Raw genomic sequence first — 49,086 nt, 5'->3', positions numbered from 1 at the left:
TCCCAGCAGGGTCTGGGACGGAGTCCCAGCGGGGTCCGGGGCGGAGCTCCGGTGGGGGTGCGGGGGGCGAAGCCCCCGGCCGGGGCTTGACCTTGCGGGCTGGGGGTTAGGCCTGGGGCTGGACGTGGGGCAGGAGTGGCTGCGGTGAGTGAGCCAGCTGCTGCGGCGGTGGCTGTGGCTTGGTGAGTAAGCCGGCTGCGGCAGGGCCCCAGGCTGGGGTGACGCCTGACCTGGCGGGTGCCCGGCGCGAAGCCGCCGGCCCCGGACCGGGGTGACGCCTGAACTGGCGGGTGCCCGGCGCGAAGCTGCTGGCCCCGCCCGGGGCGACGCCTGCCCGGCGGGTACCCCGCGCCCGGCGCGAAGCCGCCACCCCCGCCCCCGAACGGCCGGGCCCCTGGCGGGACCCGGCCGAGTCGCGAGCATGCCGTGCCGTGCCATGCCGCGCCATACCGCGCCACACCGCGCCATGCCACGCCGCACAGCACCTCCCTCACAGCCCGAGCCCAGGCCCCCCAACGTCCAGCGCGAGCGTCGTGCCCTCCCCCTCCGGCCCGTCCGGCGCACCCTCGCAATGACGCGAACCCGGCCGCCCCGTGTCGAAGAAAGTCGTGATGAGCGCCGCGCAGTCGTCCTCACGCAACGCCGACCCGTGCACGTCGTCGTCAACGGTCACGACCGTCCCACCGATCTCCTCCCGCATGTCCCACGTCCACTCGTAAGGCGACGGGGTCTCGTACAGGTGACCCGACATCACCAGCGGCGTCCCGGAATCACGCAGCCGCACCGGCTCCGCCGGGATCGTCCACCCCGCGCACTGCGCGACGAAGGAGTGCAACCGACCGGTCACCGGGTACTTCTTCAGCGCCTTGCGGTAAGCGGCCCAGGTCCCCTCGAAGTCGCGGCGCCCCAGATCCTCGTTGCAGAACACCGCCCGGTTCATGGTCTCGTTGAACGGCACCGGCGCACCGGCCGGCGGCGGCCCGCCGTCGGACCCGCCGAACAGCTCCGCGATCAACGCCGGGGCCTCGGGACCGACGGCGTCGCGCAGCGCGGCGAGCACGTCGGCGGCCATCCCCCAGGCGGGGGCGTCCTGGTCGCCGGCCTGGGCGATGAAGGCCCCGTCGAAGACGAAGTCGATGTCGGTGAAGGTGCGCGGCTCGGCGTCGAAGGCGGCGGCCAGCCGGGCGATGGACTTCTCCACGGCCTTCGTGGTGCTGCCGAAGCCCCAGCGGTCGTCGTGCTCGGCCAGCCAGGAGGCCATGCGGGTGAAGTCGCGGCCTATCGCGGCGTTGCGGACGGTGGAGAACTCGTCGAAGCGGAACACCGGCGGCGCGACGCTGTCGAGCCACACGCGCCCGGCGTGCTTGCCGTGCTCGCTGCGGTACACCGCGCCGAGCCAGGTGCCCCAGGAGACGCCGAGGAAGTTCATCCTCCGCTCGCCGAGCGCCGCGCGGATCCGGTCGAGGTCGTGGGCGACGTTGACCGTGGTGAGCTGGGACAGGAACGCGGTGTCGCTCAGCGAGCAGGAGCGGTTGAACGCGGCGACGCCCTCCTGGGCGGCCCTCGCCTCGTCCTCGGTGACCGGTCCGGGGCCGGGGTGCATCGCCCCGCCCTCGCAGTCGAAGGAGGTGCTGTAGCCGACCCCGCGCGGGTCGAAGCCGATGAGGTCGTAGCGCTCGTTGAGCTGCGTGCCGATGGAGGCCTCGCCGCGGCGGCCGAGGATGAGCTGGTGCGGCATGAGGTATCCGCTGCCGCCGGGGCCGCCCGGGTTGACCGCCAGCGAGCCGAGCCGGCGGGACTGGTCGGTGGCCTTGATCCTGGTGAGCGCGACGGTGATCTGTTCGCCGCCGGGGTCGTCGTGGTCGAGCGGGACCTCGACCGTCCCGCATTCGGTGCGGGCCCACAGGTCGCGGAAGAGATTCTGGGCCTCGGCCGGCAGCATCCAGTCGAGGACCTCGTCGGAGTACTCGGGACAGGCCTGCCAGGACACTGTGGACGGTTCGATCGCGGCCGGGGCCTTCGCCTCGGCCGCGTTGAGCGGGACACCGATGGCGACGAGCGCCACGGCGGCCGCGAGAGTCCTTTGTGGAGTCATGGCAGAAGGCTGGCGTTCCGGCCGCTGCGCCCGCGTCTGCCACGGGATGTATTGCGGCGTATGCCTCAGGGCATACCCGGTGCCCGACTCAGGCCGGATTCGCCGGAGGCCGGATCTGCGTACGCTCGCAGTTGCCATGCCGATCCTCTCCTCCCCCGCCCTTCGCGCCCTGATGGCGCGACCGTCCGTCCAGGACGCCGGAGCGGCCGCCGCCCTGTTCACCGCCACCTTCCTGATGACCGGCCCCGGCGGGATGATCCCCCGCGAGCAGCCCTGGGAGCCGGCTCTGCGCGCGCACCTCGACCTGTGGTGGGCGGGCACGGCCCTCGCGCTGCTCGCCGTCGCCCTGCGCCGGCGATGGCCGCTGTCGATGCTGGCGCTGTGCGGCGTGGCGGTCGGGCTCCACATGGAGCTGGGCGCGATCGGCACGCCGGTCGACCTCGCGGTGCCGATCCTCGTCGCGACGGTCGCCGCGCGCCACCGTCGCAAGGTCTCGGTCCTCGTGCTCATCGCCTTCATCATGGCGGCCACCCTCTGGAGCGCGCGGCTGACCGACGGACGGGAAGGCGGTGGGATCTCCGAGATCATCCAGAACCAGACGACCATCGGACCGGCGGTGCCGAGGCCCCCGGTGATGTCCGACGTGCGCATCGTCCACCACGAGGACATGTACGGCCTCCCCGCCGCGTGGGGCGGTCTGCCCGTCCTCGGTTCGGTCCTCATCGCGGCCTGGGCCTTCGGGTCGCGCACCCAGGCCCGCCGGGCCTACCTCGTCGAGCTGACCGCCCGGGCCCGCGATCTGGAGCGCGAACGCGACCAGCGCGCGGCGCTCGCGGTGGCCGCCGAGCGCGGCCGGATCGGCCGGGAGCTGCACGACGTCGTCGCGCACGGCCTGTCGGTGATGGTCGTGCAGGCCCAAGGCGGGCAGGCCGCCATCGACAACCGGCCCGCCGACACCAAGGCCGCGCTCGCGGCGATCGTCGAGACCGGGCGCCGCGCGCTGGCCGACATGCGCCGTGCGCTGGCCGCCGTCGGGTCCGTCGACGCCATCCGGGAGCCGTCGCCGGGGCTGGCACAGCTCGAACAGCTCGCCGCCCGCGTCGGCGCGGCCGGTCAGCCGGTGGAAGTACACGTCGAAGGCCGCCCGGTGCCGCTTCCCACGGCGGTCGACCTGGCCGCCTACCGCATCGCGCAGGAGGCGCTGACCAACACCGTCAAGCACGCCGGGCCGGGCGCCCGGGCGGTCCTCACGGTCGTCTACGGCGACGCCGAGGTACGCGTCGAGGTCACCGACAACGGCAGGGCCGCACCCGTCCCCGACGGTTCCGGCAGCGGCCTGCGCGGCATGCGCGAGCGCGCCGAACTGCTCGGCGGCGCCTTCCGCGCGGGACCGGCTCCGGGAGGCGGGTTCACCGTCACCGCAGCACTTCCCATCGATAGGCGGACGGCATGATCCGCGTCCTGCTCGCCGACGACCAGGCCCTGGTCCGCACCGGCTTCCGGATGATCCTGGACAACTCCCCCGGCATGACCGTCGTCGGCGAGGCCGGCGACGGCGCCGAGGCGGTCGCGCTGGCGTCCGAAGTGGACGCCGACGTGGTGCTGATGGACATCCGGATGCCCGACGTCGACGGCGTCGAGGCGACCCGGCGGATCCGCGCCGCCGGCGGCCCGCGCGTCCTGGTGCTGACCACCTTCGACCTCGACGAGTACGTCTACGCCGCCCTGCGCGCCGGCGCGAGCGGCTTCCTGCTCAAGGACACCCTCGCGCCCGACCTGCTCTCGGCGATCCGCGTGGTCGCCGCCGGTGAGGCGATCGTCGCGCCGACGGTGACCCGGCGGCTGCTGGAGAAGTACATCGGCACCGGGGAACCGGCCCCTCCCCCGGCCGACCTCGGCGGACTCACCGACCGCGAGCGCGAGGTGCTGGGGCTCATCGCGCGCGGACTGTCGAACGCCGAGATAGCCGCGCGGCTCTATGTGTCGGAGGGGACGGTGAAGACGCACGTGAGCCGGGTCCTGGCCAAACTCGGGCTGCGCGACCGGGTGCAGGCCGTCGTGCTGGCCTATGAGACCGGTCTCGTGCGCGCGGGGTCGGACTAGGCGGTGTCCACGTGCAGCAGAGGAGGGCCGTCACGTCCAGCCGCGGCATGCGGGAAGCTGCCGCCCAGCGTGACGGGGACGTAGAGGAGGGCATGGGCGAAGCGCCGGCCCAAGCGGGCCGGCGCTTCGCCACGGCACCGAGGCACGCGGCATCTGCGCACCCGGTGCTCAGCGGTTAAACCGGGCAGCTTCCGATCCTGACCCAAGATCCACACTGGACAGTGCAGTCGTATTGGACCTGGCACTTCTGGCGATACTGGGACGACCCGATGCACTTGTACCGGTACAAGGTCTCGGCGGGGCAGCGGGCCTTCGCCTGAGCCTTCGGCATGAACCGGAACAGCAGTGCGTCGCCTGCCTTGCTGAAAATACTCATGGTGCGGCACCTTCTTCCTAGGACGGGCCTTGCCACCGGTCGACGGCCGATGAGTGTTGCGGGGGTGTTCGCCGGCCGGTGAAATCTGCGGCTTCCCGGCGCGTGTGACGCCTCCCGAACGATCAGTCTGCCCAGGCGGGGAAGGATTTTCGAGGCGCGATACCGGCAGGAAGGCGGCAGGAAGTCCGCGAAGAGTCACCACAGGATTTCAGGGAAGGTCGCCCGGCCGATGAGGACGACGTCCGCGAGGGCTCGCGACCCTGAGTGCCGACCCCGTGCTTCCGCGTTACCGCCATTGCATCGGTAGCCGCGCGGACACCGTCGATCACCGGGACACGCCATAGACGACCCGAACGGCTGTCAGCGTTCGGGTGTCCACCGTCGGCACCCGGTCCCACCTGTGACGTAGCATCCCCGCGTGACCACCGACGGCAAGACCGGAGACCGCAGGGCCCGGGTTCGGCAGGAGACCCTCGCCGAGATCCGCGCGACCGCGCGCAAGCTCCTGGTCGCCAAGGGCCCCGCAGCGGTGACGGTCAACGCCGTCGCCCGCGAGATGGGCGTCAGCGGGCCCGCCCTGTACCGGTACTTCACCGGTCACGACCAGCTCGCCGACGAGCTCACCGCCGACTTCTACCGCGACCTGACCGCCGCCGTCGAGGCCGCGCGCGACTCCGTGGGCGCCGACACCTCCGACCGGCGCCTGCTCGCCATGTCGCGGGCGCTGCGGGCGTGGGCGGTGGGCAATCCCGCCGAGTTCGGCTGGATCTTCACGCGCGTCGCCATGCCGGCCGCCGAGCGGGCCGGCGCGCCGAGCATGCTCGCCGGTGAGGACTTCGAGCGCGTCCTGCGCGACGAGTTCGTGCGGCTGTGGCGGACCCGGCCCTTCGCCGTCCCCGACCTCGACCGGCTGGCACCCTCGCTGCGGGAGCAGCTCGGCGCCTACTCCGAGGGCATCGGCGGCGCGCTTCCGCCGGCGGCCGCGCACGTGTTCCTCACCAGCTGGATCCGCCTGTACGGGCTGCTGTGCATGGAGGTCCTGCACCAACTGGACTTCGTCTTCACCGACGTCGAGCCGCTGTTCGAGGAGGCGCTGCGCGAGATCTGCGATCGGCTCGGGGTGGTGTACGAGCCGGCTTGACGGGGGTGGGCGCGCGTTGAGGCGCGGGGCCGTCCCCGGTAGCCGGTATGGTCCGGTCCATGGCAGCCCGCATCGATCTCACTCTTGACTGCGCCGACGCGTCCCTGCTCGCGGAGTTCTGGAAGACCGCGCTCGGCTACGTCGACGAACCGCCGCCTCCGCCGTTCGCCACGCGCGAGGAGTGGCTGGCGTCCTTCGACGAGGACGACGAGGCGGACGGCGGCGCCTGGCTCTGCGACCCGGAGGGCCGCGGACCGCGCCTGTCGATCCTGAGGGTGCCCGAGCCGAAGACCGCGAAGAACCGGCTGCACATGGACATCCGGGTCCTTCGGGACGCCGACCCGGCGGTGACCTGGCGGCGGGTCAAGGCCGAGGCCGCGCGGCTCGTGGCCGCCGGCGGCGGTGTCCTGCGCGAGGAGGACGGCCACCACATCGTGATGGCCGACCCCGAGGGCAACGAGTTCTGCGTCGCATCGGCGGCGGCCGTTTAGGCACTGCGCCGGGCGCTGTCCTATGTGGACGCTTCGTCGGCCGCCGCTCGAACGAGCGTGCCTGGGCCGCGCTTCTCCAGAACCGCGAGGTCACGTTCGGCGTAGAGCCGGTGCTCCCACTCCTCGTTGAGGACGGTGAGCAGGCACTCCCGCACGGGGAAGGACTGCGGTCGCGGCCATCCGGGCACGTCGACCGGCTCGGTGCCGGCGGCCGGCGACTCCTCGGTGAGGCCGTCGACGACTCGGCGCACGCTTCCCATATCGGCGAAGGTGGAGCCGCTCAGGTCGGCCTGCCGGAAGTCGGTCATGAGCGCACCATGGCTTCGGCCGGTGACAGGACCCGGCCTAGCCGGGACGTCGGTGCGCCTCGCGGGCGGCGAGGACGCCGTGGATGAAGCGGCAGACCGGTGTCGGCGTGCCCGAGCGGCGGCCAAGCCGGACGACCGCGCCGGTCCACGCGTCGAGCTCGGAGCGCTTGGCGTCGAGGATGTCGCGGTGCAGGGAGGGCGTGCCCTCGGCGGGCTGGCGGTCGAGGAAGGCAAGGCTCTCCTCGACGATGGCGTCGCCGAGTTCGACGCCGGAGGCCCGCGCCACGGCGGCGACCTCGGCCATCGCCTCGGCGACCATCGCCCGCGTCTCCGGCTGCGCGCGGATGACGCCGAAGGGCGCCTCGACGGTGGCGCAGAGGCCGCCGGCGGTCGCCACGAACAGCAGCTTCGCCCACAGCGCGACCCACGGGTCGGCCGGAGACTCCGACGTCACGCCCGCGCCGGTCAGGGCCTCCCGGAAACGGTCGACGCGCTCGGAGCGGCCGCCGTCCCACTCGCCGAAGGTGAGCAGCCCGGCGCCGCCGACATGCCGGACCCGCCCGGGGCCCGCCAGCAGGGCGATGATGCGGGCCGTGCCGGGCCACACCGCGTCGCGGCCGACGGCCTCGGCGACCTCGACCGGCGCCTCGACGCCGTTCTGGAGGGTGAGCACGGCCGTCTCGGGGCCCATGAGGGGGCCGAGCGCGTCGATCGCGGGGCCGAGCTGCCAGGTCTTGACGCACAGGAGGACCACGTCGACCGGCCCGACCTCGGCCGTGTCCGCCGTGGCCGTGACCGGCGCGACGGTGAAGTCGCCGTGGGGACTCTCGACGGTCAGACCGTCGCGGCGCAGGGCGTCGAGGTGCTCGCCGCGCGCGACGAAGGCCACGTCGTGGCCGGCGGCGGCGAGCCTGCCGCCGAAGTAACCGCCGATGCCTCCGGCGCCGATGACCGCGATCCTCATGCTGATGACTCCTTCGTGGGGCGGGGACGTTCGGGGTGTCGGGGTGAGCGCGCGAGTGCCCTGGGGTCATTCGCGGCATGGCGATGAACGAGGTCGACGCGGAGACGCTGGACGGGCTGGAGGAGCACGTCAGGGAGTTCTTCGCCGGTCACGAGGTCTCCCCACGCCCCTAGGGCGTGTCCTGGTGGTCTTGTGGGTGCGAGTCCGCCGCAGCCCCGCAGTGATCACCAGGACACGCCCTAATCCCTCAGCCTCGCCGTCAGGCGCTCGCGCGCGGCCGGCCACTCCTCGCGGATGATCGAGTACGTCACCGTGTCGCGGTGGCTTCCGTCCGGGCGCAGGCGGTGGCGGCGCAGGACGCCCTCCTTGACGGCGCCGAGGCGTTCGATCGCTCGCTGGGAGCGCTCGTTGCGGTCGTCGGTCTGCCAGCCGACCCGCTGGGCGCCGAGGGTGTCGAAGGCGTGGTCGAGCAGCAGCAGCTTGGCCTCGGTGTTGAGGCCCGTGCGATGCCACTTCGCGCCGATCCAGGTGCCGCCGATGAACAGGCCGCCCTCACGTGGCGCGAGGTCGTGGAACTGCGTGGTCCCGGCGACCTCGCCGGTGACGGCGTCGATCTGCGCCCAGGGGACGATCGTCCCGGCTGCGTGGCGGTCGAGGAGCCCGGCCACGACCGCCCGCATTTCCTCCACAGTGGACGGCTGGGTGTGGCGCAGCCAGGTCCAGATGCCGGGGTCGGCGCCGGCGGCGAAGAGCCCGTCGGTGTGGTCGAGGGTCAGCGGTTCCAGGCGTACGTGCTTCCCCGCGAGGACGGGCCGGTCGAACCAGTCGGTCATGCCGACGATCTTTCCCCCGCGCCCGGCACCGGGCAACGGCCCGCCCGGAAGTGTGCCGAACACGACTCAGGGCGGGGGGACGGCCCCGCCCAGTTCGATGGCGGTGATCAGTAGCGAGTGCGCGCGTTCGACGATCGCGCCGATCAGACCGTGCAGCTGCGGATCACCGGCCACGGGGGCGTCTTCGAGAGCCGTCAGGTCCGCCCCGACCTTCGCCAGCAGCACCTGGAGGTCGGCCGGGGCCTTGCTCAGCGCGCCTCCGACGTCGGTGAGGCTGAGCCCTTGCCCTTCGAGGCGCTGGATGAGGTGGACCCGCTCGACGGCCTCGGCGGCGTACAACCGGTACCCGCTCGGAGTGCGCGCGTCGGGAGCCAGCAGCCCCATCTGGGTGTAGTGGTCGATCGTGCGCGGCGAGACACCGGCGCGCGCGGCCAGTTCACCGATCTTGAGAAGTCCCACCGTCATGAGTCACCGCCCGTCCGAACGATCCGCCGCCTTCGCGGCCTGTAACCATACAGTGGCACGTGTTACTCTTCGCTCGTGCCACGAGACGATGTGGAGGGCCACGATACCGGCCCCCGCCGGGCCCGTCCCGGCGTCGTCGCGCGGCTCCACGGGTCCCCCCACCCATCGAGCGTGGGGCGTCGCTCCCCGCTTCGCACGAGGTCTTGAGGCAAGCGAAGGAGCGGTTCGACGGTGGTCTTCAAGAAGATGCTGCGCGTGTTCGGCGTCGGCGGTCCCGGTGTGGACACCGTGCTCGACCGGGCGCAGGTCCGTCCGGGTGAGACGCTGACCGGCACGGTGCACGTCAAGGGCGGCGACCACGAGGTCGCCATCGAAGGGGTGGGACTCGGACTCGTCGCGCGCGTCGAGGTGGAGAGCGGGCAGGGCGAGTTCGGCGCGGTCGGTGAGTTCGCGCGCCTCGACGTCTGCGGCCCGTTCCGGCTCGCCGCGGGCGAACCGCGCGACATCCCCTTCGCCTTCCCGGTGCCCTTCGAGGCTCCCGTGACGCATGTGGGCGGCCGGAGTCTGCGCGGCATGACGCTCGGCGTGCGCACCGAGCTGGCCGTCGCCAAGGCGGTCGACAAAGGCGACCTGGACGTCTTCGAGGTCCACCCGCTGCCTTCGCAGGAGCGGGTCCTGGATGCCTTCGCGGAGCTCGGCTTCGCTTTCAAGCACGCCGATCTGGAGAGCGGCCGTATTCACGGCCTGCGCCAGGAGCTGCCGTTCTACCAGGAGATCGAGTGGCGTCCGCCGGCCGAACTGGCCGGGCGGATCGGCGAGGTCGAGCTGACCTTCGTCGCCGACCCGCACCACCTCTCCGTGGTCCTGGAGGCCGACCGGCGCGGCGGGGTCTTCGGCGGTGGCGGCGACGCCTTCGGCCGCTGGGCCTTCCCGCACGAGGTCGCGCTGCGGACTGACTGGGAGGGCGAGGTCGGGCGCTGGCTGAGCGAACTCGCGGCCCGTTCGGCGCATCACGGCGGGCACGGTCACCATCACGGCGGGCATTCCCGTCACGGCGGTGGCGGCATGGTCGCCGGTGCGGCCGCGGGGCTGGTCGGCGGGATGGTCCTCGGCGAGGTCTTCGACGAGGCCGGGGACGCCTTCTTCGGCGACGAGGGCTGACCTCTCGCCATCGGACGTCTGGCCCGGGCCGTCTCCCAGCAGCCCGGGCCAGCGGGTTTCACACCGCCTGCGCGGTGACGGCAAGTCCGGGGCCGCGTTCGCCGACGGCGCCGAGGCGCAGCGGCCTGCGCCCGCCGGCGATTGACGGGCGCTGCTGATCAGCGTCGGCGATGATGGAGTGGCGGCGCCCGCGAGACCCGAACGGAGGTCTGGCCGGGATCCGCCACCGCGCCCGGGCCTTCGGCGGCGACCGTCACCGTGGACAGCCCTCCGGAGGTGCGACCCTGCTGCGAATCGAGTTGCCGTGCGAGTGGTCATCGCCGAGGACGACGTCCTCCTCCGCGAAGGTCTCGCGCTGCTCGTGGCCGGTGAGGGCTTCGAGGTCCGCGCCGCCGTCGGCAACGCCGAGGACTTCATCGGCGCGGTCGAGCGGCACCGGCCCGACATCGCCGTCGTCGGCGTCCGGCTCCCGCCGGGCGTTCGCGACGATGGCGTCCAGGCCGCACTCGCCGCCCGCCGCAGCCGGCCCGGCCTGCCGATCCTGGCGCTGTCGTCCCATGTTGAGGACCGCTGCGCCGCCGAACTGCTCGCCGACGGTCGCGGCGGGACCGGCTACCTCCTCAAGCGGCGAGTCGGCAACGCCGACGCCTTCCTCGACGCCGTCCGGCGCGTCGCCGCCGGGGGCACCGCCATGGACCCCGAGGTCATCGCCCGGCTGCTCGTCCGCCGACGCGCCGGCGACCCGCTGCGCACTCTCACCGCGCGCGAACGCGAAGTCCTCGGCCTCATGGCCGAAGGGCACGCAGGCGGCGACATCGCCGCCGCGCTCATCGTGACCGAGGGCGCGGTGAACAAGCACGTGCGGGCGATCTTCGCCAAACTCGGGCTCGCACCAGAAGACACCGGCCACCGGCGGGTGCTGGAGGTGCCGGCGTACCTCACCGCCTGACCGCCGCCACCCGCATAGGCTGGCCGTCCCATCCGGCACACCGCGACGAGGACCAGCCCATGCCGAGCAGCACCGGGATCCGACTGATCGAGCCCGGCGACGCCGCCCCCATCGCCGCCCACCGGGCCCGCGACGTGGAGGCGTTCCGGCCCTGGGAACCGGCCCAGCCCGCCGAGTTCTTCACCGCGGAAGGGCAGGCCGAACGCATCGAGGGCCTGCTCGCCGGACACCGCGCCGGCACGGTCTGGCCGGGCGTCGTGCTCGCCGGCGACGAGGTGGTCGGCCAGGTCACCGTCGGAGGCATCCTGCCGCAACCGCACCTGCGCCGCGGCTCCGTCGGATACTGGATCGCCGGTGTCGCGCAGAACCAAGGGCACGCGGGCCGGGCGGTCGAACTGGTGCTGAAGGTGATGACCGAGGAACTCGGGCTGCACCGTGCCGAGGCGTCCACCAACCTGGAGAACCTGCCGTCGCAGCGGGTGCTGCGCCGCAACGGGTTCAGTCCGTACGGCGTCGCGCACTCCTCGATCTTCCTCGACGGGAGCTGGCGCGACGGGCTGCTGTGGGAGCGGATCCTGGGTGACTAGACCGCCTTCTCATCCCGCCGGATAGGCCCGCACCTGCGTCGCCTTCACCGCCGCCCACACCTGCCGGCCGGGCGCCAGGCGCAGCTGGGCGACCGCCGCCGGGGTCACGTCGGCGGCGACGGTGACCGGCCCGTCGAGGATCACCCGCAGGTTGTCGCCGTGGTGCTGGACGCTGCCGACGACGGCCGGCCAGCAGTTGCGCGCACTTCCCTCGGGGCGCTCGGGGTGCAGCGCGACCGCCGAGGGCGAGAAGGCCGCGAAGGCCTCGCCCGACACGCGGTCGTCGACGGCGAGGGTGAAGTCCCCGCCGATCGTGACGGAGTGGCCATCGCCTTTGCCGCGAAAGAGGTTGAGGCCGACCAGACGGGCGATGTAGTCGGTACGCGGGCGCGCGGTAACGGTCGCCGCGTCACCCTCCTGCACGACCCGCCCGTCCTCGACGATGACGAGCCGGTCGGCGAGGATCAGCGCGTCGAGCGGATCGTGAGTGACCAGCAGGGTCGCGCCGGAGTGCTCACCGAGGTGCGTGTGCAGTTCGGTGCGGGTGTCCAGGCGAGTGCGGGCGTCGAGGGCGGCCAGCGGCTCGTCGAGCAGCAGCAGCGCGGGATCGACGGCGAGCGCGCGGGCGAGCGCGACGCGCTGGGCCTGCCCGCCGGAGAGGTGGCGGGGCTTGCGTCCGGCGTATTCGGCGAGGCCCATGCGTGCCAGCCAGTCGGCGGCTTTGGCGCGTGCCTCGCGTTTGGGCAGGCCGTGCCGGCGGGGGCCGAAGGCGACGTTGTCGAGGGCGGTGAGGTGCGGGAAGAGGAGGTAGTCCTGGAAGACGACGCCGACCCGGCGGCGTTCGACGGGTGTCCACACGCGACGGGCGGGGCGGTCGAGGTCGGTGCCGGCGAGGGTGACGTGCCCGGCGGTGAGGGGCCGCAGGCCGGCGAGCGCGCGCAGGGCGGTGGTCTTCCCGGCGCCGTTGGGTCCGAGGAGGGCGACGACTTCGCCGGGTTCGACGCGCAGGGCGACGTCGAGGCGGAAGGTCTCGCGTTCGACGACGAGGTGGGCGTCCAGGGCGGTCATGAGCCGGCGATCCACTTGTCGCGAAGGCAGGCGAGGATCGCCACGGACACCGTCAGCAGGATGAGGCTGAGCACGATGGCGGCCTGCAGGTCGGTCTCCAGGGCGAGGTAGACCGCCAGCGGCATGGTCTGGGTGCGGCCGGGGAAGTTCCCGGCGAAGGTGATGGTGGCGCCGAACTCGCCGAGCGCGCGGGCCCAGCACAGGACGGCGCCGGCGGCGACGCCCGGGGCGACCAGGGGCAGGGTCACGCGGGTGAAGGTGGTCCAGCGTCCCGCGCCGAGGGTCGCGGCGGCTTCCTCGTAGCGGCTGTCGGCGCCGCGCAGGGCGCCTTCGACGGCGATGACGAGGAAGGGCATCGCGACGAACGCCTCGGCGAGGACGACGCCGGCGGTGGTGAAGGGGAGGGTGATGCCGAAGGCGGAGTCGAGCCAGGCGCCGAGGATTCCGTTGCGGCCGAAGACGAGCAGGAGCGCCACTCCCCCGACGACCGGTGGCAGCACCAGCGGGACGGTGACCAGTGCCCGCACGACGCGCCTGCCGGGGAACTCGACGCGTGCGAGGAGCCAGGCGAGGGGGACGCCGAGGACGAGGCACAGGGCGGTGGCCATGGTGGCGGTCTGGATCGACAGGCCCAGCGCGGTGAGCACTCCGGGCGCGGCGAGCCGTTCGGGAAGGGACGTCCAGGGCGCGCGGACGAGCAGCCCGGCGAGCGGGAGGACGAGGAAGACCAGTCCGAGGACGGCCGGTACGAGCAGCGCGACGGGGGCGCGTCCGGCGCGGCGGCGCGGGCGCCGCCGGGGCGGTGCTGGGACGGTCGTGTCGGCCTGCACGGGCTTATGGTGCCTGGAATCCGGCGTCGGCGAGGACCTTCTTCGCCGGATCGGACAGCACGTAGGCGACGAAGGCCTTCGCGGTCTCCTTCGCGGGGGCGGCCTTGAGGACGGCGATGGGGTACTCGTTGACCGCCGAGGCCGACTCGGGGAACTCCACGGCGTCGACGTCGCCGGACGCGGCCTGCGCGTCGGTCCGGTAGACGAGGGCGGCGTCGACCTCGCCGAGGGTGACCTTCGACAGCGCCGACTTCACGTCCTGCTCGAAGGTCACGGGGGTCACCGCGACGGCTGCGGCGTCGAGGGCCTTGACGGCGGCGGCGCCGCACGGGACCTGCTCGGCGCACAGCGCGACCTTCACGTCCGGCCGGGCGAGGTCGGCCGGGCCCGTGACGGCCTTGGGGTTGCCCTCCGGCACCACGATGACGAGCTGGTTGCCGGCGAAGGTGACCGGGTCGCCGTCGAGGTTGCCGGCGTCGGCGACGGCGGTCATGTTGGCGGGGGCGGCCGAGGCGAACACGTCGGCGGGCGCGCCCTGGTTGATCTGGGTGGCCAGCCCCGAGCTGCCGGCGAAGTTGAAGGTCACCTTCGCGCCGGGGTGGGCGGCCTCGAAGTCGGCGCCGATGGCGGTGAACGCGCCGGTCAGCGAGGCGGCCGCGAAGACCGTGATCTCCTCGCCGCCGCCGTCGTCCGCGCAGGCGGTCAGGCCGAGCGCGGCCAGGGCGGCGAGCCCGGCGGCCAGCGCGCGTGTCAGGCGTCCGCTCACGAGACGTTCCTCCCTCTGGCGGCCGGGGTGGAGCGCTCCACCACGACCGTCGTCGACTTGATCACCGCGACGGCCACCGAGCCGACCCGCAGGTCGAGTTCGTCGACGGCCTCCCGGCTCATGAGCGAGACGACGCGGAAGGGCCCGGCCTGGATGTCGACCTGTGCCATCACGGCGTCCTTCACGACGGCGGTGACGATGCCGCGGAGGCGGTTGCGGGCCGAGGACAGCTCGGAGCCGGGCGTGGCGGCCTGCGCGGTCACGAAGCCGGCGAGGTCCTCACCGGCGATGACCCGGTGCCCTTGGCCGTCGCGGGAGGCGGTCAGGCGCCCGGCGTCGACCCAGCGGCGCACGGTGTCGGCGCTGACGCTGAGCAGTTCGGCGGCCTCGCCGATGCGGAACTCGGTCACGCCGTGAGCGTAGCCGCCGCAGATGCGCGGAGAAAGAGGGCATCCAGCTTGCATCCGCGGTCGGGAGAGGGGCATCCCTTAGCGGGTGCGGTCGCGAAAAGTCGCCGGCCCATAGCTGACACAAGGTGGCAGACATGGCGGATTGACTGCACCGAGAACACGATCCGCGCGAACGAGGAGCACGTCCATGACCGACACCCTGCCCGCCGAGACCGACGCCGGGGCGAGCGACTTCGACTTCTACCACGGGCGCTGGCACACCTATCACCGCAAGCTCCGCGACGTCTTGGACCCCGAGTGCACCGAGTGGCTGGAGTTCGAGGGCGTCAACGAGTGCTCGGTGATCCTCGACGGCCTGGGCAACACCGAGACCAGCACCTTCGACTACGAGACCCCGTTCACCGGCTACACGCTGCGCCTCTACGAGCCCGGGACCCGGCTGTGGCGCATCTGGTGGGCCTCCACGCGCCTGCCCGGTGTGATGGGCCCGCCCGTCGAGGGGCGCTTCGACGGCGGCCGCGGCGTCTTCCTCGCCGACGAGGAGCTCAACGGCCGCATGACCAAGGTGCGCTTCGAGTGGACCGTGGTCTCGCCCGACGAGACCCGCTGGGAGCAGTCCTTCTCCTACGACGAGGGCGCCACCTGGAAGACGAACTGGACCACGACCTCGCGCCGGGAGGCCTGAGTCCGGAGATCCCCGCCACGCCCGGCGCCGCGCCCCACGGGCCTCCGGCATCATTGCGGAGGTAGTGGACTTCCGAACGTGAGGCCGAGGCACCCCGTGAACAAGCGCAGCAGTACCGCCGACCCGGCGACGTCCGAGCTCGTCGAGCAGGCCGTCGCCGGGGTCGCCGCCGCGCCCGACGACTCCCTCGACCTGGCGCTGGACCTGGGCGCCTCGCGCCTGGCCGCCTCCGCGAGCGGATGGCCCGAGCTGGGCGGCGCCCTGCTCGCGTACACCGACGGCGCCCTGAGTCGCGCGTGGTCGCGCGGCTGGCGGCCCGCCGACCTGGTGCGCGTGGCCCGCCGCGACCTCGGGCCCGTGCAGGTCGCCCTGGCCGTCGACTTCATCGCCGCCGAGAGCCGCCGCCACCCGCCCGCCACGCTCGACCGCCGCTGGCTCGACCAGCTGCGCGAGCTGTCGGCCGAACAGACCTGGTGGACCGGTGACCGGGAGTTCCTGCCCGGCTTCGCGCGCCGCCATCGCCTCGACCGCTTCGCCGTGGCCACCGCCATCCTGGAACTGCTGCGCCTGTGGCAGCTGCTGCCCGCGATCACGCCCGTCGCGCCCGCGCCCGGCGAGGCGCCCCGCGAGATGTCGCGCGGGCCTGTCACCGGTGAATCCCCGATGCTCTCGCGCATCCGTGCGCTGCTGGCCAAGGCGGAGTCGACGGCCTTCCCCGAGGAGGCCGAGGCCCTGACCGCCAAGGCCCAGGAGCTGATGGCCCGGCACAGCATCGACGAGGCGCTGCTCTCGGCGGGCAAGGACCCGTCGGCGCCCGGTGCCCTGCGCATCGGCGTCGACGCCCCCTACGAGAGCCCGAAGGCGATGCTGCTCAACGCCGTCGCCGACGCCAACCGCTGCCGCGCGGTGTGGTCGAAGGAGTTCGGCTTCTGCACGATCGTCGGCTTCGACGCCGACCTCGACGCCGTCGAACTGCTCTACACCTCGCTGCTCGTGCAGGCCACCGCCGCCATGCAGCGCGCCGGCGACAAGCGGCACCAGGCCGGAGCCTCGCGCACCAAGTCCTACCGGCAGTCCTTCCTGGTCGCCTACGCCATCCGCATCGGCGAACGCCTCACCGCGGCGACCGAACGCGCCACCGAGGAGGCCGCGGCGGGTCTGCGGCCCCACGAGGACGGCACGCCCGCCGAGCAGAGCGCGCCCGACGAGCGCCTCCTGCCGGTGCTGGCCGCCCGGGAGGTCGCCGTCGACGACACCGTCGACGAGATGTTCGGGAAGCTCACCTCACAGCGGATCCGCGTCGGCGACGACGCGGGCTGGTTCGCCGGACGCGAGGCCGCTGACCGGGCGTCGCTGCGCGGGCGGCCGGAAGCCGTCGGACGCTGACGGGGGCGCCACGATGGGCCCGCGCGTCCTGATCGAGGCGTGGAACACGCCCATCGCCAGGACACCGAGCGCCGCGGCGGCGAAAGCCGGCCGTGGATGCGCCTGCGGCCGCGCCACCACGAGCAGCAGGCCCGCGATGACGAAACCCGCCCACCCGACGAGGACGTTGACCAGCGGCCCCGAACCGAACGGCGTCGGGAAACGCCTTCTGGTGATGCCCTTGACGAAGTGCGGGGTCGCATTGGCCGCGAAGACACCCGCAAGGAACGTCAAGGCGAGCAACTGCCACATGGAAACTCCTCGCTGAACAGCGTCGCCCCGCCCAACGGCCCGGAACACGGGGAGAACTTACGCACGCCAAGGCCACCCGACGAGGAGGCGCGCCGAACGGATCCCCGCCACAGGGCCGGCGAGCGAATGGACGACCACCTACACCAGAGGCCCGCCAGCGGCCGAGGCGTAGCCGGCCGCACACAAGAGCCGACCAAACGGCCCGCAACCCAGGCGTAGGTCCGGGTCCAGGGACGGAGTTCCTGGTGGGGGTCTGGGGGCGAAGCCTCCCAGCAAGGTTTGGGACGGAGTCCCAGCGGGGTCCGGGGCGGAGCTCCAGTGGGGGTGCGGGGGGCGAAGCCCCCGGCCGGGGCTTGACCTTGAGGGCTGAGGCTCGGACCTGCGCGAAGCCCTTCCCCCGGTACGCACCCCACCGCCGCAGCACCCATCCCCCACCTCCGGAGCACGCAGCCTCCCGGTTCAGCGCCGCGCAGCCTCCCGCCACAGCAGCCACACGAGGTAGACCCCGCCCACGCTCACGGTCACCACCCCCACCGGCAACTGGGCCGGCGCGAACGCGCGCTGCGCGACGACGTCCGCGCCCAGCAGCAGGACCGCGCCGAGGATCCCCGACGCCACCAGCGGCACCGAGGACGAGCGCACCAGCCGCCGCGCGACCTGCGGCGCCGCCAGCGCCACGAAGGCCACCGGACCCGCCGCGGCGGTCGCCAGCGCCGTCAGGCCGACGCCCAGCACCAGCAGCGTCAACCGCACCGGTTCGGCGCGCACGCCCAGCGAGCGCGCCGCGTCGTCGCCCATCTCCAACATGCGCATGCCCGGCGCCACGGCGAACAGGACCGCGAAGAGCACGATCGAACCGAAGGCGACGGGCACCACCTGCGCCCAGCCGAGGGCGTTGAGGCTTCCCGCGCCCCACACGGCGGCGGCCATCGCGAGATCCAGCGAGGCCCGCACGATCAGCCAGGTGTTGATCGAGGCGAGGGTGGCGCCGATCGCCATGCCGACGATGATCAGCCGGAATCCCGCGACTCCGCGCCGGTAGGCGAGCAGGTACACCAGGGCGGCGGTGCCGAGGCCGCCGGCCAGCGAGGCCGCGGCGGTCGTGCAGTAGCCGCCGCCGATGAGCAGGATCGCGACCAGCGCGCCGGTGTAGGCGCCGGTGTTGAACCCGATGATGTCGGGGCTGCCCAGCGGGTTGCGGGTCAGCGACTGGAACACCGCGCCCGCCACGCCCATGGCGGCGCCGAGCATGAGCGCGAGCAGTACCCGCGGCATCCGCCAGTCGAGCACGACGAGACGCTGCGCGCGCCGCCCTCCCCCGAAGAACACCGAGACCACGTCGGCGGGCGCCACGGGGTAGTCGCCGAGACCGAGGGCGACGACGGCGAGCACGGCGCCCAGGGCGAGGAGGGCGGCGCAGACGAGCAGGCTTCGGGCGTAGAGGCGCCCGGAGACCGCGCGGGTGCGCAGGGCGAGGGTGGGCCGGCCGAGGTCGATGGAGGTCTTCACAGTCCGCTCGCTCCGCTTCTGCGCACCAGCCAGACGAGCACCGGCGCGCCGACGAAGGCGGTGACGATGCCGACCTGGAGTTCTCCGCCGGGCAGCACGACGCGTCCGAGGACGTCGGACAGGAGCAGCAGGATCGGTGCCGTGACGAGGGTGAACGGCAGGATCCAGCGCTGGTCGGGTCCGACGAGCCAGCGCACGACGTGCGGGACCATCAGCCCGACGAAGCCGATCGGCCCGGCGGCGGCCGTCGCGGCCCCGCACAGGAGGGTCACGGCGACGACCACGATGACCCTGGTGCGCCCGACGTGCGCGCCGAGGGAGCGCGCGAGGTCGTCGCCGAGGGCGGTGGCGTTGAGGGAGCGGGCGGCGACCAGCGCGAGGACGGTTCCGGCGGCGATGAACGGCAGGACGGTCAGGATCGTCTCGGCGGGCCGGTTGGCGATGTTCCCGGCTCCCCAGAAGCGCATCGCGTCGAAGGCCTTGGGGTTGAGCAGGGTGATGCCGGAGGAGACGCCCTGGGCGACCGCGCCGATCGCGAGGCCGGCGAGGGTGAGTCGCAGCGGTGTCGCGCCGCCGCGTCCCCGGGAGCCGACGACGTAGACGATGACGGTGACCACGACGGCTCCGGCGAAGCCGAACCACAGGTACTCGCGGATCGAGGTCACCTCGAACACGGCGACGCCGATGACGACCGCGACGGCGGCGCCGGCGTTGACGCCGAGGATGCCCGGGTCGGCGAGCGGGTTGCGGGTCAGGGCCTGGATCATCGCGCCCGACAGGCCCAGCGCGACGCCGACCAGCACGGCGAGGATGGTGCGCGGCACCCGCAGTTCGTGGAGGATGGCGGCGTCGTTGCCGGTGCCTCCGGCGAACAGCGCGTCGGCGATCACCGCCGGGGAGATGGCCTTCGCGCCGACCATGAGGCTCAGCGCGGTGGCTGCCGCGAGCGCGGCGAGCGCCGCGAGGAGCCACAGCGCGCGGGTGGCGTGGCCCGCCGCGAGGCCCGTGTGGGGCGGGGCCTTCGCGGCGGTCTGGACGGTCGTCACAGCCCGAGCCGGTCCAGCTGTTCGTGGTACTCGTCGGTGATCTCCTCTTCGTCGCGGGTGTCGTCGTCCCACATCTCGCGCAGCCGCCGCTTGGTGTCGTCGTCGAGTTCCCGCCACGCTTTTTCGAGCGCCTCGGCCTTGGTGGTCCAGTAGCCGACGGTCTTGTAGGCGGTGCCGGGCAGGCCGAGCTCGTGGCGCAGGTACTTGCGGACCGAGCGCATGGCCGCCGACTCCCCGGCGAACCAGATGTACCCGGTGCCCTCGGGCAGCGGGGTCTGGCGGACGAGGGCGTCGAGGTGGGAGCCGCCGTGGCCGTTGCCGCCGTGCACCCAGGTGAGTTCGCAGTCGGGGTGCTCGGGGATGGGGTAGGCGTGGGAGGGGTCGCCGATCTCGGCGATGACCCTGGTCTTGAGGCCGGGGCGGGTCTGCTCGACGATGCGCGCGGCGGCGGGCAGGCCGGGGGCGTCGGTGAACAGCAGTTGCCAGGCGGTGCCGGGGGGCGGGTCGTAGAGCCCGGTCGGCGAGGTGAGGCCGATGGCGTCGCCGGTCTTGGCGGCGCGGGCCCAGGCGGCGGCGACTCCGCCGTCGTGGACGACGAAGTCGATCGCGACGGTGCCGGCGGCCGGGTCGGCCGAGCGGATCGTGTAGGTGCGCATCGGCGAGGGCTCGGCGCCGTCGTCGTAGGCCCAGCTGTTCCCCGAGGGCTTGGGCAGCACCGGTTCGGTGCGTCCGGGCGAGGGGAAGAACAGGCGCACGTACTCATCGCCGACGCCGGTGCCGGGGTAGTCGGCGACGTCGAGGACGACGCGGATCATGCCGGGGGTGAGGGTCTGGGTGTCCGCGACGACGGCGCGGTGGATCGTGATCGCCATCAGCCGAGCAGCGCCTTCTCGACGACGTCCAGGAAGGCCATCTGCCCGCTGGGCGAGCCGAAGAACATCTCCATGTCGAAGCCGTGGATCTCGTCGTTCTTCACGAAGGGCAGGCCCTTCCAGAGAGTGTTGCCGGCGACGGTCGCGAAGGGGTCGGTGCCGGCGGCCTCGTCCTCGGGGGTGGTGGCGACGAAGGCGATGTCGATGTTCTCCAGCTTCTCCAGCTCTTCCAGCGAGAGGGTCGTGCCCTCGGGGCCGGCCTGGGCGAGCGGCTCGATGGGCAGGCCGAGGTCGGCGAAGACTAGGCAGGGCACTCCGTAGCAGCTGGTGCCGATCTGGCCGTCCTGGACGCCGACGGGCGCCACGACCGGGGAGATGTTCGCCGCTTCGAGACGTCCCTTCACGTCCTCGACGCGGGCCTGGTACTTCGCCGTCCACTCCTCGTAGGCGGCGGTCTTGCCGAGGGCCTCGGCGATGGTCTTGAAGTAGATGCGCCAGTCCTCGCCGGTGAAGGCGTCGATGCTGTAGGTCGGGGCGATCTGCGGGAGGCGGGCGACGGTGTCGGCGTCGTATCCGAGTCCGTTGAGGATCAGGTCGGGCTCGGCGGCCAGGACGGCCTCGTAGTTGTACTCGGGGTAGTTCTGGAAGGTCTCGACGCCGGCCAGCGCGTCCTGCGGGAAGAAGGCGGGGAAGGTCTCGTAGCCGCCGTCGCCGCGAGTGGGCTGGGTCTTGGCCAGCGGGATGCCCAGGGTGATGAGGATGTCGACGTCGGTGGTGTAGAAGCCCAGCGCCGCCTTGGGGTCGACGGGGAGGGTGACCTCGCCGAAGTCGCTGGCGACCGTGCGGGTCGCGGCCTCGCCCTCCTCTCCCGACGCGCCCGAGCAGGCGGTCAGGGCGAGCGCGGCGGTGAGCGCGGCGGCGACGATGGACAGGGTTCTTCTCGGCATGTCGTTCCTCGGGTGGCAAAGGGGCCGGGCGTTGAGGCCCGCCGAAATTAGCTTTGCCTAGCCTAAGAAAGCCTTGCCGGAAGGTCGAGTCCCGCCGGTGGCCGCACCGGCCTCTTCGTGTCGGCTATCGGCCAAACTCTGCCCGACGTACCGGCCGGGGGTATGCCCCATGACGCGCCGGAAGGCCTGCACGAAGGAGCTCGTGGTCCGGTAGCCGACGACCTGCGCGACCGAGCGGACCGGTCTTCCCGCAGACAGCAGGCCCACGGCGACGCGCATCCGCGCGAGGATGCGCCACTGCTCGAAGGTCAGGCCGGTCTCGCGGGTGAACAGACGCGAGAGGTTTCGCACACTCCCGCCGACCTCCCGTCCCCACGAGTAGAGCGAGCGCGGGTCGGCGGGGTTCTCGACGATGCTGCGGCAGATCGCGGCCAGCCGCTCGTCGGCGGGCATGCGCAGTGAGATGGCGTGGGCGTCGACGGGCGCGAACAGGGTGAGCAGAAGGTCCTCGGCGCGGGCGCGGGCGACCTCGTCCATGTCGTTGCTGTGCAGGTGCAGCAGTAGTTCCCGGGTCAGCGGGGTCACGTCGACGACGACCGTCCCGGTGGCCAGGACCGGCGCGACCTCGCCGTGGACGTAGGTGCAGTAGAAGCCGGTGCGACTGGCCGAGCGGACCGCGTGCTCGGTCCCGGCCGGGATCCACACGCCCATCATCGCCGGGACCGCGAAGAGCCCCTCGGGCGTCTCGGCGCTCAGCGAGCCCTGTGTTCCCCACAACAGTTCGTGGTGCGGGTGCTCGTGGGCTGTCCACATTTCGGCGTGTTCGAGGCGAAATTCGAGGGTGTGGACGCGGGGGTGGCCGATGAGCGACATAGTTTGGCCAGTGGCTCCGTTGAGGCGACGTTAGGCAAGCCTTACCGTATCGGAGTGTCCCCTCCCCCGCCATCGACTTCCGGCTCGGTCATCAGGCGCTCCCTGCTGGCCGCCCGGCGTCACCGCCTCCTCGTCATCGGCTCGCTCGCGCTGACCTCGCACCAGATCTGCGAGGCGCTCGTCCCCGTCGTCATCGGCATGACCATCGACAACGGCATCGTGCCCAAGAGCCCCTCCGGCTTCGCGTGGAGCATCGCGCTGCTCGCCGGGGTCTTCGTACTGCTGAGCCTGAGCTGGCGTACCGGCTACACCTGCATCAACCGCGTCAACCTCGACGGCGGCCACGAGCTGCGCCAGGGCATCGTCGGGCGCGCCCTGCGCCCCGACGGGCTCGCCGGACGGCGCGGCGCCGGCGAGGCGACGGTGATCGCCAGCTCCGACACCGGCCGGGTCAGCGCCCTCGCCTGGCTCGTCGGCCGGCAGATCGCCTCCCTTGCGGCGGTCGCCACCTGCACCATCGCCCTGATGAACGTCTCGGTGGTGCTCGGACTCATCGTGCTGGTCGCCTCCCCGGCGGCGCTGGTCCTCATGCACTTCGTCTCCCGGCCCCTGGAGCGGCGCAGCGACGCCGAGCAGGAGGCCGCGGCCGCCGCGGGCGGTCTGGCCACCGAGTTCGTCTCCGGCATCCGCGTCGTCAAAGGGATCGGCGCCGAGGCCGAGACGGCCCGCCGCTACGCCACCACCAGCCGCGAGTCGCTGCGCGCGGCGGTGCGGGCGGTGCGCGCCAAGGCCGCCTACTCCGGTATCGGCACCACCTTCTCGGCGGCGCTCACCGCCGTCGTCGCGCTCGTCGCCGGCCTGTTCGCCCTCGACGGGCAGATCGCGATCGGCCAGCTCGTCACCGTCGTCGGCCTCGCCCAGTTCGTGCAGGGACCGATGACCATCCTCGGCTTCTTCGGCGTCGACCTCGCCCAGAAGCGCGCCTCGGCCAAGCGCGTCGCCGACTTCCTCAACACCCCGCCCGAGATCATCCCCGCCGCCGAGAGCGTCCCCGGCGACGAGGGCACGGCGCTGCTGTCGGTCGCCGGGCACCCCGAGAGCGCGTGGCCGGTCCTCGACGTCGAAGGAGGCACCCGCGTCGGCGTCGTCTTCGCCGACCAGGGCGACGCGGCCGCCTTCGTCGACACACTGGCCCGCCGGGCACCGATCGAGCCCGGCCGGATCCGTGTCGGCGGCAAGGATCTCGCCGCACTCACCCCCGCAGAGACCCGCGCGGGCGTCCACACCCAGCACCGCGACGCCCACGTCCTCACCGACACCGTCCGCGACAACCTGACCCTCGACGGCCCGCTCGACCCGAAGGCACTGCACGCCGCCGCCGTCGAAGACGTCGTCGCCGCCCTGCCCGCCGGTCTCGACGAACGGCTCGACGGCTCCGGGCGCACCCTCTCCGGCGGGCAGCGCCAGCGCGTCCTGCTGGCCCGCGCCCTCCACTCGCCCCAGCCGCTGCTCGTCCTGCACGACCCGACATCGGCACTCGACGCGGTCACCGAGTCGCACGTCGCCGCCGGGATCGGCGAACTCGGCGAGCGCGGGATCGTACTGGTGACCACCAGCCCGGCGCTGCTGTCGGCCTGCCACACCGTCGTCGCCCAGCTCGGCGGCGAATGGACGGCGGCCACCCACGCCGAACTCTTCGACACCTCGGCCTCCTATCGGGAACTGGTGGGCGCGTGAGCATCCTCCCCATCGCCGACACCCGCACGACCCGCCGCGAGACGTGGCGTCTGCTGACGCGACGCCCCTGGGTCCCCGCCGGTGTCGCCGCACTGTTCGTGGCCGCCGCCGTGTGCGGTCTGGCCGCACCGGCCCTCCTCGGCGTCATCGTGTCTACTGTGGACTCGAATGGCCCGGTCGGGACGATCGTCGCCGCCGCCGCCGGCATCCTCGGCGCCGGCGCGCTCGCGGCCGTGATCACCGCCTACGCCCAGTCGGCGATGGCGAAACTGCTCCAGGGCGCGCTGGCCGACCTGCGCGAGCAGGTCTACGCCACCACCCTGCGCATCCCGCAGGCCGAGATCGAGCGCGCGGGCGTCGGCGACGTCGTCAGCCGCGTCTCCGGCGACGTCGAGGCCGTCGGCGAGGCGGTCGGCGGCGTTCTGCCGAACTTCACCTCGGCGGTGTTCACCGTCGCGCTGACCGTGGCCGGACTCGGCGTGCTCGACTGGCGCTTCGCGGTCGCCGCGGCGCTCGCCGCGCCGATCCAGGTGCTGGCGCTGCGCTGGTTCCTCAAGCTGTCCGGGCCGCTCTACCGCAAGGTCCGCATCGCCGAAGGCGAGCGCACCGGCCAGCTCGTGGAGGCCTTCGACAGCGCCTCGACGGTCGTGTCGCTCGGGCGCGGTGAGCGTCACGCGGCTCGTGTCGACGTCGCCTCGCGCGAGGCGGTCGAGTTGTCGATGGGCGCCACGAAGCTCGGAGCGCGCTTCTGGAACCGGGTCAACACCGCCGAGTTCGTGGGCCTGACCTCGGTGCTGGTCGTCGGGTACTGGCTGACCTCGTCGGGACTGGCGGGGATCGGTGTGGCGACCGCGGCGGCGCTGCTGTTCTTTCGCCTGTTCGACCCGATCGGCACGGTTCTGGCCGAGTTCGACGAGCTGCAGAAGGCCGGTGCCGGGCTGAGCCGCCTGTTCGGTGTGCTCCAGCACCGCGAGGATCCGCACGCGATCCACAATGGATGGACCGGTTCGCCGGGCCGGCTCTCGGTCGAGGACGTCTCCTTTTCTTATGTGCCGGGCCGTCCCGTCCTCGACGCCGTGACGCTGACGATCGAGCCCGGTGAGCGCGTTGCCGTGGTCGGCGCGTCGGGATCGGGCAAGTCGACGCTGGCGGCGCTGATCGCGGGCATTCACCCGCCGGACGCCGGGCGGGTGCTGCTCGACGGGGAGCCGGTCGAGCCGGGACTGGCGGCGGCCTCGGGGATCATGCTGGTGACGCAGGAGGTGCGGACCTTCACCGGGTCGGTCGCCGACAACCTGCGGCTGGCGGCGCCCGAGGCCTCCGCGGCCGATGTGGAAGAGGCCCTGCGGGCCGTGGGCGCGACCTGGGCGGCGGAGCTGTCGGAAGGGTTGGACACGCGCGTCGGCAGCGACGGCGTGAGCCTCACCGGCGAACAGGCGCAGCAGCTGGCGTTGGCGCGGGTGGCACTGGCCGGTCCCCGGCTGGCGGTGCTCGACGAGGCGACCGCCGAGACGGGCGCGCGGGCCGCGCGGCGGCTCGACCGGGCCACCGCCGAGGCCATCGGCGGGGCGAGCGCGCTGATCATCGCCCACCGCCTCACGCAGGCGGCGGCCGCCGACCGGGTCATCGTCATGGAGGCCGGGCGGATCGTGGAATCGGGCGCGCACGCCGAACTGGTCGAGGCCGGCGGGCACTACGCGCGGCTGTGGGAGGCGTGGACGTCGCACGCGCGGGGCACGGCGGTAACGTCGGGAGGGACCGGCACCGTGACTAGCTAGGGGACGTCGTGACCGCAGCGGAGCTTTTCGAGATCAACATCGGCGTGTACGCGGCGGGGAAGAACCTCGTGCGGCTGGCCGCCGACCTGTCCCGCCAGCTCGACGAGAGGAAACTGCCGAGCCAGCTGACGGTGGCCGCCGCCGAGGACGACTTCTACGCCGACCTCGCCGGCCAGTGGCGCGTCGAGAACCCCGGGGCGGATCCGGGGACGCGTGAGCTGCACGAGATCCGGGTCGGCGTGTACACGACCCGCGCGGAGATGGACGAGCTGCGGGCGGAGCTGACGCGGGTGGTGTGCCCGGACCTGGAGCACGACACGCCGTGCCCGATCCCGTGGGCCTCGGGGTACATCGACGCCGGGCACGATGGGGACGGCGAGCCGGACGAGGACCAGGCGGGGTATTTGGAGGAGACGTACGGGCATTTGGTGCCGGTGGGCTGACGGGACGGCGAGGGCGTGAAGGCGCCCCCGGCGGTGGACGGTGTGCCGGGGGCGGGGGCCGGGGGCGGCTCAGTGATCGAGTCGCCCGGACTTGATCGCGGCGATCAGTCCGAGGAAGCTTCCCCGGTCGACGGACAGGACCGGGGTGCGGTCGCCGAGCTTGCTGTCACCGACCTCCGGGCCGGCGGGGCCGAGCCGCATCTGGACGCACTGCCCACCATCGTTACCCGAACGAGTTGATTTGCGCCAAGCGGTCTTCATACCTGGAACTCTCCAATCGGTAGAGCCATCGCCTGCATCTCCATGTGAGCCTCGGTTCGAGCCTCGACCGCCGCCGTCTGACCTGTGTAGGTCGAAGCTACTGCGGACTCGGAGTACAGGACGGGACCAGCATAGTTAGCGGGAAGGTCCAGAAGCATGAACGAGTGACCGGAACTCGGAGCCGCACCGGCCGCGTGCGGGATGTAGCGGATCGACACGTTCGGGCGCTCGTCCAGCTCCTTCAGATACCGGACCTGGGCTCGGCGTGTCTCTTCGCCCCCGATCGCCCGTTGCAGGACGCCCTCGGCGAGCACCAGCTCCACGCTCGCAGGCTCCCCTGTGGAGAGCACGGCCTCCTTCCTGTTCTGCCTGGCGCGGCCGTACCGCAACTTGTCCTCCTCACTGAGGCGGACATTCGTATCGAGGATGGCCGCCGCCGTCTCCCGTGTCTGTAGCAAACCCGTCACGAACTCCGTCTCGTAGACACGGATGCGCGTCGCCTTCCGCTCCAACTCGGTCAGCAGCCCGAATCGAGTCGGCAGGCCGATCGGCTCCATCCACACGTCGACCGAGGAGTCGGTACAGGACAGCGCCATGCGCTTCAGTTCCTCCCGCAAGCCGTCATCGGCACGATAAAACTGCGCGAGGTGATCCACTGTAGGCATGTACACCTCGTAGATCTGCGCGTTTTCCAGGCGTCCGATGGTTCGCCGGGAGCCGATGTACTTCGCTCGCCGCTCCACTTCCGCCAAGGAGTACCCGGCCCGTTCTCGGAGATCGCGCAATCGGATCCCGAGATAGATGTGCAAGAAGCCGATATCGCTCATCACCCGTCCGCCCTAGTCAGAGGGGTGGGCACTCTGCCCAGCCGAAGGGAGCAATCTGCCCAGGTGACACGAGCATACTGTGTCATTGCGGAGAGTCACGCGCCCATCTAACGTCCCTTGTGTACCGCACCGCCATCGAAGCGGGGAACTCTTCCCAGGCCCCGTTTCGCGGACTCGGTATAGGGACGGTCCTCGTCGGCTTGCCACTCCCCCGGCCCGGCGGGGACTGTCCCTCCACTACCCAATAAAGAGGTGGGGACATGGTCGCGCAATCAGCAAACCGCACCGCAACTATCTACTCGTCTACCTACTCGTCACCGGATTCGCCGCCCATGACCGACAACGACCCGCGCGACCCGCCCGAACTCACCGCCGTGCCGCACACCAAACAAGACCTCTCCCGCACCGTCCTCACCCACCGCGCGGCACCACTCGAAGACCACTGCCGCTCCTGCCGCCAAACCTGGCCCTGTCGCTCCTGCAACACCGCCAGCGAAACCCTCCGCGAGGTGTACCGGACATGAGCGACCTCGGCGACGCCCTCCGCCTCTTCCTCATCTGGGACTCCCACCGGCAGGTCCTCCACCCCTACAAGGTCTGCACCCGGTCCTGCCCCGAGGGCTGGCCCTGCATCTCCGTCACCACAACCGAACGCGATCTGCGGCAACTCGGCGTCGACCCCTACGCCGTCCGGCGCCGCGAGGTGACCCTGGAACCGGCCGAACCCGCCGAACCCGCCGAGAGCACCGATCCCGCCGACCTCACCGAACCCGGGACTTGACCTAGAGCGCGCTCCAGGTAGCAGACTCCCCAATCACACCCGGCGGACGCCGGCGAGACGGGAGACCCCACCATGAAGTACCGCCACATCGGCACCGACCCCAACACCCGCCGCAAGGTCAGCGCCCTGTCCCTCGGGGCGATGCGCTTCGGCACCTTCACCGACGCCGACGCCTCCTTCGCGGTCCTCGACCGCTTCGTCGAGGCCGGCGGCACCTTCATCGACACCTCGAACAACTACGCCTTCTGGTACGACGACGGCATCGGCGGCCAGAGCGAGGAGCTCCTCGGCCGCTGGCTGCGCAGCCGGGGCGTCGCCGACGACGTCGTCATCGCCACCAAGCTCGGCGCGCGGCCACTCGCCCCGGGCACCAGCTACGTCGACAACGCCGAAGGACTGTCGGCGAAGGCGATCCGCACCGCCGTCGAGGGCAGCCTCGAACGGCTCGGCCTCGACCGCCTCGACGTCCTCTACGCCCACATCGAGGACCCGAACACTCCCGTGCAGGAAACCGTCGAGGCCTTCGGCGAACTGGCCGCGGCGGGCACGGTCGGGCTGCTCGGCGTGAGCAACTGGGCGACCTGGAAGGTCGAGCGGGCGCGGGCGATCGCGGCCTCGGCGGGTCTGGCCGGCTTCGACCTCCTCCAGTACCAGCACAGCTACCTGCGGCCCCGCACCGACATTCCCTTCCCCCTCTTCCCCGACGGCAGCCTCGGCGCCGTAGGCCCGGACCTGCTGAACTACCTGCGCGCCGAACCGGATCTGACCGTGGTCGCCTACTCGCCGCTGCTGAACGGCGCCTACACCAACGCGGACAAGGAATTCCCGTCCGACTACGACCACCCGGGCACCCCGGCGCGGCTGGCCGCGCTGCACGAGGTCGCCGCCGAGACGGGCGCGACGCCCAACCAGGTCGTCCTGGCCTGGCAGATCGGCGGGGAGGCTCCGGTCATCCCGCTGACGGGCGCGTCGTCGGTCGCGCAGCTGGAGGAGAGCCTCGGGGCGGTCGAGCTGGAACTCACCCCGGAGCAGCGGGCGAAGCTGGACGCGGCGCACTAACCCACCGGTGCGGGTCTTCACGCGGATCCACCGCGCACGCTCGCAATCCCCGGTACGGGTACACCATCGGGTGTACCCGTACCCCTGCGGAGCAGGCTGGAATGCCCTCGCGCGGACGACGACGCCGCCCCTCCCCGGTTCCTAACGTGGTGCCCGTCCCACCCCACCGAAGGAGCAAGCGATGTCCAAGGCCGTCCGCCATCTCGTTCCCGCCCTCACCGCGCTCAGCGCCGCCGCCTTCGTCGCCGCCGACCTGGCCAACCCCGACTACGACCCTGTCGCCGAGACCGCCAGCCGCTTCGTGCACGGCACCGCCGGCTGGCTCATTCCCACCGCCATCGCCGCCATGGCCGCCGCAGCGGCGCTGCTCGCCCTCGCCGTGCGCGGCCTCGGCGGACGCATCGCCCTGTGGACCGCCGCCACCGGACTGGCCCTCGCCGCCGTCTTCCGCGCCGACCCGCCCGGGCACTACAGCGCCCCCTCCGCCTCGGAGATGGCCCACGGACTCGGCGCCTGGATCGCCTTCACCGCCCTCCCCGTCGCCGCTCTGCTGCTCTCCCGCCGCCTCGGCCTGCGCGCGGCGGCCTGGGCCTCGGTAGCCGCCACCGTCGTCTTCACCGTCTTCCTCATTGACGTCATGGACGGCCCCTCCCTGCGGATCGGCTCCTCCGAAAGCCTCGTCGGCCTCACCGAGCGGCTGGCCATCGCCGCCAACCTGGTCTGGCTCGCGCTGGCCGCCCGCCGATCCGGCAAGATCCGCACATGACCTCGCCCAGATGGAGCGCGGTGGCCGCGGCCGCCGCCACCGCCCTGGCGGTGCTCACCGCGGGCGCGTCCGACCTCATCGGCGCCGCCCCGCTGGCCGCCGCGCTCGCCGCCTGCGCCATAGCGGCGCGGCGGTGGCCCGTCGCGGCACTGCTCACCGGCGCCGCCTGCGTCGTTGCCGTGCGCACCGCCGGACTCGTGGAGATCGGCTGGCTGTGGCCCGCCGCCTTCCTCTTCTACACCGCTGCCGGCACCCGCCGCGGCCTCATCTGGGCCACCGGCACCGGCGCCTTCGTCCTGCTGTTCGCCGCCAACTGGCACGCCACCGTAGCGCCCGCCCCGCTCACCGTCCTCGGCCTGGAAGCCCTGGGACTCCTCGCTGTCGTCTCGCTTGCCCAAGCCGCCCGCAACCGGGCGCTCTGGCGCGACGAGCAGGAGAAGCGCCTGGAACGCCTCGCCGAGGAACGCCGCCTCGCCAACCGCAACCGCGCCGTCGAGGAGCGCCTGCACATCGCCCGCGAACTCCACGACGTCATCGGCCACACCCTCACCGCCGTGGGCGTCCAGCTCCGCGTCGCCGCCGAGGTCCTGGCCGACTCGCCCGAGGAGGCCGCCGAGGCGCTCGCCGCCGCCCGGCGTGTCCGCGCCGAGGCCTTCGGCGACCTGCGCGCCCTCGTCACCGCCCTGCGCACCGGTGAGGACGCCGCCACCGACCCCCGCGTCGACGCCGGCGTCCTCGACCGCCTGACCGCCCCCGCCCGCGAGGCCGGCCTCGCCGTGACTGTCACCGTCGAGGGCGACACCGGTCTCCTCCCCTCCGCCGTCGGCCTGGCCGTCCACCGCGTGGTCGCCGAGTCGCTGACCAACGCCGTCCGCCACTCCGGCGCCTCCCGCGTGGCAGTCCGCCTCGACTGCGCCCCCGCCCGCGCCGTCGTCGAGGTCGCCGACGACGGCGGCATCGCCGCACCGCCCGCCTTCGGCAACGGCCTCAGCGGCCTCCGCGAACGCGTCACCGCCCTCGGCGGCCGCCTTACCGTCACCGCCGAGGCGGGCCTCCATCTGCGCGCGGAGATCCCCGTGCCACGATCGGCCGCATGACGATCTCGGTACTCCTCGCCGACGACCAGACCCTGGTCCGCTCCGGCTTCCGCGCCCTGCTCAACCGCGACAGGGGCATCGCCGTCGTCGCCGAGGCCGGCACAGGTGACGAGGCCGTCCGCCTCACCCGCGCCCACAACCCCGACGTCGTCCTCATGGACATCAACATGCCCGGCATGGACGGCCTCACCGCCACCGAGCGCATCCTCGCCGACCCCGCCACCAGCGCCTCCCGCGTCATCATCCTGACCACCTTCGACACCGACGAGCACGTCTTCGCCGCCCTTCGCATCGGCGCCAGCGGCTTCCTCGGCAAGGAGACCGAACCCGCCGAACTGCGCCACGCCGTCAAGGTCGTCGCCGCCGGCGAGGCCCTCCTCGCGCCCGGCGTGACCCGCCGCGTGATCGCCCGCTTCGCCGGAGCGACCGGCACCGTCACCGCCGAAGACGCCCGCCTGGACGCCCTCACCGCGCGCGAACGTGAGGTGATGCGCCTGGTGGCGACCGGCCTCGACAACGCCCAGATCGCTCGCGACCTGGTGATCAGCCCCCTGACGGCGAAGACGCACGTGACGCGCGTGCTGGGGAAGCTGGGACTGCGGGACCGGGCGCAACTGGTGATCCTGGCCTATGAGAGCGGGTTGGTGCGAGTGGGCGGCTGATCACTCCGACCGCCTCACCGACAGCCCGCCGTGCGTCGCACCACGCGGTCGTGAAAAGGCGAGGCGTCCTATGTGGATTGCGCATGCGGTCAGCCGCCCCTTCCGGCCGATACAGCGCCGCCGTAGGGCCGAAACCCGTGCCCTCAGCCCTCGATCGCCTTCTCCGACTTCTCCCAGTTGGCCTCGATCTTCGCCATGTACGCCGCCACCGACGCGCTCGGCTCGGCCCCGCCGGCGTAGGCGGCCATCGAACCCGGCCCGGCGTTGTACCCGGCGGCCAGCAGCTGGTCGCCGCTGTACTCGCCGGCCGCGTCCTCGGGCAGCTGACCGGCCAGGTCGTGCAGGTACCAGGCCGCGGCCTGCACCGCGAGCTCCCGGTCGTCGGGCAGCTCCTCCCACTGGCGGCCCTCGAAGTCGCGGCCGCGCTTGGTGTCGTCGAAGGCGGCCTTGTGCATGTTGGCGATGCCGAAGGAGGCGTCGGGGTCGAGCAGCTGCCAGGCGCGCTCGGCCTCGGGGTCGTGCGGCTTGTAGGACTCGTTGTAGAGGATCGCCATCAGCAGCACGGGATTGACGTCGGCCTCGGCGGCGTGCTCGCGCACTTCGGCGGCGTAGTCGGCCGGGTCGTAGTCGCCGCCGATCGGCTGCGGGTTCCAGCTGTGGTCGTCGGTGACCTTCGCGCTCGACGGCGTCTCGTGCGGCCCCGCCGACGGAAGTCCGCAGCCGGCCAGCGCGAGCGCGGCGAGAGCGGCGAGGGCCGCCGGTCCGGCAACGCGCAAGCCGAGTCGTACACCCACGGCGACCTCCTCCATCGGTGTCGACGTTACCGGCGCGACCTCTCGCGACAGCGGGCGAGGGTGCCCCGGGCGCGCCGAAGGCGCCCACCGTGACCACGGCGGGCGCCTTCGGCGGACTTCCCTGCTCAGTCCTTCGGGACCAGGACCACCGGCAGCCGCCGGTGACCGTTCGAGATGAAGCTGGGCACGGGTTCGAGGGCCTCGTCGGCGAGGCGCATGTCGGGGAAGCGCTCGAACAGCGCGGGGAGGGCCACCGCCGCTTCGAGGCGCGCCAGCGGAGCGCCGAGGCAGTGGTGCACCCCGTAACCGAAGGCGACGTGATCCTTGTGCGGGCGGGTCACGTCGAAGGTGTCGGCGCTGTCGCCGTGCGGCTTGGAGCCGCGGCCGGCCGCGGCGAAGGAGGCCAGGATCGCGTCGCCCTTGGGGATCACGATGCCGTCGACGTCGATGTCCTCGACGGCGAAGCGCAGCGGCAGGTTGGCCACCGGCGCCTCGAAGCGCAGCGACTCCTCGATCACGTCGTCCCAGCTCGCCCGGCCCTCGTAGACGTGCGCGAGCTGCACGGGGTGGGTGATCAGGGCGTGGATCGCCTGGTCGAGAAGGTTCACGGTCGTCTCGTGCCCGGCACTGATCACCAGCAGCAGCGTGTCGACGAGTTCCTGCTCGGTCAGCGAGGAGCCGTCGTCCTCGTCGCGGGTGCTGATCAGGAGGCTGGTCATGTCGTCGGCCGGCTTGTCGCGCTTGATCTCGACCAGCTCGCCGAGGATCTGGTACATCGCGCCGTAGTTGGCGGTGGCCTCCTCGGGCGTCAGGGACGTGTCGAAGATGCCGTCGACGCACTTGCGCAGCCCCGGCCCGAGCGAGTCGGGCACGCCCATCAGGTCCGTGATGACCTGGATCGGCAGCGGGTAGGCGAAGTCCTCGCGCAGGTCGGCGACCTCGCCGGGCGCCGTGGCGGCCAGGTTCGCCAGCAGGTCGCCGGTGATCTCCTCGATCCGGGGGCGCAGCGCGGAGGTGCGGCGGTGCGTGAAGGCGGGCGCGACGAGCTTGCGCAGACGCCGGTGGTCGCCACCGTAGGCGGTGAACATGTTCGTCACCGCGACCCACAGGAACAGCGACCACGTGTGCGAGATCTCGCCGTTGATGAAGGCCGGCCAGTGCTGCCGGGCGTCCTTGGAGACACGGGAGTCGATCAGCAGCCCGCGCAAGGTGTCGGCGTCGCTGACCGACCAGGCGAGCACACCGCCGGGCAGCTCGACCTGGGTGACCGGGCCGCGCTCGCGGATGCGCGCGGCCTCGGCCTGGATGTCGGTCCCGGCGGGATCGAGGACGAGGGGACGGGGGTCCATCAGGGGTTCTCCTAAAACGCGGTGAGGGGAGGCGAGGCGGGGAAGACCACGGGCAGTGCCGCCAGCGACCTCGCGAACGGGCCGGGCCGCCACTGGAGCCGGTCGGCGGGCACGGCGAGGCGGATCTCGGGGAGGGCGTCGAGGATCTGGTCGATGGCGTCCTGGGCGATCAGGTAGGCCGCCGACTGCGCCGGGCACGCGTGCGGGCCGATGCTCCACGCCAGGTGCGAGCGGTTGTCGGTGCGGTCGCCGGCGGCGATCGCCGGATCGTTGTTGCACCCGGCAAGGCTGATCAGGACAGGCTGGTGCGCCGGCAGCCACACGTCGTCGATCATGATCGGCTGGGGCGGGTACGACATGCAGTAGTTCGCCATCGGCGGGTCCTCGAACAGCACCTCGTCGAGGGCGTCGCGGGCCGACAGGCTCCCGCCGAGGACGTTCCCGGCGAAGCGCTCGTCGGTGAGCATCAGGCGCAGCGTGTTGGCGATCAGGTTCGTCAGCGGCTCGATCCCGGCGCCGTACAGGGTCACCAGCTGGTGGATCATCTCGACGTCGTCGAGCCCTGTCGGGTGCTTCATCAGTCGCGAGGTGACGTCGTCTTGCGCGACCTCCTTCTTCAACCCGACCAGCTCGACGAGCGCCGCGGTGAGCATGTCGTTGGCGGCCTGCGGATCGTCCAGCTCGAACAGCGCCGCCATGCCCTTGGCGACACGCTCGCCGATCTCGGGCGGGCAGCCCAGCATGGCGTTGACGACCTGGAAGGTCAGCGGCCACGCGTACTGGGTGAGCAGGTCGGCCGATCCCTCGGCGCAGAAGGAGTTGATCAGCGGGACGGCGAGCCGTTCGACCGTGGCGTGCAGCGCGTGCAGGTCCACGCCGTCGAGGGCGGAGGTGTTGGCCTGCCGGTAGCGGGCGTGCTCGGCTCCGGCGCTGCGCAGCGCGTTCGGGCGCCACTCCAGCATCGGGCGGACCGGGCAGTCCTCGGCGACACCGCGCTGCCACATGCGCGGGTCGGCCGGGAAGTGCTCCGGGTCGTTGAGGATGCGGACCGCCGCGTGGTAGCCGATGACGAGTGTCGCCGGGATGCCCGGGGACAGCTCGACCGGCACGAGCGTGCCGAAGCGGGCGCGCATCTCGCGGTAGGCGCGGTGCGGGTCGGTGGCGAACTCGGGAGCGTAGAGCGGGTAGCGGTACCCCTGGGGCGGGGACGAGGAGACGGGGCAGACCGGCGGGGAGGCGGAGGACTGCTGGGTGCTCAAGGGCGGGACTCCAGTCGGTGGAACAGGAATTCGGCGAGGGTGATGAGGGCGCGCACGCACGTGGCCCGGTCCCTGGCGTCGACCGACGTCAGGGGCGTCTCGGGGTCGAGGTCCAGGGCCTCGCGCACCTCTTCGAGGGGGTGGCGCGCGGCGCCGTCGAACTCGTTGACGGCGACCGCGAAGGGCACGCCGCGCTCCTCTAGCACGGCGAGCACCTCGTCGGCCTGGTCGAGGCGGCGGGTGTCGACCAGCACCAGCGCGCCGAGGGCGCCGCGCGCGAGGTCGTCCCACATCGGCAGGAAGCGGCGCTGGCCGGGTGTGCCGAACAGGTAGAGCGCCAAGGTCGCGCTGACCGTGATGCGGCCGAAGTCCATCGCCACCGTGGTCTGCGTCTTGCCCGGCAGGCCGGCGAGGTCGTCGACGCCGACGCTGGCCTCGGTGATGGTCTCCTCGGTCCGCAGCGGCCGGATCTCCGAGACGCTGCCGACGAAGGTGGTCTTGCCGACGCCGAAGTTCCCGGCGACCAGCAGCTTCACCGAACGCGTCACGGTGTCGGCGACGTAGTCGACCGCCGTGTCAGACCGCGAGGGCGCGTAGCCCATTGAGCACCTCCTCCAGCATGCCGACCTCGGGCATCGACTCGGCGGGGACGGGCGAGTCGACGTGACCGCCGTCCATCAGGTCGCTGACCACGATCGTGACCACCGAGGGCGGCAGGTCGAGGTAGGCGGCGAGTTCGGCGATCGAGAGGGCACCGTGCGTGCTGCACAGCCCGAGCACGCGGCGGGCGTCGGGCGCCATGGCCTGCGGGTTGGCGTTGGCCTTGGGCGGGTTCTTCGCGGTGACGACGAGGGTGACCAGGTCCAGGTCCCGCGTCGCCCGCGAGCGCCCGCCGGTACGGACGTAGGCCCGCACCAGATCGGGATCTCGCCGCGGGCCGCTCATGTCAGGCCGCCGCCGTCGCCGCGCCGGGGCTCGCTGCCCAGCTCGTGTCCGACCCGCGCGGCGAGCTGGTTCATGCGGTGCGCGACGAGGCCGACGTCGACGGCGGTCGTGGTGGACACGCCGAGGAGGGCGCCGTCGCCGGCGGCGGTTATGAAGATCATGCCCTCGTCGTACTCGGTCATGTTCTGGCGGACGGCGTTGCTCGGGCCGCCGCAGAACTCCGAGAGGGCCTTGCCGAGGGACTGAAGGCCCGAGGCGGCGGCGGCGAAGCGTTCGGCGTCGGCGACGGCGACGCCTTCGGAGTGCGCGATGCGCATGCCGTCGTCGGACAGCAGGACCGCGAAGCGCACGCCGGGGCCGTCGAGTTCCTTGAGCAGCCAGCCGAGGTTGTTCCTGCCGTCGGCGACCTGTGCGTGGCGTGAGCCCATCAGGATGTCGTCCCTTCGGTGTGGTCGGACGCGGCGGCGCGGCCGCTCTGGGTTCCGGTGTGCCAGGCGGCGGCGATGCCGGGCCGCGCGGGTTCGGAACTGTTGGGGCGCGGGTGGTGCCCGTTGGCGACGGGGCCGGCGACCGCGCGGCGCCGGCGTTTGGGCAGTCCGCCGGGGGTCTCGGCGGGTTCGGCCGACTCCGCCTCGGCGATTGCCGCGGCGACGGCGGACGGGGCGGCGCTCGCCGCCGGAGCCGGCGCGGCGGGCGTTGTGGCCGCGGCGGCGACGACCGGCTCGCGGTCCTCGGCGGGGGTGACCAGCAGGGTCTCGGGAACGAAGACCATCGCGCGCATGCCTCCGTAGGCGTTGGGTCCGTCGACGGTGACGCTGAAGCCGTAGCGGCGGGCGAGGGCGGCGATGCCCGGGAAGCCGACCTTCGGGGAGGGGCCGAGCTGGTGGATGTCGACCGGCCGCTCGCCGGACAGGATCTGGCGGGCCGACTCGCGCTGCTCGGCGTTCATGCGGACGCCGGCGTCGTCGACGATCACGGTCACGCCGTGGTGGCCCTCCTGGAAGCCGACCTCCACATAGGACGTCGGCGGGGAGTAGCGCAGCGCGTTGTCGAGCAGCGTCGCGACGGTGTGCACGAGCGGTTCGACGGCGCGGCTGATGACACCGCGTTCGAGCTGCTTGGGCTGCACGCGGGTGTAGTCGCGGACGCGGCCCATGGCGCCGCCGACGACGTCGGTGAAGGTCTGGGACGGCCAGCGGCGCCCGGGCAGGCCGCCGCAGACGATGACGTAGGACTGGGCCTGCCGGATCATCTGCTGGACGGTGTGGTCGATGCGGGTGAGGGTCTCGTAGACCTCGTCCTCGCGGTGCTTGCGCAGGGCGGCGCTGACGACCTGACCGACGTCGGCGCCGAGGCTGACCACGGAGTTGCCGAAGGAGCGGACGGCGGCCGCGGTGACGTCGTGGGAGTCGGTCTCGATGCGTTTGAGCGTCGACTCCTCGGCGGCGCGGATCGCCTCGCGGGCCTCGTTCTCGACCTCGCGGCGGGTGGTCTCCCCGGTCTCCTCGCGCATTCGCCGCAGGTCGCCGGCGTAGCGGTCGGCGATGGCGCGCAGGTTCTCCGAGAAGCGCGAGTTCTCCATGCGCGGGGCGGTGAAGTCCCCGGTCTGGGCCTCGGGCCGGGTGACCGAGTCGGCCACCGAGGGAAGGGTCTTGCCGACGAAGTGCTCAAGGGCGCCGTCGCGGGCGTCGAGGCGCACCTTCAGGGCGTCGGCGCGGACTCGCTGGCGTTTGGCCGTGCGCGCCAGGTAGACCGCCAGCGCCGCCGCCAGTACGAAGGCGGCGACGGAGCACCACAGGAGCGTCACGGCTGTTTCAGGTCTCATCGGTTCTCTCGCTGAGGTCGAGGGGACGGGGATCGCCGGGCCGTCGCCGACGTGAGGGGCGCCCGTTGGGGAGCATGGAAGGGCTCGCCGGTCCGCGGGTGTGGTGGCACGCGCGGACCTTCGACGGCCGGGAAAGGCGGGGCGGGACGAATTAAGAGCGGGTTCCTGAAAACGCGGCCGAAGCCGTCGCGGGGAATGCGGGGAGAAGCGTCCGTTCGCCGGAGGGCGTCTTCGTCACCGAAGCTCACAGTGTCCGTACGCCCTCCATCCGATGCCGCCGGCCGAGACGGTCTCTTCAGGTCACGGTTCGAGCCGTCGAAAACGTGCCTGAGCCGTGGCAAGCCCGATCAAAGCCGGGAACCCGACGATTCCGCACACACTAACAGCATTCCGTCGAGGGGCAACGGGCTCCACAGGGGATAACGAGAGACATTCACATTCGATACGGGCGGCGGCCCGCCGGGCGGGCGATCCCTTACGCCGTCGGCGAAAACACGCGCGCGGCCCGCGTGGAGCCCGGTATAGCTGGAGGCGAGCCATCCGGTCCGCGTGCCGGGCCACGAGGCGGTCAGGAGAAGCGCCATGCCGGATCCGGTCGGAAACGACGACCTCGCCAGCCGCCGTTCGCGGCTGCTGCTGCGCACCCTCATCGGCCTCGTCCTGCGCCGCAGCCGCCTCGAACAGGGCCGGACCCTGGCCGACGTCGCGCGCATGGCGCGGGTGTCGATGCAGTACCTCTCGGAGCTCGAACGCGGCCGCAAGGAGGCCTCCTCGGAGGTCCTGGCCGCCATCTGCGACGCGCTGCGCGTCGACCTGGCCGACGTGCTCACCGAGGTCGCGCGCGACCTCGCCGCCGAACGCGCCCGCATGGCCCCCGTCGTGCGGATCGAAGCCGTCCCGGCCCGCGCCGCTTCACGCGGGTCCGGCGACGTCTTCTGCCTGGCGGCCTGATCAGCGTGCCACGGCCAGTTTCTTGCCTTTCGCCTTGCGGCTGGTGATGACCTTGTCGGCCAGGCCGTAGGCGACCGCCGCGTCCGCCTTGAAGGTGATGTCGCGGTCGGTGTCCTCCTTGATCTTCTCGGCCGAGTGCCCGGTGTGCAGGCTGAGGATCTCCTCCATGTCCGCCCGCATCCGCGCCACCTCCTTGGCCTGCACGGCGAGGTCCGGCAGCGTTCCGCGGGCCTGGCTGGACGGCTGGTGCAGCATGACCTTGGCGTGCGCGAGCATCGAGCGCCGGCCGGGCGCGCCGGCCGCCAGCAGGACGGCGGCCGCGCCGGTCGCCTGGCCCATGCAGAAGGTCGCGATGTCGGGGCGGATGAACTGCATCGTGTCGTAGATGGCCGTCAGCGCGCTGAAGGATCCGCCGGGCGAGTTGATGTAGAGACCGATCTCCATCTCCGGGCTGGCCGACTCCAGGTGCAGCAGCTGCGCCATGATCACGTTGGCCACGCCGTCGTCGATCTCGGTGCCCAGGAAGATGATCCGCTCCGACAGCAGCCGCGAGTAGATGTCGAAGGCCCGCTCGCCGGTCGGGGTCCGCTCGATGACGGTGGGGATCGTGTACTGGCTCATCGTCAGACCCCCACCCGGCGCTGCGCGACGGCGGGCCGCACGTCGGACACGTGCTCGACGATGTGGTCGATCATCCCGTACTCGCGGGCCTCCTCAGCGCTGAACCAGCGGTCGCGGAGACTGTCCTTCTCGACGGTCTCGGCGTCCTGGCCGGTGTGCTCGGCGACCAGACCGGTCATCAGCCTCCCGACCCGCTCCAGCTGCCCGGCGTAGATCTCCACGTCGGCGGCGGTGCCGCCGAAGCCCGCCGAGCCCTGGTGCATCAGGATCTGCGAGTGCGGAAGGCTGTAGCGCTTACCCCGCGTGCCCGCGCACAGCAGGAACTGGCCCATGCTCCCGGCCAGTCCCATCGCCAGGGTGCTGACGTCGTTGGGGATCAGGCGCATCGTGTCGTAGATGGCGAGCCCGGCGCTGACCGAGCCGCCCGGCGAGTTGATGTAGAGGCTGATGTCGCCGCGCGGATCCTCGGCCGACAGCAGCAGCAACTGGGCGCACAGGCGGTTGGCGACCGGGTCGTCGACCTCGGTGCCCAGCACGATGATGCGCTGCTGGAGGAGTCGGGCGGCCAGCTGGTCGTCGAGTGATCCGCTGAACGTGGTCTGCATCGGGTGCTCCCGTGGTCGGCTTCAACGGGACGGCGGTGATCCGTCCCGTGGCCAACAATGGGTCGCCGAAACCGCCCCGGACAAGGCGATCTGCTCTCAGCAGAGAACTAGCCGGCGAGGCCGGTGACGACCTCGGCGTGCGGCTGCTCGCCGAGCGCGCGGCCGGGCAGGATGAGCTTGCCCCGGCGGGCCCCGCTGCCGATGAGGACATGGGGCGTGGCGGCCACGGCGGCGTCGATGAGCAGCGGCCAGCCGTCGGGGAGCCCGATCGGAGTGATGCCGCCGTACTCCATGCCGGTCTCGGCGACGGCGACGTCCATGGGCGCGAAGGAAGCCTTGCGGGCGCCGAGGTGCTTGCGGACGGCCTTGTTGACGTCGAGGCGGGTCGTGGCGAGCACGACGCAGGCGGCCAGGGTGGTGGTCTCTCCCCTGCGGGCGGCCACGATGACGCAGTTGGCGCCGACCTCGGGGGCGACGTCGTAGGCCTCGCAGAAGGCGGCGGTGTCGGCCTTCTCCGGGTCGGTGTCGACGAAGAGGACGGACTCGACCGGGTCGGTGGCCGACCAGCGCTTGAGCGCCGCGGCGACGGGCGCGACGAGGAGGTCGGCGCGCTCGACTGCGGGCCGGACGTTGTCGAAGGATCCGAAAGGTGCGTCAACCATGTGACCAGCAAACCATCCCGCTCTCAGCGGGTGTGAGGGTGCCCGATGACCCGGGCACCCTCACAGCGGTCAGTCGAGCGCGTAGGTCCGGACGGTGGTCTGGGTGACCGCCGAGCCGAGGTCGTCGGTGGCGGAGGTGCGGACCGAGACGAACTCCGCCCCGGCCGGGTGGTGGAGGGTCGCGGTGGCGTGGTCGCCGTCGCGGGTGAGGCCCACGGCGGTCCAGGTGGCGCCCTCGTCGTAGGAGATCTCAAGGCCCAGCGACGACGCGGTGGCCTCGGTGCCGCCGGGCTGCGAGGTGTAGTCCAGCGTCACCTTCTGCGGGGCGTCGCGATCGGCGACGCCGCCGAAGACGTCATCGGCACCGAAGAGGACCAGGGAGAACGGCAGGGGCGTCGAGACGCCGGGCTCGGCCGGTGCGGTCTCGAACTCCCAGTCCAGGGTGGACTCGGTGAGCAGGTTCGACCAGGGGATGTCGAGGCCTCCGTCGATGGTCAGCCGGTAGCGGCCCGCCTCTCCGGGGTAGAGACCGGTGTCGAACCAGTTGACGTCGCCTTCGATCCGGTTGATCTCCGCATCGTCCTTGGTGATGACGACGACGTTGTCCATCGGGGAGTCGTCCAAGCCGCCGCCGTACATCCAGTACGTCTCGCCGGCGGATCCCTCACCGAGTTGGTCGAAGCCGAAATAGAGGAGGTCGTCGGTGCGATAGTTCCCCGACGCGCCCTTGTCCCCGTCGGGGTCCTCGGCGGCGTAGGGCTGAATGCCGTAGGTCAGCGGTCCGGTACCGAGCCGCCACGCGTGCCGGCCGGCGGTGAAGCTCCGCTGCTCGGCGGCGTAGCCGATCGAGACACCGTCCGTCCGGTCCCAGAACTCGACGACCGGGGTGTTGGTGAGCCGGGGGTCGGCGACGAAGAGATCGGTCCCCCGGTAGGGCAGGGAGACGGTCTCCACGACACAGGACGGGCTCGGGCGGCGGTCGGCGTGCCCCTGGCTCATGCAGAGCCCGGCTCCGCTCACCGGCTTGCCGAAACCTCCGTACTCGACGGCGACCTCGGCGAGCTCGCCGTCGTCCACCTCGCGGAACAGGTCGGCGGGGACCTTCCCGCTCTCCAGGAAGAGCAGCCGGTAGGTGTAGGGATCGACGGTTCCCGATGGGCTTCGGCGAATCTCGGCGTGCGCGAAGTGCACGGCGGGATCGGCCGAGGGGGTGGCGTACATCTTGTGGTCGGCCCCGAAGGACGCGCCGGCCGCCACCTCCCCGGGCTCTTCCCCGCCCGAGGTCCAGGACAGGAGGATCTCACGCTGCCCCGGCGTCGTCTCGCGATCGACACGGGTGCCGACGAGCGCGGACTTCCTCCCGTCGACGGTGACCGAAAGCGGCCCGTCGCCGACGGTGAAGCGCTTGACGGCGGCGACGTAGGCGCCCTTGTGATCACCCGCCGGATCGGTGATGACGTCGGCGGTCAGGCCGTACTCGCCCGGCGGCAGTTCGACGGTCCCGGAGGCGGTGCCGTCGAGGTAGACGCCCTCCCAGACCATGCCGTCGGCCGAGACGATGCTCGCCCGGACGGTGTCCGGCACGAGGCCGGCCCTGTCGCGGAAGGTGACGGTGACCGCCCGGGTCTCGTCCTCGGCGAGGCCGCCGCCGGCGGGAACGAGGCCCTCGTACGGGCGCTCGTCGGTGAGCACGGCGCTCGCCGCGTCGGTGATCCCGGCGCGCATGAGCGCCGAGACGTTGAAGCGGCGGGGATCGAGGCCGCCGCCGGCGAAGTCGCCGGCCACATCGGCCGGGATGAAGCTGACGTCGCCCGAGCCGTCGAGCGCCGTCGCGCTGAGGTGGCCGACCTCCTCTCGGCCGACGGCGGGCTCGTATCCGTATCGGCCGCCGGGGAGCAGGCTCACCCGGTCGCCGGTCGGCAGTATCACCGACCGGACATGGTCTGAGGCCGCGGCAGGCGGCGCGGCCTCCTCGGTCTGCTCGGCAACGGCCGGAACGGCCGTCAGCAGAACGGCGGCGGCCGCCAGCAGCGGCGTCACTCGTCGCAATCGCACCAGAACTCCTCTGAGAACCTCGGGGACTCTTCCCCGTAAACGGGGCCGGGTGCCCGCGCGGTTGCAAGCGGATCTGATGTGGACGGTCTCAGCCGGGCGCCGGGACGCCCTCGAACAGCCGCCCGAGTTGGTAGTCGATCAGTTCGGCGGCTCGCTCGGCCTCGTGGACCTCCAGCATCACGTAGGTCGTCAGACCGTCGGCGAGCGCGAGCAGCAGCATCGCCTCGGCGTCGAGGTCGCGGTCGGCGGCGATCTCGCCGCGTTCGACTCCGGCGCGCAGGAGCTCGGCGAACCAGGCGAGCAGCGGCGGGATGCCCTTCCTCGCCGGTTCGCGCATCCGGGCGTCGCGGACGGCGCGGCTGAAATAGGCGATCTGCACGAGGATGCCGGTGCGGGTGTTGTCGTCGAGGGGGAGCATGCCGCGCAGGCACACCCGCAGCATCTCGTAGGGGGTGGGCGGCCGGTCGGGGAAGGCCGCGGCGAGGCGGGCGCGGATCTGGCGGTCGGCGAGTTCGCTGATGTGGTTGGAGGCGAAGACGAGCATCTCGTCGCGGCCGGCGAAGTAGTGCTGTAGCTGACCGAGGGAGATGCCGGCCTCGTGGGCGACCTCGCGGAGGCTGGCCTTGTCGAGGCCGCGGGTGCCGGCGATCCGCCACAGGGCTTCGGCGATCTTCTGCCGTCTGGCCTCATGATCCACGCGCTTGGGCACGGCGACCTCCTTTTCAGGTCAAGTGTACTGCTATGGTGGGCGAAGTGTTTCCAATACAATTGACTTGGAAGGTGTACCGGTGACCGCCCCTCCCGTCGTCCGGCTTCGTCCGCCCCGGTTTCGCGTCGACCCCCGTGCCCGGCGCTGGTGGACGGTGCAGGCCCTCGTCGTCTTCAGCGGCCCCGCGCTCCTGGCAGCGTGCACGCTCCTCGTGCTCTCCGTCCTGTTCTTCCCCGGCGCGCTGCCCTGGCTGGCGCCGCTGCTCGCGATCACCTGCGTGATCCCCGGCCTCGCCTACCTCATCGCGATGCCGCGCCTGCGCTACCGCGTCCACGCCTGGGAGCTGGGCGAGGACGCGCTCTACGCCGCCTCCGGCTGGTGGTGGCGCAAGCACCGCATCACGCCGCTGTCGCGGGTCCAGACCGTCGACACCGTCCAGGGCCCCATCCAGCGGGCCTTCGGGCTGGCCAGCGTCACCATGACCACCGCCTCCACCGCCGCCCAGGTCACCGTCGCGGGCCTGTCGAGGGCCGACGCCGAGCAGCTCGCCGCCCGCATCGGCGAGTCCGCCCGCCTGGAGAGGCGGGACGCGGCATGAACGGCCACAGGCTCTCCCCGCGCACGGCTCTCGTCCGCGCCACCTGGCTGCTCCCACCGCTGGGATCGGCGATCCTGGCGGCCCTGGCCACCGGCGGGCGCTTCGACGCGCGCTTCTGGATCATCACCGGCTCGACGGCGGCGGCCTTCCTCGTCGTCCTGGCCATCGCCCTGGTCCGCCTGCGGACCACCCGCTACCGCCTCACCGGCGAGGCCGTCGAGATGTCCTGGCGGCTGTTCGGCCGCCGCGAGCGCTCGGTACCGCTCGACCGCGTCCGCTACGCCGACATCACCGCCGGTCCACTGCACCGCGTCCTGGGCATCGCCGTGCTGCGGATCGGCACGGCCGGGTCGGGCGAGCTCGTCCTCGACGCCCTGCCCGCCGCCGAGGCGCGCGAACTGCGGTCACGCCTGTCGGCGAGCGGGTCCGGCGGCATCCACAGTGTTCTGTCCACTATGGACGTACGCTGGTTGCGCTACGCGCCGCTGACCTTCTGGGCCTTCGGCGGCCTCGGCATCGCCGTCGGGTCCCTCTACCGCGTGCTCGACTCGGTCGGCATCGAACCGTGGCGGCTGCCGCTGGTCCGCGGCGCCTTCGAGGAATTCGGCAAAAGCGCCCTGTGGCTCACGGTCCCGCTGCTCATCCTGGCCGTCGTCCTCCTCGGCGCCCTCGGCGCCACGGCCATGTACGTCGAGAACTGGTGGCACTTTCGGCTCGCATGGAGCGACCGGGACGAACTCTCGGTCCGGCGCGGCCTGTTCACGACCCGCTCGGTCACGATGGAGCGGCGGCGCCTGCGCGGTGCCGAACTCGCCGAGCCGCTGCTGCTGCGCGCCGGTGGCGGCGCGATGGTGCGGGCCGTCGCGGGCGGACTCGGCGACGCCGAGGAGACCCGCTCGCGCAGCCGGATCCTGCCCCCGGCGCCGCGAGCCGAAAGCGTGTCGGTCGCCGCCCGAGTCTCCGGCGCCACGCCCGGGACGCTGTCGGCACCCGACCTGATCGCCCACCCCCGCGCGGCCTTCTCCCGGCGGCTGCGCCGGGGCCTGTTCTTCGCGGTCCTGCCGGGCACGGCGGCCTTCGCGGTCGCGGCCGTCCTTTTCGGACCGTCCTGGTTCCACGGAGCCTGGATCTGGTCCCTGGCCTCGCTTCCGGCGACCTGGTGGCTCGCCGCCGACGCCCACCGTTCACTCGGGCACGCCGTCGAGGGTCACCACCTGCTCATCCGCAGCGGCACCTTCAGCCGCGACACCGTCGCCCTCGACCGCGACGCCGTCCTCGCCTGGACGTTCACCAGCAGCCCTTTCGGGCGGCGCGCGGGCCTGGTCGGCCTCACCGCCGCCGTGGCCGCCGGACGGCACGGCTACCGGATCCCGGACATGGCCGCCGACGAGGCGATCGGGTTCGCCGAGGGTGCGGCGCCGGGCATTCTGGCCGAGTTCCTGGTCTGGCCCGAGGAGCCGCCGAGTCCACAGGAGACGGCCGCCTCTCAGCGGCCCGGCGCCGAAACGAGTAGGGTCACCGGGCATGTTGGTCAGCAGGCGATTGGTCCTACGTCACGGCGATGAGGCCGATGTCGGCAAGCACGCCGCCGCACTCGGTTACACCAAACGGATGGACGTCGCCGCCGACGAGGACGCCGAGATCGCGCGAACCGTCATCTGGCACGCCGACACCGGCCCCGGCCTCGTCTACCGGGAGGACCTCGCCACCGGGCTCCCCTTCCTGGTGGTCACCTCCGCCGACCCGGTCGAGCTGCGCGGCGCCGTCGAACTGGCCGAAACGGTCCTCGACACGTGGCGGCTGGCCGAACTCCTCGCCGGCGTCGACGCCGGGCAGCGGCCCCGCGACCTCGCCGAGGCGATACTGCTCCTCGGGCTCGGCGCGCCGTCCTCGCACGACCCGCGCTTCTACTCGCGGGTGTCGCGGCACCTGGCCTCGGCCGACGCCACCGTCGCCGAGGCGGCCCTGTTCGCCGTGCGCTACCAGCCGTGGGAGGAGTACGTCGACCTCATCGCCGAGCTGGCCGCCGGGTCCGGCCCCGCCGCGGCGTCGGCCCGCGAACTGCTCGAACAGCTGGAGGACGACGGCGTCGACGACGACCTGCGCCAGGCCGGAGAGTAGCCCTCGCCACCTTCGGGAATCCACGACGGCGCCGGCTGTTGGTCTTGGACATGACCAGGTTCTCGGTGCTCGACCGCTCCCTCGTCCGGGCCGGCCAGGACACGGCGGCCGCGCTGCGCGACACCGTCGACTTCGCCCGCCGGATCGAAGACCTCGGCTACCACCGCTTCTGGGTCTCCGAGCACCACTCGGTGCCCGGCGTGGCCGGTTCGGCGCCGACCGTGCTGGCCGCGGCGGTCGCCTCCGCGACCTCGCGGATCCGGGTCGGGACCGGCGGCGTGATGCTGCCCAACCACCGGCCGCTGATCGTCGCCGAGCAGTTCGGGGTACTGGAGTCGCTGTTCCCCGGCCGCATCGACATGGGCCTGGGCCGCTCGGTCGGCTTCACCAACGGCATCCGCCGCGCCCTCGGGGTCGGCAAGGAGGTCGTCGACGACTTCGGTGAGCGCCTCGCCGAGCTGCTGGGCTGGCTCGACGGGACCCAGCGGGTCCACCCGGGCGTGCACGCCGTGCCCGTCGAAGGACTGCGCGTGCCCGCGTTCGTGCTGGCCATCGACGGCGGCGCCGACATCGCCGCCGCGCAGGGGCTCCCCCTGGTGATCGCCTCCGGCCGCGACCGGGGACGGCTCGTCGGCGCGATCGAGCGCTACCGGGACGCCTTCCGCCCGTCGGCGCAGGCACCGGCGCCCTACGTGATCGTTGCGGCCAACATCGCCGTCGCCGAGACCTCCGAGCGGGCCGCACTGCTACAGCTCCCCGAAGCATGGGCGACGGTCGTGTCACGCACCAGGGGCGTGTTCCCCGCACTGTCGGCGGTCGCCGACATCCCCGTGCCCGACGAGCGCGAACGGCGCTTCCTCGACGAGGCGCGAGGCTCGCAGATCCACGGCACCGAGGCGGAGGTCGCCGAGGCCGTCGGCGAGCTCCTGGACGCGACCGGGGCCGAGGAGATCCTGGTGACGCTCAACACCTTCGACCCGGCCGAGCGGCTCGACTCCTACCGTCGGCTGGCGGCACTGGCGACCGTGCGGGCTTGACAAGAGGGCCCGCCTAGGCGCCGTCCCACCATCGCAGCACGCGCAGCGCCCGCAGGGTGTTCCACATGCTCGGCTCCCCCGGGCCGCCCTCCATCGAGAAGTGCACGCGCCCCGGATGGACGCGGTCGAGCGTCCAGAAGCCGTCCGGCCGGCGCTTCGAGCGGACCAGCTCCACCGCCTCGGCCATGCGCGGATCCGGGTCCGCGCCCGCGCCGCGGAAATAGTCGAGCGCGCGGAGCACGTCGTAGTGCCAGTAGTACGGGAACGCGAAGTCCAGGTACTCGGGGACGACGACCTCGCCGGTGCTCGCTCGGCGGAACAGGCCCCGCTCCAGCAAGTACTCCTCGCCGCCGCGCAGGGCCTCCCGGACGGCCCGCGAGCCGCCGGTCGCGCGCTCGTAGGCGAGCAGGCCGTCGAGGACGTTGATGGTCGTGTCGAACGACGAGCGCACCGAGCCGTACTCCGCCTGGCAGTTCCACCCGCCGTCGGGCAGGCGCTCGGCGAGCACGCGCTCGACGATCGGCGCCACGTCCACGCCGAAGTAGGCGCCCGTCGCGATCGTCCGGCCGTTGATGCACGGCTCGACCTCGCCGTCGAAGAACCGTTGCCCCTGGTTCTCCCAGCGCGCGTTGTCGGCGACGAGCGCCACCGCCCGCCGCGCCGGCACGCAGCCCGGCTCAAGGCCGAGGATCTGGAGGGTCTGAAGCGTGTGCGCCGTCGTCGTCCAGGGCTGCCCGTCCTCCCCCACCGCCGGCGGGACCGGGAACAGGGCACCGCCGTCCCACAGGCCGTCGGGATCCTCCAGCGCCAGAAGGCGGGCACCCCACCCCAGATGCTCCACGCGGGCGCGTTCGCTCGCGACGTCGGCGGGCGGGGCGCCGGCGAGGTCGCACAGGACCTGCCAGCGGATCGCGGGATCGGAATCGAGGAGCTGGTCCACCACGTTCATCGCGGCAGCCTAGCGCGGCCCTGCGACATGTGGGACGGACCGCGTCCCAGCCCGGGTGCGTGGATCAAGGTCCCCTCTGCCCAGGCAGGCGCCGCCGCGCGTGTCCCACGGTGTCCCAGCGGTGATGCCGGGAGGTGGCCGCGGGTGGTGACATGTGGTCAGAAGCGAGGCGGGCCGAACGTCCGGCCTCCCGGCCCAGAGAGAAGGACACACGATGAACACTCAAGACAGCGTTGCCACCGGCGGCACCTTCAGCACCGAAGAACGCGACGCCATGAAAGACCGCGCCAGGGAGCTCAAGGAAGAGGCCCGCCGCGACAAGTCGAAGGCCAGCGGCGACAAGAGCGTCCGGGCGAAGATCGCCAAGATGCGCGAGACCGACCGCACCATCGCCGAACGCCTCCACGACATCATCACCGACAACGCGCCCGACCTCACCGCCAAACTCTGGTACGGCATGCCCGCCTACACCAAGGACGGGAAGGTCGTGTGCTTCTTCCAGAGCGCCCAGAAATTCAAGACCCGCTACGCCACCCTCGGATTCAGCGACCAGGCCAAACTGGACGACGGCGACCTGTGGGGAACATACTTCGCGATCCCCCGCCTCGGCGAGGCCGAGGCAGAGCGCATCGCGAAGCTGGTGCGGCGGGCTGTGCTTACTGGGGCTGTGCTTGCTGGGGCTGTGCTTGCTGGGTCGGAGGCTAACGAAACGCCTGCGGGGTAGGGGATCGGGCTGCGGCACCTCCTCCGGTGCCGGGTCCCCGGCCGGGGTTACGCCTGAACTGGCGGGTGCCCGACGTGGAGCGGCCGGTCCCGGCCCGGGATGACGCCTGAACTGGCGGGTGCCCGGGATGGAGGGCCGGCCGGCCGGCGGCCCGCCTGCGGCCGTGGCGAAGCCGGCCGCTCAAGGGCAGGGAAGTACGGCCCGTAGCCGAGGCGAGAGTTCCGGGTCCAGGGACGGAGTTCCTGGTGGGGGTCTGGGGGCGAAGCCTCCCAGCAGGGTCTGGGACGGAGTCCCAGCGGGGTCCGGGGCGGAGCT

The 49,086-nt window shown here is 72.3% G+C and carries 54 protein-coding genes; 24 read left to right on the top strand and 30 right to left on the bottom strand.

From position 1 onward, the window contains the following. Window positions 1–490 precede the first annotated feature (490 nt). Window positions 491–2,095, bottom strand: a complete 1,605-nt coding sequence (locus AB0I28_RS38270) for an alpha/beta fold hydrolase (RefSeq protein ID WP_357501031.1) — start codon at window positions 2,093–2,095, stop codon at window positions 491–493. A gap of 136 nt (window positions 2,096–2,231) precedes the next feature. Here AB0I28_RS38270 and AB0I28_RS38265 point away from each other — a divergent pair, with 136 nt between their 5' ends. From AB0I28_RS38265 to AB0I28_RS38250, 4 genes are all read left to right on the top strand, one after another. Beyond that, window positions 2,232–3,548: a sensor histidine kinase gene (locus AB0I28_RS38265; protein ID WP_357501030.1), complete on the top strand. Its 1,317-nt coding sequence runs from the start codon at window positions 2,232–2,234 to the stop codon at window positions 3,546–3,548. Continuing rightward, window positions 3,545–4,198: a response regulator transcription factor gene (locus AB0I28_RS38260; protein ID WP_357501029.1), complete on the top strand. Its 654-nt coding sequence runs from the start codon at window positions 3,545–3,547 to the stop codon at window positions 4,196–4,198. Before AB0I28_RS38265 ends, AB0I28_RS38260 begins: the two co-directional genes overlap by 4 nt. A 794-nt stretch (window positions 4,199–4,992) precedes the next feature. Next, the gene (locus AB0I28_RS38255; protein ID WP_357501028.1) at window positions 4,993–5,715 is read left to right on the top strand and encodes a TetR/AcrR family transcriptional regulator; all 723 of its coding nucleotides are present in this window, start codon (window positions 4,993–4,995) and stop codon (window positions 5,713–5,715) included. A gap of 59 nt (window positions 5,716–5,774) precedes the next feature. Continuing rightward, complete coding sequence (locus AB0I28_RS38250) at window positions 5,775–6,206, top strand: VOC family protein (protein ID WP_357501027.1); 432 nt, start codon at window positions 5,775–5,777, stop codon at window positions 6,204–6,206. A 20-nt stretch (window positions 6,207–6,226) separates the two neighbouring features. Here the strand turns inward: AB0I28_RS38250 and AB0I28_RS38245 are convergent, their stop codons facing one another. The 4 genes from AB0I28_RS38245 to AB0I28_RS38230 all read right to left on the bottom strand — a co-directional run bounded on the left by AB0I28_RS38245 (window position 6,227) and on the right by AB0I28_RS38230 (window position 8,776). Continuing rightward, window positions 6,227–6,514 (bottom strand): hypothetical protein, encoded by a 288-nt coding sequence (locus AB0I28_RS38245; RefSeq protein ID WP_357501026.1) that lies wholly within the window; start codon window positions 6,512–6,514, stop codon window positions 6,227–6,229. A gap of 37 nt (window positions 6,515–6,551) precedes the next feature. After that, complete coding sequence (locus AB0I28_RS38240) at window positions 6,552–7,478, bottom strand: 2-dehydropantoate 2-reductase (protein WP_357501025.1); 927 nt, start codon at window positions 7,476–7,478, stop codon at window positions 6,552–6,554. A 239-nt stretch (window positions 7,479–7,717) separates the two neighbouring features. Then, window positions 7,718–8,311, bottom strand: coding sequence for a GNAT family protein (locus tag AB0I28_RS38235; RefSeq protein WP_357501024.1), 594 nt, complete (start codon window positions 8,309–8,311; stop codon window positions 7,718–7,720). A 66-nt stretch (window positions 8,312–8,377) separates the two neighbouring features. Then, complete coding sequence (locus AB0I28_RS38230; RefSeq protein ID WP_357501023.1) at window positions 8,378–8,776, bottom strand: MerR family transcriptional regulator; 399 nt, start codon at window positions 8,774–8,776, stop codon at window positions 8,378–8,380. A 231-nt stretch (window positions 8,777–9,007) separates the two neighbouring features. Here AB0I28_RS38230 and AB0I28_RS38225 point away from each other — a divergent pair, with 231 nt between their 5' ends. The 3 genes from AB0I28_RS38225 to AB0I28_RS38215 all read left to right on the top strand — a co-directional run bounded on the left by AB0I28_RS38225 (window position 9,008) and on the right by AB0I28_RS38215 (window position 11,473). After that, window positions 9,008–9,937, top strand: coding sequence for a sporulation protein (locus AB0I28_RS38225; RefSeq protein WP_357501022.1), 930 nt, complete (start codon window positions 9,008–9,010; stop codon window positions 9,935–9,937). A gap of 304 nt (window positions 9,938–10,241) precedes the next feature. Next, window positions 10,242–10,886 carry a response regulator transcription factor gene (locus AB0I28_RS38220; RefSeq protein ID WP_357501021.1) on the top strand — a complete coding sequence of 215 codons (645 nt, stop codon included), beginning with the start codon at window positions 10,242–10,244 and terminating at the stop codon, window positions 10,884–10,886. 59 nt (window positions 10,887–10,945) lie between these two features. Then, on the top strand, window positions 10,946–11,473 hold the full coding sequence (locus AB0I28_RS38215; RefSeq protein ID WP_357501020.1) for a GNAT family protein: 528 nt from the start codon (window positions 10,946–10,948) through the stop codon (window positions 11,471–11,473). Between the two features lie 9 nt (window positions 11,474–11,482). Here the strand turns inward: AB0I28_RS38215 and AB0I28_RS38210 are convergent, their stop codons facing one another. From AB0I28_RS38210 to AB0I28_RS38195, 4 genes are read right to left on the bottom strand one after another with little or no spacing between them, the layout of a single operon-like run. Beyond that, on the bottom strand, window positions 11,483–12,541 hold the full coding sequence (locus AB0I28_RS38210) for an ABC transporter ATP-binding protein (protein WP_357501019.1): 1,059 nt from the start codon (window positions 12,539–12,541) through the stop codon (window positions 11,483–11,485). Further along, on the bottom strand, window positions 12,538–13,371 hold the full coding sequence (locus AB0I28_RS38205; protein ID WP_357501018.1) for an ABC transporter permease: 834 nt from the start codon (window positions 13,369–13,371) through the stop codon (window positions 12,538–12,540). Before AB0I28_RS38205 ends, AB0I28_RS38210 begins: the two co-directional genes overlap by 4 nt. Window positions 13,372–13,375: 4 nt before the next feature. Continuing rightward, on the bottom strand, window positions 13,376–14,092 hold the full coding sequence (gene modA, locus AB0I28_RS38200; protein WP_357501032.1) for a molybdate ABC transporter substrate-binding protein: 717 nt from the start codon (window positions 14,090–14,092) through the stop codon (window positions 13,376–13,378). Between the two features lie 41 nt (window positions 14,093–14,133). Beyond that, on the bottom strand, window positions 14,134–14,547 hold the full coding sequence (locus AB0I28_RS38195) for a TOBE domain-containing protein (protein ID WP_357501017.1): 414 nt from the start codon (window positions 14,545–14,547) through the stop codon (window positions 14,134–14,136). Window positions 14,548–14,734: 187 nt separating this feature from the next. Here AB0I28_RS38195 and AB0I28_RS38190 point away from each other — a divergent pair, with 187 nt between their 5' ends. Together AB0I28_RS38190 and AB0I28_RS38185 are read left to right on the top strand one after the other, a co-directional pair. After that, a complete protein-coding gene (locus AB0I28_RS38190) occupies window positions 14,735–15,232 on the top strand; it encodes a hypothetical protein (RefSeq protein WP_357501016.1) in 498 nt (165 codons plus the stop codon). 96 nt (window positions 15,233–15,328) lie between these two features. Beyond that, window positions 15,329–16,618, top strand: coding sequence for a DUF2786 domain-containing protein (locus AB0I28_RS38185; protein ID WP_357501015.1), 1,290 nt, complete (start codon window positions 15,329–15,331; stop codon window positions 16,616–16,618). On the opposite strand, the gene AB0I28_RS38180 is transcribed toward AB0I28_RS38185, so the two are convergent. The 6 genes from AB0I28_RS38180 to AB0I28_RS38155 all read right to left on the bottom strand — a co-directional run bounded on the left by AB0I28_RS38180 (window position 16,517) and on the right by AB0I28_RS38155 (window position 22,156). Next, window positions 16,517–16,909: a hypothetical protein gene (locus AB0I28_RS38180; RefSeq protein WP_357501014.1), complete on the bottom strand. Its 393-nt coding sequence runs from the start codon at window positions 16,907–16,909 to the stop codon at window positions 16,517–16,519. The genes AB0I28_RS38185 and AB0I28_RS38180 overlap by 102 nt on opposite strands. Window positions 16,910–17,368: 459 nt before the next feature. Further along, window positions 17,369–18,418, bottom strand: coding sequence for an iron chelate uptake ABC transporter family permease subunit (locus AB0I28_RS38175; protein ID WP_357501013.1), 1,050 nt, complete (start codon window positions 18,416–18,418; stop codon window positions 17,369–17,371). After that, window positions 18,415–19,464, bottom strand: a complete 1,050-nt coding sequence (locus AB0I28_RS38170) for an iron chelate uptake ABC transporter family permease subunit (RefSeq protein WP_357501012.1) — start codon at window positions 19,462–19,464, stop codon at window positions 18,415–18,417. The genes AB0I28_RS38175 and AB0I28_RS38170 overlap by 4 nt, the downstream gene beginning before the upstream one ends. Further along, window positions 19,461–20,336 carry a siderophore-interacting protein gene (locus tag AB0I28_RS38165; protein ID WP_357501011.1) on the bottom strand — a complete coding sequence of 292 codons (876 nt, stop codon included), beginning with the start codon at window positions 20,334–20,336 and terminating at the stop codon, window positions 19,461–19,463. The genes AB0I28_RS38170 and AB0I28_RS38165 overlap by 4 nt, the downstream gene beginning before the upstream one ends. Further along, entirely contained in the window at window positions 20,336–21,283 is a 948-nt protein-coding gene (locus AB0I28_RS38160; protein WP_357501010.1) for an ABC transporter substrate-binding protein, read from the bottom strand. Before AB0I28_RS38160 ends, AB0I28_RS38165 begins: the two co-directional genes overlap by 1 nt. Before the next feature lie 57 nt (window positions 21,284–21,340). Beyond that, complete coding sequence (locus tag AB0I28_RS38155) at window positions 21,341–22,156, bottom strand: helix-turn-helix transcriptional regulator (RefSeq protein WP_357501009.1); 816 nt, start codon at window positions 22,154–22,156, stop codon at window positions 21,341–21,343. 54 nt (window positions 22,157–22,210) lie between these two features. On the opposite strand from AB0I28_RS38155, the gene AB0I28_RS38150 reads away from it, so the two are divergent. Genes AB0I28_RS38150 through AB0I28_RS38140 form a run of 3 tightly spaced genes read left to right on the top strand, consistent with a single transcriptional unit; the run spans window position 22,211 to window position 26,114 of the window. After that, window positions 22,211–23,893 (top strand): ABC transporter ATP-binding protein, encoded by a 1,683-nt coding sequence (locus AB0I28_RS38150; protein WP_357501008.1) that lies wholly within the window; start codon window positions 22,211–22,213, stop codon window positions 23,891–23,893. Then, window positions 23,890–25,671 carry an ABC transporter ATP-binding protein gene (locus AB0I28_RS38145; protein ID WP_357501007.1) on the top strand — a complete coding sequence of 594 codons (1,782 nt, stop codon included), beginning with the start codon at window positions 23,890–23,892 and terminating at the stop codon, window positions 25,669–25,671. The genes AB0I28_RS38150 and AB0I28_RS38145 overlap by 4 nt, the downstream gene beginning before the upstream one ends. An 8-nt stretch (window positions 25,672–25,679) precedes the next feature. Then, window positions 25,680–26,114, top strand: a complete 435-nt coding sequence (locus AB0I28_RS38140) for a hypothetical protein (protein WP_357501006.1) — start codon at window positions 25,680–25,682, stop codon at window positions 26,112–26,114. A 69-nt stretch (window positions 26,115–26,183) separates the two neighbouring features. Here AB0I28_RS38140 and AB0I28_RS38135 read toward each other — a convergent pair whose 3' ends face one another. Both AB0I28_RS38135 and AB0I28_RS38130 read right to left on the bottom strand, forming a co-directional pair. Beyond that, window positions 26,184–26,375 carry a DUF397 domain-containing protein gene (locus tag AB0I28_RS38135; protein ID WP_357501005.1) on the bottom strand — a complete coding sequence of 64 codons (192 nt, stop codon included), beginning with the start codon at window positions 26,373–26,375 and terminating at the stop codon, window positions 26,184–26,186. Next, window positions 26,372–27,202: a helix-turn-helix transcriptional regulator gene (locus AB0I28_RS38130; RefSeq protein WP_357501004.1), complete on the bottom strand. Its 831-nt coding sequence runs from the start codon at window positions 27,200–27,202 to the stop codon at window positions 26,372–26,374. The genes AB0I28_RS38135 and AB0I28_RS38130 overlap by 4 nt, the downstream gene beginning before the upstream one ends. 332 nt (window positions 27,203–27,534) lie before the next feature. Here AB0I28_RS38130 and AB0I28_RS38125 point away from each other — a divergent pair, with 332 nt between their 5' ends. From AB0I28_RS38125 to AB0I28_RS38100, 6 genes are all read left to right on the top strand, one after another. Then, the gene (locus AB0I28_RS38125; protein ID WP_357501003.1) at window positions 27,535–27,726 is read left to right on the top strand and encodes a hypothetical protein; all 192 of its coding nucleotides are present in this window, start codon (window positions 27,535–27,537) and stop codon (window positions 27,724–27,726) included. Then, window positions 27,723–27,983: a hypothetical protein gene (locus AB0I28_RS38120; protein ID WP_357501002.1), complete on the top strand. Its 261-nt coding sequence runs from the start codon at window positions 27,723–27,725 to the stop codon at window positions 27,981–27,983. Before AB0I28_RS38125 ends, AB0I28_RS38120 begins: the two co-directional genes overlap by 4 nt. Window positions 27,984–28,055: 72 nt before the next feature. Next, window positions 28,056–29,042: an aldo/keto reductase gene (locus AB0I28_RS38115; protein ID WP_357501001.1), complete on the top strand. Its 987-nt coding sequence runs from the start codon at window positions 28,056–28,058 to the stop codon at window positions 29,040–29,042. A gap of 181 nt (window positions 29,043–29,223) precedes the next feature. Further along, window positions 29,224–29,808, top strand: a complete 585-nt coding sequence (locus AB0I28_RS38110) for a DUF998 domain-containing protein (RefSeq protein WP_357501000.1) — start codon at window positions 29,224–29,226, stop codon at window positions 29,806–29,808. Further along, window positions 29,805–30,905, top strand: a complete 1,101-nt coding sequence (locus AB0I28_RS38105) for a histidine kinase (RefSeq protein ID WP_357500999.1) — start codon at window positions 29,805–29,807, stop codon at window positions 30,903–30,905. The genes AB0I28_RS38110 and AB0I28_RS38105 overlap by 4 nt, the downstream gene beginning before the upstream one ends. Beyond that, window positions 30,902–31,567, top strand: a complete 666-nt coding sequence (locus AB0I28_RS38100) for a response regulator transcription factor (protein WP_357500998.1) — start codon at window positions 30,902–30,904, stop codon at window positions 31,565–31,567. Before AB0I28_RS38105 ends, AB0I28_RS38100 begins: the two co-directional genes overlap by 4 nt. Before the next feature lie 143 nt (window positions 31,568–31,710). Here the strand turns inward: AB0I28_RS38100 and AB0I28_RS38095 are convergent, their stop codons facing one another. The 7 genes from AB0I28_RS38095 to AB0I28_RS38065 form a co-directional block, all read right to left on the bottom strand. Then, window positions 31,711–32,361, bottom strand: coding sequence for a transglycosylase SLT domain-containing protein (locus AB0I28_RS38095; protein WP_357500997.1), 651 nt, complete (start codon window positions 32,359–32,361; stop codon window positions 31,711–31,713). Between the two features lie 125 nt (window positions 32,362–32,486). Beyond that, window positions 32,487–33,710, bottom strand: a complete 1,224-nt coding sequence (locus AB0I28_RS38090; RefSeq protein ID WP_357500996.1) for a cytochrome P450 — start codon at window positions 33,708–33,710, stop codon at window positions 32,487–32,489. 11 nt (window positions 33,711–33,721) lie between these two features. Beyond that, window positions 33,722–34,969, bottom strand: coding sequence for a cytochrome P450 (locus tag AB0I28_RS38085; RefSeq protein WP_357500995.1), 1,248 nt, complete (start codon window positions 34,967–34,969; stop codon window positions 33,722–33,724). Then, entirely contained in the window at window positions 34,966–35,571 is a 606-nt protein-coding gene (locus AB0I28_RS38080; RefSeq protein ID WP_357500994.1) for an ATP/GTP-binding protein, read from the bottom strand. Before AB0I28_RS38080 ends, AB0I28_RS38085 begins: the two co-directional genes overlap by 4 nt. Then, complete coding sequence (locus AB0I28_RS38075) at window positions 35,546–35,914, bottom strand: DUF742 domain-containing protein (protein ID WP_357500993.1); 369 nt, start codon at window positions 35,912–35,914, stop codon at window positions 35,546–35,548. Before AB0I28_RS38075 ends, AB0I28_RS38080 begins: the two co-directional genes overlap by 26 nt. Continuing rightward, window positions 35,911–36,342 (bottom strand): roadblock/LC7 domain-containing protein, encoded by a 432-nt coding sequence (locus tag AB0I28_RS38070; protein ID WP_357500992.1) that lies wholly within the window; start codon window positions 36,340–36,342, stop codon window positions 35,911–35,913. Before AB0I28_RS38070 ends, AB0I28_RS38075 begins: the two co-directional genes overlap by 4 nt. Then, window positions 36,342–37,739: a hypothetical protein gene (locus AB0I28_RS38065; protein WP_357500991.1), complete on the bottom strand. Its 1,398-nt coding sequence runs from the start codon at window positions 37,737–37,739 to the stop codon at window positions 36,342–36,344. The genes AB0I28_RS38070 and AB0I28_RS38065 overlap by 1 nt, the downstream gene beginning before the upstream one ends. Window positions 37,740–38,321: 582 nt before the next feature. On the opposite strand from AB0I28_RS38065, the gene AB0I28_RS38060 reads away from it, so the two are divergent. Continuing rightward, the gene (locus AB0I28_RS38060; protein WP_357500990.1) at window positions 38,322–38,690 is read left to right on the top strand and encodes a helix-turn-helix transcriptional regulator; all 369 of its coding nucleotides are present in this window, start codon (window positions 38,322–38,324) and stop codon (window positions 38,688–38,690) included. Here AB0I28_RS38060 and AB0I28_RS38055 read toward each other — a convergent pair whose 3' ends face one another. The 5 genes from AB0I28_RS38055 to AB0I28_RS38035 all read right to left on the bottom strand — a co-directional run bounded on the left by AB0I28_RS38055 (window position 38,691) and on the right by AB0I28_RS38035 (window position 43,342). After that, window positions 38,691–39,311 carry an ATP-dependent Clp protease proteolytic subunit gene (locus AB0I28_RS38055; RefSeq protein ID WP_357500989.1) on the bottom strand — a complete coding sequence of 207 codons (621 nt, stop codon included), beginning with the start codon at window positions 39,309–39,311 and terminating at the stop codon, window positions 38,691–38,693. It abuts the gene before it with no gap. A 2-nt stretch (window positions 39,312–39,313) separates the two neighbouring features. Then, the gene (locus AB0I28_RS38050; protein WP_357500988.1) at window positions 39,314–39,916 is read right to left on the bottom strand and encodes an ATP-dependent Clp protease proteolytic subunit; all 603 of its coding nucleotides are present in this window, start codon (window positions 39,914–39,916) and stop codon (window positions 39,314–39,316) included. A 107-nt stretch (window positions 39,917–40,023) separates the two neighbouring features. Next, on the bottom strand, window positions 40,024–40,578 hold the full coding sequence (locus AB0I28_RS38045) for a YbaK/EbsC family protein (protein ID WP_357500987.1): 555 nt from the start codon (window positions 40,576–40,578) through the stop codon (window positions 40,024–40,026). A 69-nt stretch (window positions 40,579–40,647) separates the two neighbouring features. After that, entirely contained in the window at window positions 40,648–42,633 is a 1,986-nt protein-coding gene (locus tag AB0I28_RS38040; RefSeq protein ID WP_357500986.1) for a hypothetical protein, read from the bottom strand. A gap of 88 nt (window positions 42,634–42,721) precedes the next feature. After that, complete coding sequence (locus AB0I28_RS38035) at window positions 42,722–43,342, bottom strand: TetR family transcriptional regulator C-terminal domain-containing protein (protein ID WP_357500985.1); 621 nt, start codon at window positions 43,340–43,342, stop codon at window positions 42,722–42,724. A gap of 79 nt (window positions 43,343–43,421) precedes the next feature. Here AB0I28_RS38035 and AB0I28_RS38030 point away from each other — a divergent pair, with 79 nt between their 5' ends. Genes AB0I28_RS38030 through AB0I28_RS38015 form a run of 4 tightly spaced genes read left to right on the top strand, consistent with a single transcriptional unit; the run spans window position 43,422 to window position 47,098 of the window. Next, window positions 43,422–43,940, top strand: coding sequence for a PH domain-containing protein (locus AB0I28_RS38030; RefSeq protein ID WP_357500984.1), 519 nt, complete (start codon window positions 43,422–43,424; stop codon window positions 43,938–43,940). Continuing rightward, window positions 43,937–45,505, top strand: a complete 1,569-nt coding sequence (locus AB0I28_RS38025) for a PH domain-containing protein (RefSeq protein ID WP_357500983.1) — start codon at window positions 43,937–43,939, stop codon at window positions 45,503–45,505. Before AB0I28_RS38030 ends, AB0I28_RS38025 begins: the two co-directional genes overlap by 4 nt. Beyond that, a complete protein-coding gene (locus tag AB0I28_RS38020) occupies window positions 45,465–46,061 on the top strand; it encodes a hypothetical protein (RefSeq protein ID WP_357500982.1) in 597 nt (198 codons plus the stop codon). The genes AB0I28_RS38025 and AB0I28_RS38020 overlap by 41 nt, the downstream gene beginning before the upstream one ends. A 50-nt stretch (window positions 46,062–46,111) precedes the next feature. Next, a complete protein-coding gene (locus AB0I28_RS38015; RefSeq protein ID WP_357500981.1) occupies window positions 46,112–47,098 on the top strand; it encodes an LLM class flavin-dependent oxidoreductase in 987 nt (328 codons plus the stop codon). 13 nt (window positions 47,099–47,111) lie between these two features. Here the strand turns inward: AB0I28_RS38015 and AB0I28_RS38010 are convergent, their stop codons facing one another. Beyond that, entirely contained in the window at window positions 47,112–48,047 is a 936-nt protein-coding gene (locus AB0I28_RS38010) for a hypothetical protein (RefSeq protein WP_357500980.1), read from the bottom strand. Window positions 48,048–48,261: 214 nt separating this feature from the next. Here AB0I28_RS38010 and AB0I28_RS38005 point away from each other — a divergent pair, with 214 nt between their 5' ends. Further along, the gene (locus AB0I28_RS38005) at window positions 48,262–48,771 is read left to right on the top strand and encodes a DUF1801 domain-containing protein (protein WP_357500979.1); all 510 of its coding nucleotides are present in this window, start codon (window positions 48,262–48,264) and stop codon (window positions 48,769–48,771) included. The last annotated feature ends 315 nt before the right edge of the window (window positions 48,772–49,086 follow it).

Source organism: Phytomonospora sp. NPDC050363 (genome assembly GCF_040655735.1).
In the GTDB taxonomy this organism is placed as follows: Bacteria; Actinomycetota; Actinomycetes; order Mycobacteriales; family Micromonosporaceae; genus Phytomonospora.
The sequence above is the reverse complement of the archived record's forward strand: the minus strand, read 5'-3'. Positions and strand labels throughout refer to the sequence as shown.

What these genes read in the sequence shown, in the direction of transcription:
- AB0I28_RS38060 (WP_357500990.1), top strand. Translation starts at nt 38,322, where the DNA reads ATGCCGGATCCGGTCGGAAACGACGACCTCGCCAGCCGCCGTTCGCGG.
- AB0I28_RS38250 (WP_357501027.1), top strand. Translation starts at nt 5,775, where the DNA reads ATGGCAGCCCGCATCGATCTCACTCTTGACTGCGCCGACGCGTCCCTG.
- AB0I28_RS38020 (WP_357500982.1), top strand. Translation starts at nt 45,465, where the DNA reads ATGTTGGTCAGCAGGCGATTGGTCCTACGTCACGGCGATGAGGCCGAT.
- AB0I28_RS38165 (WP_357501011.1), bottom strand. Translation starts at nt 20,336, where the DNA reads ATGGCGATCACGATCCACCGCGCCGTCGTCGCGGACACCCAGACCCTC.
- AB0I28_RS38240 (WP_357501025.1), bottom strand. Translation starts at nt 7,478, where the DNA reads ATGAGGATCGCGGTCATCGGCGCCGGAGGCATCGGCGGTTACTTCGGC.
- AB0I28_RS38005 (WP_357500979.1), top strand. Translation starts at nt 48,262, where the DNA reads ATGAACACTCAAGACAGCGTTGCCACCGGCGGCACCTTCAGCACCGAA.
- AB0I28_RS38015 (WP_357500981.1), top strand. Translation starts at nt 46,112, where the DNA reads ATGACCAGGTTCTCGGTGCTCGACCGCTCCCTCGTCCGGGCCGGCCAG.
- AB0I28_RS38110 (WP_357501000.1), top strand. Translation starts at nt 29,224, where the DNA reads ATGTCCAAGGCCGTCCGCCATCTCGTTCCCGCCCTCACCGCGCTCAGC.
- AB0I28_RS38120 (WP_357501002.1), top strand. Translation starts at nt 27,723, where the DNA reads ATGAGCGACCTCGGCGACGCCCTCCGCCTCTTCCTCATCTGGGACTCC.
- AB0I28_RS38080 (WP_357500994.1), bottom strand. Translation starts at nt 35,571, where the DNA reads ATGGGCTACGCGCCCTCGCGGTCTGACACGGCGGTCGACTACGTCGCC.
- AB0I28_RS38245 (WP_357501026.1), bottom strand. Translation starts at nt 6,514, where the DNA reads ATGACCGACTTCCGGCAGGCCGACCTGAGCGGCTCCACCTTCGCCGAT.
- AB0I28_RS38105 (WP_357500999.1), top strand. Translation starts at nt 29,805, where the DNA reads ATGACCTCGCCCAGATGGAGCGCGGTGGCCGCGGCCGCCGCCACCGCC.
- AB0I28_RS38090 (WP_357500996.1), bottom strand. Translation starts at nt 33,710, where the DNA reads ATGGACCCCCGTCCCCTCGTCCTCGATCCCGCCGGGACCGACATCCAG.
- AB0I28_RS38010 (WP_357500980.1), bottom strand. Translation starts at nt 48,047, where the DNA reads ATGAACGTGGTGGACCAGCTCCTCGATTCCGATCCCGCGATCCGCTGG.
- AB0I28_RS38230 (WP_357501023.1), bottom strand. Translation starts at nt 8,776, where the DNA reads ATGACGGTGGGACTTCTCAAGATCGGTGAACTGGCCGCGCGCGCCGGT.
- AB0I28_RS38155 (WP_357501009.1), bottom strand. Translation starts at nt 22,156, where the DNA reads ATGTCGCTCATCGGCCACCCCCGCGTCCACACCCTCGAATTTCGCCTC.
- AB0I28_RS38125 (WP_357501003.1), top strand. Translation starts at nt 27,535, where the DNA reads ATGACCGACAACGACCCGCGCGACCCGCCCGAACTCACCGCCGTGCCG.
- AB0I28_RS38050 (WP_357500988.1), bottom strand. Translation starts at nt 39,916, where the DNA reads ATGCAGACCACGTTCAGCGGATCACTCGACGACCAGCTGGCCGCCCGA.
- AB0I28_RS38210 (WP_357501019.1), bottom strand. Translation starts at nt 12,541, where the DNA reads ATGACCGCCCTGGACGCCCACCTCGTCGTCGAACGCGAGACCTTCCGC.
- AB0I28_RS38235 (WP_357501024.1), bottom strand. Translation starts at nt 8,311, where the DNA reads ATGACCGACTGGTTCGACCGGCCCGTCCTCGCGGGGAAGCACGTACGC.
- AB0I28_RS38270 (WP_357501031.1), bottom strand. Translation starts at nt 2,095, where the DNA reads ATGACTCCACAAAGGACTCTCGCGGCCGCCGTGGCGCTCGTCGCCATC.
- AB0I28_RS38055 (WP_357500989.1), bottom strand. Translation starts at nt 39,311, where the DNA reads ATGAGCCAGTACACGATCCCCACCGTCATCGAGCGGACCCCGACCGGC.
- AB0I28_RS38045 (WP_357500987.1), bottom strand. Translation starts at nt 40,578, where the DNA reads ATGGTTGACGCACCTTTCGGATCCTTCGACAACGTCCGGCCCGCAGTC.
- AB0I28_RS38135 (WP_357501005.1), bottom strand. Translation starts at nt 26,375, where the DNA reads ATGAAGACCGCTTGGCGCAAATCAACTCGTTCGGGTAACGATGGTGGG.
- AB0I28_RS38160 (WP_357501010.1), bottom strand. Translation starts at nt 21,283, where the DNA reads ATGCCGAGAAGAACCCTGTCCATCGTCGCCGCCGCGCTCACCGCCGCG.
- AB0I28_RS38260 (WP_357501029.1), top strand. Translation starts at nt 3,545, where the DNA reads ATGATCCGCGTCCTGCTCGCCGACGACCAGGCCCTGGTCCGCACCGGC.
- AB0I28_RS38115 (WP_357501001.1), top strand. Translation starts at nt 28,056, where the DNA reads ATGAAGTACCGCCACATCGGCACCGACCCCAACACCCGCCGCAAGGTC.
- AB0I28_RS38025 (WP_357500983.1), top strand. Translation starts at nt 43,937, where the DNA reads ATGAACGGCCACAGGCTCTCCCCGCGCACGGCTCTCGTCCGCGCCACC.
- AB0I28_RS38075 (WP_357500993.1), bottom strand. Translation starts at nt 35,914, where the DNA reads ATGAGCGGCCCGCGGCGAGATCCCGATCTGGTGCGGGCCTACGTCCGT.
- AB0I28_RS38065 (WP_357500991.1), bottom strand. Translation starts at nt 37,739, where the DNA reads ATGAGACCTGAAACAGCCGTGACGCTCCTGTGGTGCTCCGTCGCCGCC.
- AB0I28_RS38070 (WP_357500992.1), bottom strand. Translation starts at nt 36,342, where the DNA reads ATGGGCTCACGCCACGCACAGGTCGCCGACGGCAGGAACAACCTCGGC.
- AB0I28_RS38180 (WP_357501014.1), bottom strand. Translation starts at nt 16,909, where the DNA reads ATGTGGCAGTTGCTCGCCTTGACGTTCCTTGCGGGTGTCTTCGCGGCC.
- AB0I28_RS38190 (WP_357501016.1), top strand. Translation starts at nt 14,735, where the DNA reads ATGACCGACACCCTGCCCGCCGAGACCGACGCCGGGGCGAGCGACTTC.
- AB0I28_RS38215 (WP_357501020.1), top strand. Translation starts at nt 10,946, where the DNA reads ATGCCGAGCAGCACCGGGATCCGACTGATCGAGCCCGGCGACGCCGCC.
- AB0I28_RS38100 (WP_357500998.1), top strand. Translation starts at nt 30,902, where the DNA reads ATGACGATCTCGGTACTCCTCGCCGACGACCAGACCCTGGTCCGCTCC.
- AB0I28_RS38130 (WP_357501004.1), bottom strand. Translation starts at nt 27,202, where the DNA reads ATGAGCGATATCGGCTTCTTGCACATCTATCTCGGGATCCGATTGCGC.
- AB0I28_RS38265 (WP_357501030.1), top strand. Translation starts at nt 2,232, where the DNA reads ATGCCGATCCTCTCCTCCCCCGCCCTTCGCGCCCTGATGGCGCGACCG.